Annotated in this window: 53 protein-coding genes and 2 tRNA genes (2 of these 55 only partly in view); 28 read left to right on the top strand and 27 right to left on the bottom strand. The window is 32.1% G+C overall.

Annotated elements, in window-relative coordinates; translation table 11 throughout:
• The 10 genes from ABWP78_RS01015 to rimP all read right to left on the bottom strand — a co-directional run.
• On the bottom strand, nucleotides 1-1,023 hold the 5' portion of the coding sequence (locus ABWP78_RS01015) for a cupin domain-containing protein (RefSeq protein WP_353168025.1). The gene continues 87 nt to the left of window position 1, outside the view; only the first 1,023 of its 1,110 coding nucleotides appear in the window; it begins with the start codon at nucleotides 1,021-1,023; its stop codon lies beyond the left edge, outside the window.
• Between the two features lie 49 nt (nucleotides 1,024-1,072).
• Nucleotides 1,073-2,053, bottom strand: coding sequence for a carbon-nitrogen hydrolase family protein (locus ABWP78_RS01010; RefSeq protein ID WP_353168023.1), 981 nt, complete (start codon nucleotides 2,051-2,053; stop codon nucleotides 1,073-1,075).
• A gap of 164 nt (nucleotides 2,054-2,217) precedes the next feature.
• Nucleotides 2,218-2,580 carry a WG repeat-containing protein gene (locus ABWP78_RS01005; RefSeq protein ID WP_353168021.1) on the bottom strand — a complete coding sequence of 121 codons (363 nt, stop codon included), beginning with the start codon at nucleotides 2,578-2,580 and terminating at the stop codon, nucleotides 2,218-2,220.
• Between the two features lie 10 nt (nucleotides 2,581-2,590).
• A complete protein-coding gene (locus tag ABWP78_RS01000) occupies nucleotides 2,591-3,007 on the bottom strand; it encodes an acyl-CoA thioesterase (protein WP_353168018.1) in 417 nt (138 codons plus the stop codon).
• 41 nt (nucleotides 3,008-3,048) lie between these two features.
• Complete coding sequence (locus ABWP78_RS00995; RefSeq protein WP_353168016.1) at nucleotides 3,049-4,629, bottom strand: AMP-binding protein; 1,581 nt, start codon at nucleotides 4,627-4,629, stop codon at nucleotides 3,049-3,051.
• A 6-nt stretch (nucleotides 4,630-4,635) separates the two neighbouring features.
• Nucleotides 4,636-6,927 carry an oxidoreductase gene (locus ABWP78_RS00990; protein ID WP_353168014.1) on the bottom strand — a complete coding sequence of 764 codons (2,292 nt, stop codon included), beginning with the start codon at nucleotides 6,925-6,927 and terminating at the stop codon, nucleotides 4,636-4,638.
• Between the two features lie 19 nt (nucleotides 6,928-6,946).
• The gene (locus tag ABWP78_RS00985) at nucleotides 6,947-7,549 is read right to left on the bottom strand and encodes a flavin reductase family protein (RefSeq protein ID WP_353168012.1); all 603 of its coding nucleotides are present in this window, start codon (nucleotides 7,547-7,549) and stop codon (nucleotides 6,947-6,949) included.
• A gap of 189 nt (nucleotides 7,550-7,738) precedes the next feature.
• Entirely contained in the window at nucleotides 7,739-10,564 is a 2,826-nt protein-coding gene (infB, locus tag ABWP78_RS00980; RefSeq protein WP_353168009.1) for a translation initiation factor IF-2, read from the bottom strand.
• Nucleotides 10,565-10,616: 52 nt separating this feature from the next.
• Nucleotides 10,617-11,858 carry a transcription termination factor NusA gene (gene nusA / locus ABWP78_RS00975; protein WP_353149028.1) on the bottom strand — a complete coding sequence of 414 codons (1,242 nt, stop codon included), beginning with the start codon at nucleotides 11,856-11,858 and terminating at the stop codon, nucleotides 10,617-10,619.
• Between the two features lie 14 nt (nucleotides 11,859-11,872).
• The gene (gene rimP / locus ABWP78_RS00970) at nucleotides 11,873-12,340 is read right to left on the bottom strand and encodes a ribosome assembly cofactor RimP (protein WP_353168008.1); all 468 of its coding nucleotides are present in this window, start codon (nucleotides 12,338-12,340) and stop codon (nucleotides 11,873-11,875) included.
• A gap of 179 nt (nucleotides 12,341-12,519) precedes the next feature.
• On the opposite strand from rimP, the gene ABWP78_RS00965 reads away from it, so the two are divergent.
• Nucleotides 12,520-13,344, top strand: a complete 825-nt coding sequence (locus tag ABWP78_RS00965) for a universal stress protein (protein ID WP_353168006.1) — start codon at nucleotides 12,520-12,522, stop codon at nucleotides 13,342-13,344.
• 57 nt (nucleotides 13,345-13,401) lie between these two features.
• On the opposite strand, the gene ABWP78_RS00960 is transcribed toward ABWP78_RS00965, so the two are convergent.
• Nucleotides 13,402-13,472: transfer RNA gene (locus ABWP78_RS00960), tRNA-Gln, on the bottom strand.
• A 140-nt stretch (nucleotides 13,473-13,612) separates the two neighbouring features.
• Here ABWP78_RS00960 and ABWP78_RS00955 point away from each other — a divergent pair.
• The gene (locus tag ABWP78_RS00955; RefSeq protein ID WP_353168003.1) at nucleotides 13,613-16,840 is read left to right on the top strand and encodes a glycosyltransferase family 117 protein; all 3,228 of its coding nucleotides are present in this window, start codon (nucleotides 13,613-13,615) and stop codon (nucleotides 16,838-16,840) included.
• 37 nt (nucleotides 16,841-16,877) lie between these two features.
• Nucleotides 16,878-17,507 (top strand): polysaccharide deacetylase family protein, encoded by a 630-nt coding sequence (locus tag ABWP78_RS00950; RefSeq protein WP_353168001.1) that lies wholly within the window; start codon nucleotides 16,878-16,880, stop codon nucleotides 17,505-17,507.
• Here ABWP78_RS00950 and ABWP78_RS00945 read toward each other — a convergent pair.
• Nucleotides 17,504-17,800 (bottom strand): thioredoxin family protein, encoded by a 297-nt coding sequence (locus ABWP78_RS00945; RefSeq protein ID WP_091312869.1) that lies wholly within the window; start codon nucleotides 17,798-17,800, stop codon nucleotides 17,504-17,506. The two genes, ABWP78_RS00950 and ABWP78_RS00945, sit on opposite strands and share 4 nt — an antisense overlap.
• A gap of 74 nt (nucleotides 17,801-17,874) precedes the next feature.
• A complete protein-coding gene (locus tag ABWP78_RS00940; RefSeq protein WP_353167998.1) occupies nucleotides 17,875-19,104 on the bottom strand; it encodes a metallophosphoesterase in 1,230 nt (409 codons plus the stop codon).
• Nucleotides 19,105-19,229: 125 nt separating this feature from the next.
• Between ABWP78_RS00940 and polA the strand changes: the two genes are divergently transcribed.
• Nucleotides 19,230-22,064, top strand: a complete 2,835-nt coding sequence (polA, locus tag ABWP78_RS00935) for a DNA polymerase I (protein WP_353167997.1) — start codon at nucleotides 19,230-19,232, stop codon at nucleotides 22,062-22,064.
• A gap of 84 nt (nucleotides 22,065-22,148) precedes the next feature.
• On the opposite strand, the gene ABWP78_RS00930 is transcribed toward polA, so the two are convergent.
• The 3 genes from ABWP78_RS00930 to ABWP78_RS00920 are packed head-to-tail and all read right to left on the bottom strand — an operon-like array spanning nucleotide 22,149 to nucleotide 26,859.
• A complete protein-coding gene (locus ABWP78_RS00930) occupies nucleotides 22,149-23,456 on the bottom strand; it encodes a DUF5689 domain-containing protein (protein WP_353167995.1) in 1,308 nt (435 codons plus the stop codon).
• 5 nt (nucleotides 23,457-23,461) lie between these two features.
• The gene (locus ABWP78_RS00925) at nucleotides 23,462-24,079 is read right to left on the bottom strand and encodes a choice-of-anchor J domain-containing protein (RefSeq protein WP_353167994.1); all 618 of its coding nucleotides are present in this window, start codon (nucleotides 24,077-24,079) and stop codon (nucleotides 23,462-23,464) included.
• 11 nt (nucleotides 24,080-24,090) lie between these two features.
• Nucleotides 24,091-26,859, bottom strand: a complete 2,769-nt coding sequence (locus tag ABWP78_RS00920; RefSeq protein WP_353167992.1) for a carboxypeptidase-like regulatory domain-containing protein — start codon at nucleotides 26,857-26,859, stop codon at nucleotides 24,091-24,093.
• Nucleotides 26,860-26,994: 135 nt separating this feature from the next.
• Here ABWP78_RS00920 and ABWP78_RS00915 point away from each other — a divergent pair, with 135 nt between their 5' ends.
• The 6 genes from ABWP78_RS00915 (at nucleotide 26,995) to ABWP78_RS00890 (ending at nucleotide 31,782) form a co-directional block, all read left to right on the top strand.
• Entirely contained in the window at nucleotides 26,995-28,089 is a 1,095-nt protein-coding gene (locus ABWP78_RS00915; RefSeq protein WP_353167990.1) for an endonuclease/exonuclease/phosphatase family protein, read from the top strand.
• Between the two features lie 61 nt (nucleotides 28,090-28,150).
• Nucleotides 28,151-28,684: a 3-hydroxyanthranilate 3,4-dioxygenase gene (locus ABWP78_RS00910; protein WP_353167988.1), complete on the top strand. Its 534-nt coding sequence runs from the start codon at nucleotides 28,151-28,153 to the stop codon at nucleotides 28,682-28,684.
• Nucleotides 28,685-28,755: 71 nt separating this feature from the next.
• A complete protein-coding gene (gene amaB, locus ABWP78_RS00905) occupies nucleotides 28,756-30,309 on the top strand; it encodes an L-piperidine-6-carboxylate dehydrogenase (protein WP_353167985.1) in 1,554 nt (517 codons plus the stop codon).
• Nucleotides 30,310-30,537: 228 nt separating this feature from the next.
• A complete protein-coding gene (locus ABWP78_RS00900; protein ID WP_353167982.1) occupies nucleotides 30,538-30,840 on the top strand; it encodes a hypothetical protein in 303 nt (100 codons plus the stop codon).
• Nucleotides 30,841-30,884: 44 nt separating this feature from the next.
• The gene (locus tag ABWP78_RS00895) at nucleotides 30,885-31,223 is read left to right on the top strand and encodes a hypothetical protein (RefSeq protein WP_353167980.1); all 339 of its coding nucleotides are present in this window, start codon (nucleotides 30,885-30,887) and stop codon (nucleotides 31,221-31,223) included.
• 190 nt (nucleotides 31,224-31,413) lie between these two features.
• On the top strand, nucleotides 31,414-31,782 hold the full coding sequence (locus tag ABWP78_RS00890) for a hypothetical protein (protein ID WP_353167978.1): 369 nt from the start codon (nucleotides 31,414-31,416) through the stop codon (nucleotides 31,780-31,782).
• 238 nt (nucleotides 31,783-32,020) lie between these two features.
• On the opposite strand, the gene ABWP78_RS00885 is transcribed toward ABWP78_RS00890, so the two are convergent.
• From ABWP78_RS00885 to ABWP78_RS00865, 5 genes are all read right to left on the bottom strand, one after another.
• Entirely contained in the window at nucleotides 32,021-33,634 is a 1,614-nt protein-coding gene (locus tag ABWP78_RS00885) for a T9SS type A sorting domain-containing protein (protein ID WP_353167977.1), read from the bottom strand.
• A 6-nt stretch (nucleotides 33,635-33,640) separates the two neighbouring features.
• On the bottom strand, nucleotides 33,641-35,449 hold the full coding sequence (locus tag ABWP78_RS00880; protein ID WP_353167974.1) for a DUF1800 domain-containing protein: 1,809 nt from the start codon (nucleotides 35,447-35,449) through the stop codon (nucleotides 33,641-33,643).
• A gap of 183 nt (nucleotides 35,450-35,632) precedes the next feature.
• The gene (locus ABWP78_RS00875) at nucleotides 35,633-35,989 is read right to left on the bottom strand and encodes a hypothetical protein (protein WP_353167971.1); all 357 of its coding nucleotides are present in this window, start codon (nucleotides 35,987-35,989) and stop codon (nucleotides 35,633-35,635) included.
• A gap of 3 nt (nucleotides 35,990-35,992) precedes the next feature.
• Nucleotides 35,993-36,169, bottom strand: coding sequence for a hypothetical protein (locus ABWP78_RS00870; RefSeq protein WP_353167970.1), 177 nt, complete (start codon nucleotides 36,167-36,169; stop codon nucleotides 35,993-35,995).
• Nucleotides 36,170-36,225: 56 nt separating this feature from the next.
• The gene (locus ABWP78_RS00865; RefSeq protein ID WP_353167968.1) at nucleotides 36,226-37,476 is read right to left on the bottom strand and encodes a DUF6973 domain-containing protein; all 1,251 of its coding nucleotides are present in this window, start codon (nucleotides 37,474-37,476) and stop codon (nucleotides 36,226-36,228) included.
• Nucleotides 37,477-37,587: 111 nt separating this feature from the next.
• Between ABWP78_RS00865 and ABWP78_RS00860 the strand changes: the two genes are divergently transcribed.
• Nucleotides 37,588-37,830, top strand: coding sequence for a helix-turn-helix domain-containing protein (locus ABWP78_RS00860; RefSeq protein ID WP_353167966.1), 243 nt, complete (start codon nucleotides 37,588-37,590; stop codon nucleotides 37,828-37,830).
• A 104-nt stretch (nucleotides 37,831-37,934) separates the two neighbouring features.
• Here the strand turns inward: ABWP78_RS00860 and ABWP78_RS00855 are convergent, their stop codons facing one another.
• Both ABWP78_RS00855 and ABWP78_RS00850 read right to left on the bottom strand, forming a co-directional pair.
• Nucleotides 37,935-38,510, bottom strand: a complete 576-nt coding sequence (locus tag ABWP78_RS00855) for a PhnA domain-containing protein (RefSeq protein WP_353167964.1) — start codon at nucleotides 38,508-38,510, stop codon at nucleotides 37,935-37,937.
• Between the two features lie 53 nt (nucleotides 38,511-38,563).
• Nucleotides 38,564-39,301: a metallophosphoesterase gene (locus tag ABWP78_RS00850; protein WP_353167961.1), complete on the bottom strand. Its 738-nt coding sequence runs from the start codon at nucleotides 39,299-39,301 to the stop codon at nucleotides 38,564-38,566.
• Nucleotides 39,302-39,425: 124 nt separating this feature from the next.
• Between ABWP78_RS00850 and ABWP78_RS00845 the strand changes: the two genes are divergently transcribed.
• The 3 genes from ABWP78_RS00845 (at nucleotide 39,426) to ABWP78_RS00835 (ending at nucleotide 42,040) form a co-directional block, all read left to right on the top strand.
• On the top strand, nucleotides 39,426-39,665 hold the full coding sequence (locus ABWP78_RS00845) for a FeoA family protein (RefSeq protein ID WP_353167959.1): 240 nt from the start codon (nucleotides 39,426-39,428) through the stop codon (nucleotides 39,663-39,665).
• Nucleotide 39,666: 1 nt separating this feature from the next.
• Nucleotides 39,667-41,769: a ferrous iron transport protein B gene (gene feoB, locus ABWP78_RS00840; protein ID WP_353167956.1), complete on the top strand. Its 2,103-nt coding sequence runs from the start codon at nucleotides 39,667-39,669 to the stop codon at nucleotides 41,767-41,769.
• 145 nt (nucleotides 41,770-41,914) lie between these two features.
• Nucleotides 41,915-42,040, top strand: coding sequence for a FeoB-associated Cys-rich membrane protein (locus ABWP78_RS00835; RefSeq protein ID WP_353167954.1), 126 nt, complete (start codon nucleotides 41,915-41,917; stop codon nucleotides 42,038-42,040).
• Between the two features lie 27 nt (nucleotides 42,041-42,067).
• Here ABWP78_RS00835 and ABWP78_RS00830 read toward each other — a convergent pair whose 3' ends face one another.
• Nucleotides 42,068-42,886: a ZIP family metal transporter gene (locus tag ABWP78_RS00830; protein ID WP_353167951.1), complete on the bottom strand. Its 819-nt coding sequence runs from the start codon at nucleotides 42,884-42,886 to the stop codon at nucleotides 42,068-42,070.
• 71 nt (nucleotides 42,887-42,957) lie between these two features.
• A complete protein-coding gene (locus ABWP78_RS00825) occupies nucleotides 42,958-43,605 on the bottom strand; it encodes a metal-dependent transcriptional regulator (protein WP_353167949.1) in 648 nt (215 codons plus the stop codon).
• Nucleotides 43,606-43,664: 59 nt separating this feature from the next.
• Here ABWP78_RS00825 and ABWP78_RS00820 point away from each other — a divergent pair, with 59 nt between their 5' ends.
• Nucleotides 43,665-44,423 carry a transporter gene (locus tag ABWP78_RS00820; protein ID WP_353168102.1) on the top strand — a complete coding sequence of 253 codons (759 nt, stop codon included), beginning with the start codon at nucleotides 43,665-43,667 and terminating at the stop codon, nucleotides 44,421-44,423.
• Nucleotides 44,424-44,426: 3 nt separating this feature from the next.
• On the top strand, nucleotides 44,427-45,563 hold the full coding sequence (locus ABWP78_RS00815; protein WP_353167946.1) for a lycopene cyclase family protein: 1,137 nt from the start codon (nucleotides 44,427-44,429) through the stop codon (nucleotides 45,561-45,563).
• Here ABWP78_RS00815 and ABWP78_RS00810 read toward each other — a convergent pair whose 3' ends face one another.
• Complete coding sequence (locus ABWP78_RS00810) at nucleotides 45,564-46,388, bottom strand: hypothetical protein (RefSeq protein WP_353167944.1); 825 nt, start codon at nucleotides 46,386-46,388, stop codon at nucleotides 45,564-45,566.
• A 151-nt stretch (nucleotides 46,389-46,539) separates the two neighbouring features.
• On the opposite strand from ABWP78_RS00810, the gene ABWP78_RS00805 reads away from it, so the two are divergent.
• The 4 genes from ABWP78_RS00805 (at nucleotide 46,540) to ABWP78_RS00790 (ending at nucleotide 49,464) form a co-directional block, all read left to right on the top strand.
• Nucleotides 46,540-46,950 (top strand): BrxA/BrxB family bacilliredoxin, encoded by a 411-nt coding sequence (locus ABWP78_RS00805; protein ID WP_353167941.1) that lies wholly within the window; start codon nucleotides 46,540-46,542, stop codon nucleotides 46,948-46,950.
• 90 nt (nucleotides 46,951-47,040) lie between these two features.
• Nucleotides 47,041-47,772, top strand: coding sequence for a lysophospholipid acyltransferase family protein (locus ABWP78_RS00800; protein WP_353167939.1), 732 nt, complete (start codon nucleotides 47,041-47,043; stop codon nucleotides 47,770-47,772).
• Between the two features lie 5 nt (nucleotides 47,773-47,777).
• The gene (locus tag ABWP78_RS00795) at nucleotides 47,778-48,767 is read left to right on the top strand and encodes an acyl-ACP desaturase (RefSeq protein ID WP_353167936.1); all 990 of its coding nucleotides are present in this window, start codon (nucleotides 47,778-47,780) and stop codon (nucleotides 48,765-48,767) included.
• A 52-nt stretch (nucleotides 48,768-48,819) separates the two neighbouring features.
• Nucleotides 48,820-49,464, top strand: a complete 645-nt coding sequence (locus ABWP78_RS00790; RefSeq protein WP_353167933.1) for an HD domain-containing protein — start codon at nucleotides 48,820-48,822, stop codon at nucleotides 49,462-49,464.
• 120 nt (nucleotides 49,465-49,584) lie between these two features.
• On the opposite strand, the gene gdhA is transcribed toward ABWP78_RS00790, so the two are convergent.
• Complete coding sequence (gene gdhA, locus ABWP78_RS00785) at nucleotides 49,585-50,928, bottom strand: NADP-specific glutamate dehydrogenase (protein ID WP_353167932.1); 1,344 nt, start codon at nucleotides 50,926-50,928, stop codon at nucleotides 49,585-49,587.
• A gap of 273 nt (nucleotides 50,929-51,201) precedes the next feature.
• Here gdhA and ABWP78_RS00780 point away from each other — a divergent pair, with 273 nt between their 5' ends.
• The 8 genes from ABWP78_RS00780 to ABWP78_RS00745 all read left to right on the top strand — a co-directional run.
• Complete coding sequence (locus ABWP78_RS00780; protein WP_353167929.1) at nucleotides 51,202-51,540, top strand: T9SS type A sorting domain-containing protein; 339 nt, start codon at nucleotides 51,202-51,204, stop codon at nucleotides 51,538-51,540.
• Nucleotides 51,541-51,642: 102 nt separating this feature from the next.
• A complete protein-coding gene (locus tag ABWP78_RS00775; protein ID WP_353167927.1) occupies nucleotides 51,643-53,355 on the top strand; it encodes a T9SS type A sorting domain-containing protein in 1,713 nt (570 codons plus the stop codon).
• 109 nt (nucleotides 53,356-53,464) lie between these two features.
• A complete protein-coding gene (locus tag ABWP78_RS00770; protein WP_353167925.1) occupies nucleotides 53,465-54,445 on the top strand; it encodes a LuxE/PaaK family acyltransferase in 981 nt (326 codons plus the stop codon).
• A 9-nt stretch (nucleotides 54,446-54,454) separates the two neighbouring features.
• On the top strand, nucleotides 54,455-55,222 hold the full coding sequence (locus tag ABWP78_RS00765) for a TatD family hydrolase (protein ID WP_353167923.1): 768 nt from the start codon (nucleotides 54,455-54,457) through the stop codon (nucleotides 55,220-55,222).
• A gap of 57 nt (nucleotides 55,223-55,279) precedes the next feature.
• Nucleotides 55,280-56,407 (top strand): 1-acyl-sn-glycerol-3-phosphate acyltransferase, encoded by a 1,128-nt coding sequence (locus ABWP78_RS00760; RefSeq protein WP_353167920.1) that lies wholly within the window; start codon nucleotides 55,280-55,282, stop codon nucleotides 56,405-56,407.
• A gap of 58 nt (nucleotides 56,408-56,465) precedes the next feature.
• Nucleotides 56,466-57,446, top strand: a complete 981-nt coding sequence (locus ABWP78_RS00755) for an asparaginase (RefSeq protein ID WP_502905435.1) — start codon at nucleotides 56,466-56,468, stop codon at nucleotides 57,444-57,446.
• 4 nt (nucleotides 57,447-57,450) lie between these two features.
• Nucleotides 57,451-57,535, top strand: a tRNA-Ser gene (locus ABWP78_RS00750).
• Between the two features lie 7 nt (nucleotides 57,536-57,542).
• Nucleotides 57,543-57,671, top strand: partial view of a hypothetical protein gene (locus ABWP78_RS00745; RefSeq protein WP_353167917.1) — the start only. It continues 231 nt past the right edge of the window; 129 of the gene's 360 nt are visible here — the first part of the coding sequence; it begins with the start codon at nucleotides 57,543-57,545; its stop codon lies beyond the right edge, outside the window.

Below are 57,671 nucleotides of genomic sequence, written 5' to 3'. Positions count from 1 at the left end.
AAATAAGCAAGCGTCTTCAGTTTCGGAAAGGTTTTGATGTTCGTGCCAAGCCCAACTCGGAACACAGAAAATATCTCTTTCTTTCCAATCGAAGCGTTGTCCGTTGATGATGGAAAAACCTTTTCCTTTCGCACATTGATATACGAACGAACCTGTATGCTTGTGTGCTTTTCCTTTGAAACCTGCGGGTAACAATTGCATCGCGGCTCCCATCGTTTGCATCACGTGTCCACCTGTTAACGGATTCGAATATTGCATAAAAATCCCATCAAACGGATTAACTTCATTTACTTTTTGAGCTTCTAAAAGTGCTCGATACACATTTTTCCAAGAATATTTGAATAAAGGCGAATAGGGCTTGTCCCATGTTTTATCAGCTGGAATTAATCCTGCACAACCATACATTATTGGTGAATAATTCAGCGGTTTTAGTATTTTTTGTTTTCCATCATAAACCGCATAATCATTGGCTTCTAAAGCATTTACTAAAGGAATATCCAATCCATCTTGCCAAATACAGGTTTTTCCGTCTTCTTCTACACCATGTTCGTGCCAAGTTGAATTAGGCGTAATGACAAAATCATTGACTTCAAACGTGATTTTATTGCCGTCAACAACCGTGTAACCGCCTTCGCCTTCCATAATAAATCGTAATGCCGATGCCTTGTGACGATGCGCCGAAGTACTTTCACCTGGACGCGTAACTTGAATTCCAGTGTACAACCAACCCACGGCTGCCGAAACATCTTTACGCTTGTCGTTTACTAAATAAACCACACGTCTACCAGCTTGTTCTGGTGTAACTAATTCGGATGATTTTAAAACTAAATTGCGTAAATCATCATATTTCCAAAGCATGGGTACGGATGACGAACGGGGTTCCCAAGGTTCGATATCATTTGCTACAGTCCACAAAGCACCCGCTCCTAATGTTTCCAATTCTTTGTAATAGGCAACTAATTCGGGTGAATCTTGTACTCTTGCACGACCAATTTGGTCATCTGAAAAATTGTTTTCTTCCATTTTGTTTTATTTTAAATTGATGACTTCGAGAGCCTCAGTCATCAATTATTTATCTTTTATTAAACTCCTCGTGATTATCAATAAATGTAATTTTTCGCGTTGGAGCGGTGTTAACTCGTAAATCGAAAATATCAAATCGGTTGTAATGTCCTAAAATATCGTGCATTTGTTTGGGTTGGATGCACTTTTCTAAGTCAATTTCAGCATATACTATTCCTTCTTCATCAATTAAAGGTTGCCCTATAACAGCGCCATTTGGACCTATAAATCCTGAGAAAGCTGAACTTTTTCTGTCTAATAATTCATCTACATTCGGCACATCGGCACGTAAGGCGTCTTTGATTTCTTGAGAAACCGTTGAACACGACACAATCGTAAATAATTTTCCTTCAAAAGAGTGCGCAGCGGCACGTATTTTAATCGCTTCAGCCATATCATAATCTGGTGGAGCTACCGGAAGCGAAATGTAATTAGCGATGTGAATCAATTCGCCTTGAGCGAGCAATGCAAATCGTGCTAACGTATTCGTGTTTTCGCCACACGCCAAAGTTCCGATAGGTCCTATTTCGGTATCATAGACTTTTAATGACGATCCATCGCCTGAAGTCCACGTCAATTTTTCTGCCCAAGTTGGCACTAATTTTCTATGTTTACCGATGATAACGCCTTTATTATCAATGATTAAATTGGTATTGTAAATTTCACCATAGCTTGAACCTCTTTCGTTGATTCCCATTACAATATGAATATCGTTTTCTTTTGCAGCCAAACACAATTTCTGAATTTCAGGTCCTGCAACATCTACTGAATTTTTATATAATTCTTCGTACCATTTACTACCTTGAACGGGTGTCATGATCCAATTCCAATAGGGATATCCCGAAATAAATACTTCAGGAAAAGCAATAAGTTTTGCTTGTTTTGAGGCAGCTTCTTTAATAAAAGAAATCGCCTTATCGACTGTCTTTTCTACGTTTAGAAACACAGGTGAGGTTTGAACAGTAGCGGCTTTAAATTTTTTGAATTCCATTTTTTATTGTTTTGGTACGCGGATGAAACGGATTGCTTTGCAAACGCGAATAATTGCTGATTTTTTTGGAACACTGATTAAAGAAATTTACATAATTTCTAAAATCTTTGTAATATATTTTTTTAATTTACAAATTGAAAACGAGATTAAATCGTAATATAAATTTATTTTGAATTTATATAATAATTCAGTTTTTGAAACGCTTCTAGTTTCTTCCAATAAATCCCTTCAACAATTTCTTTTCCGTTTTCGTCGATATAACCAAATGCACCCGCAACATTTTTAATCATTGCGTATTTTTTTTCATCTTTTTGAATTTCAAAATCATAAATTTTAGAATAGATGGCTTGCACAATTTCTTTTCCGCTCTTATCAATAAAACCATAAGTATTAGCCACTGTTTTTACTAATGCCCAATCTTGATGTTGAGCATCAAATTGATACACTTTTTTGTAATGTGAAGTTGAATTTTGAGCAAAACAGTTTATTGTCAAAAACAACACTAATGTAAATCCTATACTTTTCATAATTAGTAATTTATAATTTATAATTTATAATTTTATTCTTCATTTCCTCGTTAAAAGGTTCGGCTTTGATGCTTTGTCTGTCTTCTTGAATTTTCACATTAACCAAAGTAACTTCGCCTTCTAAAACTAAATTATTGCTTTCGTTTTCAAACTCAAATCCGCAAATAATAGAGGAGTTTTTTAACTCTTTTACCCAAAGTTTTTTAGTTAAGATTTCACCCAAACGTGCAGCATTTTTGAACTGCACTTTTAAATCTACGGTTGGAATTCCATTAGTTTCGTGCATTTTTGAAAACGGTCGGTCTAAGGCTTCTTCAAACCAATCTTCTACTAAATCATTTAGCATTTCTAGAAAACGTGGATAGAAAACGATTCCAGCGTAATCGATGTGTTTGAAACGAATTTTTTCTTGTTTTATAAATTGCATATTTCTGTTATTTTAAACACTAATTACAAAATTAGTACTAATTATTTTAACTTAAATCGTTGAATTTTACCTGTTTCTGTTTTTGGTAAAGCTTCCACAAAATTAATCATTCTAGGATATTTGTATGGTGCCGCATTATTTTTAAACCAGTTTTGAATTTCCGATTTTAGTTCGTCACCTTTATTATGTTGCTCTTTTAAAACGATATGTGCGCAAACTAACATGCCTCGTTCTTCATCGGGTAAACCCACAACGGCACATTCTAAAATATTTTCATGTGTTAAAAGTACGGATTCTACTTCAATTGCGGCAATATTATAACCCGAAGAAATAATCATATCATCGCCACGAGCCACAAAATGGAAATACCCTTCTTCATCTTGTCGAAAAATATCACCTGTGATGTTCCAGCCGTTTTCAACGTATTCCTTTTGTTTTTCTTCTCGATTCAAATATTTACAACCTGTAATTCCTCGAACCGCTAATCTTCCAGCTTCGTTTCTTGGTAATTCATTGCCTTGTTGGTCAATAATTTTAGCTTCGTAACCCGTAATAGCTTTTCCAGTTGCGCCGGGTTTCATATTCTCTTCATTGGACGAAATAAAAATATGCAACATTTCGGTAGCACCAATTCCATCAATAATTTTTAGCCCTGTGGCATCAAACCAATCTTGCCAAACCTTCAACGGCAAAGTTTCACCCGCCGAAACACATTTTCGTAAACTCGAAATATCATACTCTTGAATTTTTGTTGTAATAATTCGCCATGCGGTTGGAGCTGTAAAACAAATCGTGATTTTATAATCTTGAATGGCTTGTAACAACACATCTGGACTTGGTTTTTCGATTAAAAAAGTGGAAGCGCCAAAACACATCGGAAACAACACCAAACCACCTAAGCCAAAAGTAAAACCAATGGGCGGACTTCCAATAAAAATATCATTTTCAGTGGGTTGTAAGGAATAGTTTGGAAATGCTTCGCAAATATTGAGAATATCTTTGTGATAATGCGCCGTCATTTTTGGTAAACCTGTGGTGCCCGATGTAAACCCAATTAAAGCCACATCCTCTGATTTTGATAGATAATTGTCGAATGTTTTTGGTTTGGATGCCATTAACTTTTCTAAATCGGAATTTCTGTAAAAACATATGTGTTTTAGAAAATCAGAAGTTACTAAATTCATTTCTTCGGCTAAATCGCTATCGCAAAAGGCGTGAGAAATTTCAGCACAATCAATTATAGTGGTTATTTCTTTAGCACGCAATAAGGGCATGGTGGCTACTACAATTCCGCCTGCTTTTAAAACTGCAAACCAACACGCGACCATCATTGGGTTATTCGCCGAACGCAACAACACGCGATTGCCTGATTGTAAACCTAAATCCTCGACTAAAACATGTGCAATTTGATTGGCTTTTTCAAACAAAACTTGATACGTCCAGGTTTCTTCAAAGGTTCGAATGCAAACTGCATTTCCTCGACCTTCTTTGATGTGAGAATCTAATAATTTTTCTACACAATTCAACATTTCTGAATGTTGGAATTGTGGAAAATCCAAAAAGGTATATTCTGGTTGTAATTCCAGATTAGGTAAATTTATATGAGCAAAATTATCCTTCATTATTAATTACTTCTTATTACTCTTCGGTTTCAACGCTTTTTTTATGCCTTCTGCTTGTTTTCTTTCGGCAGCTTTTAAGGGATACAAATGTGAAATGCCCAGTTTATAGGAATTTGGAATATCTGTTGCTTGAAATTGTTCATACGCTTGTGCATTTCTTACAAAATTAGCATCCAATAATAAAGGCCTTCCAAGTGACACTAGATCGGCTCTTCCGTTTAAAATTATGGTATTAATTTGATCAATATCTTGAATATATCCAGCAGTTATTGTTGGAATATGAACCGTGTTTCGAACCGCATCTGAGAAAGGCGTTTGCCACATTCTTCCAGTTTGTGGTTTTTGGTTAGCAACTGTATTTCCTGTGGAAACATTAATGATATCCGCACCAGCCTTTTTGAAGGCTTCCGAAATCACCAAAACATCTTGTTCTGAAATTCCGTTTTCAGCCCAATCGGTTGCCGATATTCTAACAGAAATTGGTTTTTCAGTTGGAAACACTTCTCGTATTGCTGTAAAAACTTCTATTGGATACTTTAATCGATTTTCAACGCTTCCACCAAATTCATCGGTACGAATATTTGTCAATGGAGATAAGAAAGAAGCCAATAAAAACCCGTGATGTGCTTGTAATTCAATCATATCAAAACCAGCTTCGTAAGCATTTTTAGCAGCTTGTACAAATTGATTTTTAACCAATTTCATATCTTCCAAAGTCATTTCTTTTGGACAATCAGAATTTTCATTAAAAGGAATATCAGAAGCTGAAAGCAACTCCCATTTATTACCCTGAAATCGTTCTTCCCAAGGAATTTTTGAACAGCCTTTTCTTCCTGAATGTCCCAATTGAATTCCGATTTTGGTTTGGGTGTATTTGTGAATAAAATCAGTAATTCGTTTCCAAGCGTTAATTTGATTTTCGGTATAAATTCCAGCGCATCCTTCAGTAATTCTTCCAGTATCAGAAACAGCGGTCATTTCGGTCAGAATTAATCCTAAACCGCCCACAGCTCTTGACGTATAATGCTGAAAATGCCAATCATTTACCAATCCGTTTTCAGCTAAATATTGCCCCATGGACGACATTACGATACGATTTTGCAATTCTAAATCTCTTAATTTGAATTTTGAAAACGCAGCTGATTGATTTTTGATATTGACATTGCAATTGTCATTAAACTCAACCAAAACTTTATCAGTAAATGAACTATCTCTTAAGCGTAAATTCTCATACGTTACTTTTTTGGAACGCGTCATGCAGCCAAAAGCAAATTGCTGAAACGTATGTTGCATATGACGATCCATATTTTCAAACCAATCTAATGAAACTATAGCAGCATACTGAATCATTTCTACCGTATTTCTTCGGGTTTTATCGTACTGTGCAAAAGCGGCTTGAACATTAGTTGGATGAGCAATTACGGCATCGGATAAGCCAATAGCAGAATCCATAGCCAATTTTGTTCCTGAACCAATAGAATAATGGGCTGTAGCTTTGGCATCACCTAATAAAACAATGTTATTATGATACCAATTTTCATTCGTTACATGCGGAAACTGTCGCCAGTGTGATTTATTTGAAATTAAGGGATGTCCATCTAATTCTTCTGCGAAGATTTCGGCAATTTTTGCCATCGTATCTGCTTCGTTGGTGACTTCAAAACCGTGTTTTTGCCAAGTTTCATCGCTACATTCAAAAATCCAAGTGCTCATACCTTCTTCGTATTGATACGAATGTGCCACGATGGTTCCGTGTGGCGTACTTCTGAAAAAATAAGTAAAAGCATCTAATGGTTTTGTTGAGCCTAACCAAACGAATCGGTTTTTCTTTAACTCGACTTTTGTTCCAAATTCCTTTTGATATTTTGTGCGAATTGCACTTCCAATTCCGTCTGTTGCCAGAATAATATCGGAATCCGCAAATTGTGATAAATCATCTACATTTTGTTCGAAATGCAAGTTTACACCTTCTTCTAAACAACGTTGTTGAAGTAATTGCAAAAGCGTTTTTCTGGAACAACCGCAAAAACCATTACCTGCAATAGTTACGGATTCACCATCTCTAGCAATAATAATATCATCCCAATATGCAAATTTACTTCGGATTAATTCATACGATTGCATGTCGCGTTTTAAGAATTCGCCTAAGGTTTCATCAGAAAACACTACACCGAATCCAAAACTATCATCAGGTTTATTGCGTTCGTAAATGTCGATTTGGCAATGCGGCATTGCTTTCTTGGTTAATATCGAAAAGTAAAGTCCGCCTGGACCACCACCTATAACTGTTATTTTCATGTTTTAATTGATAATTAAATTATCTTTTAATAGAGAATATTTCTCCTAATTTGCTGTAATTTGAACCTGCTAATCGTGCGACAGGTTTGTATTTTTCTAAATTTATTTTATGATTTTCCATCAAAATTGAATCGTCAATATGCATTGTAATAATTTTTCCAATGATAATACAAGCGCCACCATTTTGATGTTTTTCGATAAAATAATGATGCACCATTTCGCATTCAAACTGAACCAAACTTTCTTTTACTCGTTTTGGTTTGATGTAAATGGATTCTATTGGAGTTACGTTTGCTAATTCAAATTCATTGACATCAGCTGCTACAGATTGCGAAGTAATATTCATTTGTTCTACAACATCTTCAGTAACTAAATTGACTACAAATTGCTTATTTGCTAAAATATTATTTAATGTATCTTTATTTTTATTACCCGTTCGAACCGTTGAAAACATAATGTGCGGCGGATCTTCACTCACTACATTAAAAAAGGAAAACGGCGCCAAATTATCAATTCCATTTTCATCAACAGTGGCTACCCAAGCGATAGGTCTTGGAATGACAGTTCCTGTCAATAATTTATATAAAGCCGAAGATTCGGTGTTTTGAATGTCGAATTGCATTTGAAGTTTATATTAGTATCTTCAAAAATAAGTTAAAAAAAACAAATTATTATAATTTTTTACGTTTAATGTTTAAAGATTTTCTAATGATTTCTATTTTATTTATTTTCAATAAATTAAAGTGAATAAAAATTTATAAAACAAAAAAAATCCCAATTTTCATTGGGATTTAAGTTTATGTTTAAAAAATTATTTTAATTTCTTTTTGATTTCAATTTCGTGGAAACTTTCAATGATATCCAATTCTTTAATATCATTGTATCCTTTAATTTGCATACCACAATCGTATCCTTTTGACACTTCTTTTACGTCGTCTTTGAAACGTTTTAAAGCTACTAATTCTCCTGTGAAAATAACAACACCTTCTCTAATTAATCGGATTCTGTTGTTACGAATTACTTTACCATCTGTAATCATACATCCAGCAATTGTTCCAATTTTAGATACTTTAAACAATTCTCTAATTTCAGCAGTACCTGTAATTTCTTCTTTCAATTCTGGGGAAAGCATACCTTCCATAGCATCTTTTAAATCGTCTATAGCGGCGTAAATAATAGAATAATTACGGATGTCAATTTCTTCTTTATCTGCTAAAGCTTTTGCATTTCCTGCAGGACGAACGTTAAATCCGATAATAATTGCGTCAGAAGCAGAAGCTAATAATACGTCAGATTCTGTAATCGCTCCCACTCCTTTATGAATGATATTAATTTGAATTTCTTCTGTTGATAATTTAGAGAACGAATCAGAAAGTGCTTCTACCGAACCATCAACGTCTCCTTTAAGGATAATGTTTAATTCTTTAAACTGACCTAAAGCGATACGACGTCCAATTTCTGAAAGTGTAATATGTTTCTGAGTACGAACCGATTGTTCACGCGCTAACTGTGCACGTTTTGTTGCAATTTGTTTGGCTTCTCTTTCGTCTTCGTAAACATTAAACTTGTCTCCGGCAGTTGGCGCTCCGTCTAAGCCTAATACGGATACTGGTGTTGATGGACCTGCAATTTTTACACTGTTACCTCTTTCATCAAACATGGCACGAATTTTACCATGATTTTTACCCGCTAACATGTAATCACCAATTTTTAAAGTTCCTGCTTGTACTAAAATCGTAGAGACATAACCACGACCTTTGTCTAATTGTGCTTCTACAACTGTTCCTTGTGCAGGTTTATTTGGATTTGCTTTTAGTTCAAGAACCTCAGCTTCTAATAATACTTTTTCTAATAATTCAGGAATTCCTTGTCCGAATTTTGCTGAGATATCATGAGATTGATATTTTCCACCCCAATCTTCAACAAGTAAATTCATTCCTGCTAATTGCTCTTTAATTTTTTCAGGATTCGCATTTGGTTTATCTACTTTATTAATAGCGAAAATCATTGGAACTCCTGCTGCTTGTGCATGAGAAATTGCTTCTTTTGTTTGAGGCATGATGTCGTCGTCGGCCGCTACTACAATAATAGCAATATCGGTAACTTGAGCACCACGAGCACGCATCGCTGTAAAGGCTTCGTGACCGGGTGTATCTAAGAAAGCGATTTTTTGACCACCATCTAAAGTTACTCCGTAGGCACCAATATGCTGTGTAATTCCTCCAGATTCTCCTGCAATAACGTTTGCTTTACGAACATAATCTAGTAACGATGTTTTACCATGATCGACGTGACCCATAACAGTAACAATTGGTGCTCTGAATTCTAATTCTTCTTCAGTGTCTTCAACTATTACTGCATTTTCTTCAATATCGGTGGTGATAAATTGCATTTCGTAGCCAAATTCGTCAGCTACAATAGTTAATGTTTCTGCATCCAAACGTTGGTTCATGGTAACCATAATTCCTAAAGACATGCATGTTCCGATTACTTTTGTAATTGGCACATCCATCATAGTTGCAATTTCACCAACTGTAACAAATTCAGTTACTTTAAGGATTTTGCTTTCTAAATCTTGTTGTGCTAAATCGTCATCAGTACGTTGACGGTGCGTATCTCTTTTATCTCTTCTATATTTTGCCGCTTTAGATTTGTTACCTTTTCCTTGTAATCTTTCTAAAGTTTCTTTAATTTGATTTTTTACTTCTTCTTCCGTTGGCTCAACCTTTACCACTGGGGTTGATTTGTTAAAACCTGGTTTTTTGAAACCACCAGCACCTTGTCCGCCTTGATATGGTCTTTTAACAAAGCCACCTTGACCTCCACCTTGCGTATTTCCAGCTGTACCACCTGTGTTTGGTGTTCCCGGCTTGATAATTCTTTTGCGTTTATTTGCTGCTGAACCTGGAGCGCCTGGAGTTCCTGGTTTACTTGCCGCAGCACCTGGAGTTCCTGGTTTTTTAAATTCTTCTTTCTTTTTCTTAGGTTTATTAAATTGAGTTAAATCAATAGTTTGACCCGTGAAAGTGGCTCCCGAAAGTTTTGTATATTGTGTATCTAATCTTACTTCAATTGGTGTGCCGTCAGGATTAAATTCTTGAGGTTGAATTGAAGGTTCTTCTGGTTTAACTTTTGTTTTTCCAACAGGTTTTTTTGTAGTTTCTGCAGATTTGTCTGAAGTTTCTTCTGCAACAACTGTTTTTTCTTCTTTTGAAACAACATTATTATCTTTAGTAACAATTTGTTTTTCTGTTTTAGTTGCTTCTTGTTTTTTTGGATTTAAATCAATTTTTCCTAAAGAAACTGGTGCGGCTACAACTGCTTTTGCTTTTATTATTTCTTGTTTTTGTCTTTCTTCATCTGCAAGACGTTTTACTTCGAGTTCTTTTTCGATTTCACGTTTTAGTGCTTCTTTTTCTTTTTTCTTTTCTTCGCCAACTTCTTTCGAAGCTACTTTATTTCCTTTATCGGCCGAAAAAATATCGCACAAAACGTCGAATTCCAATTGAGAAACTTTTGCATTGGGACTGTGCTCAATGGTATGACCCTTTTCTTTTAAGGTGTCAACAGCTCTATCAAGTGAAATGTTGAATTCTTTTAAAACTTTACTTATTCGTATTACTCTTTCTTCAGACATATTTGTTTTTTGCTTAATTTTCTTGTGATTGTGATGCTAAATTATTTTTTGATTAGCTATCTAATTCTTGTTTTAAAATACTGATTACATCTAAAATAGTTTCTTCCTCTAAATCTGTTCTTCTTACTAAATCTGCAACATCTTTGTCGATAATACTTCTAGCGGTATCTAAGCCAATTTTTTCGAATTCTTCAATAATCCATTCTTCAATTTCATCACTAAATTCTCTTAATTCCACGTCATCTTCTTCTTGAACAATTCCTTCACGAATTACATCTAATTCGTATCCCGTTAATTGACTCGCTAATTTAATGTTTTGTCCGTTTCTACCAATGGCTTTTGAAACTTCTTCAATTTTTAAGAAAACTTCTGCTTTTTTATTTTCTTCATCAATTTTTACAGTAGAAACTTTAGCTGGGCTAAGCGCTCTTGTAATAAATAATTGTATGTTTTGTGTGTAATTAATTACATCAATATTTTCGTTTCCTAATTCACGAACAATTCCGTGAATACGAGATCCTTTCATACCTACACAAGCTCCAACTGGATCAATTCTATCATCATAAGAATCAACCGCAACTTTTGCTTTTTCTCCTGGGATTCTAACTACTTTTTTAATAGTAATTAAACCATCAAAAACTTCAGGAATTTCTTGTTCGAATAATTTCTCTAAGAAACTTGGTGCTGTTCTTGACATTATAATTTGAGGTTTATTTCCTTTAAGCTCTACGCTTTCGATGATTCCTCTTACATTTTCTCCTTTTTTAAAGAAATCGTTTGGAATTTGTTTTTCTTTAGGTAAGATAATTTCGTTTCCATCATCATCCATTAAAACTACCATTTTTGGTCGTACATGATGTACTTCGGCAGTGTAAATATCACCAATTAAATCTTTAAATTGTTTGTAAAGATTGGTGTTGTCGTGTTCATGAATTTTTGAAATCAAATTTTGGCGTAACGCTAAAATAGCTCTTCTTCCTAAATCGATTAATTTTACTTCTTCAGATACCTCTTCACCAATTTCAAAATCAGGTTCGATTTTTCTAGCTTCTGTTAATGTGATTTCTTCGTTTTCAAGATCTAAATCTTCATCAGCTACAACTACACGGTTTCTCCAAATTTCCATATCTCCTTTATCTGGATTTATGATAATATCGAAATTGTCATCTGAACCATATTTCTTTTTCAACGCATTTCTAAACACGTCTTCCAAAATTGCCATTAAGGTAACTCTATCGATTAGTTTGTCGTCTTTAAATTCTGAAAATGAATCTATTAATGCAATATTCTCCATGGTATGCTTTATTTTTAAAATGATATTATTACTACTGCTTCTTTTATGTCTGTGTAGGGAATAGTGATTGTTTTTAGAACGGTTACTTTTCCTTTCCCTATTTCTTTTGGTTCTCTTGCCCTCCAAGATAATGTAGTGGCTTCTTCATCTGCATCAGATAATGAAGCCTCAAAATCGCCTTGAGAAATGGTTTTTACTTTTACTGTTCTTCCTATATTTTTTTTATATTGTCTAACCAATTTCAATGGCGAAGACAGTCCTGCTGAGGCAACTTCAATAGAATATTCTACATCTTCTGCTTCTAATCCGCTATCTAAAAACTTATTTACATTGATACAATCTTGTAAATTCACACCAGAATCGCCATCTAAGATAACGGAAATTTTGTTTGATTCTGAAAAATCTAAATCAATCAGAAACAATTGTGTGTTCTCTTCTAACGCTTTGTCAAGCAAATTTTTTACTTTTTCTTTAAATGTCATCTTTATAAAAAGAGGCACGCAATGCGTGCCTCATTATTTGGTTGTTTACTAAATAACTTCGCAAATATACAACATTTTTTTTTAAATGTCCAAATATTTCATTTTTCCAAAAAAGTTAACCAATTCAAAAAAAAATCGTAACTTTATACTGTAATTAAATAGTAATTAAATTTAAACAAATGAAAACAATTTTAGTCCCTACCGATTTTTCAAAACATGCCGAAAATGCTTTAAAAATTGCCGCACAAATTGCCAAAAAAAATAATGGCGAAATAATTTTATTACATATGTTGGAATTATCAACTTCAGGCAATGATGCGCTTCATACCTCACATGAAATTCCTGAATTAATGTTTTTTAAAAATGCAGCTGTAGCCAAATTAGAAGAATTAGAAAACTCCGATTTTTTAAATGATATTAAAGTTTCAAGCATTGTACAGTTTAATATGGCGTTTGAAGGAATTATTGAAAATGGAAAAAAACATCATGCTGATTTAGTAGTGATGGGCTCTCACGGAGCAAGTGGTTTTCACGAAATGTTTGTGGGTTCAAATGCCGAAAAAGTGGTAAGAAATTCAGAAATTCCTGTATTAGTAATTAAAAAAGAAGAAGACAATTTTAAAGTCGAATCACTTACTTTTGCATCCGATTTTTCAAGTGAAATTAAAAAACCTTTTGAAAAAGTAGTTGATTTTGCAAAATATTTTGAAGCACACATTAACTTATTACATGTAATTACACCAAATAATTTTACTACAACTAGAATAGCAAACGAAAAAGTTAAAAACTTTATTGAAGAATTTCACTTTTCTGACTATTCTATTCACCTTTATAATGACATTAATGTAGAAAAAGGAATTTTACATTTTGCAAAAGATTCAAATTCCGATGTTATTGCCGTTTGTACACATGGAAGAAAAGGAATCTCTCACTTTTTAAACGGAAGTATTTCTGAAGACTTAGTGAACCATGCAAAAAGACCTGTTATTGCTTTTAAAATATAAGTGATTTAAATGTGATACAAATAAAAAAATCCCGCTTTTTTCAAAGCGGGATTTTTGTTGGCTCACAAGGACTCGAACCTTGAATGACTGCACCAAAAACAGTAGTGTTACCATTACACCATGAGCCAATTATTCTGTAATTGCGAGTGCAAATGTAATATATATTTTATTCTCTGCAAATAATTTTTTAAATAATTTTAAGAAAAAATTAATTGGTAATCTCTCCAATAAATAGTTTCTTTGTAATCTAAATTAATTTAGCATATATATGACTTTATTTAATTACAGCAAATGGAATACCTACTTAGGTTGGTTTGCTTTTATAATTGCATTAATTACCTATACTTTAACCGTTGAGCCTACAATGAGTTTTTGGGATTGTGGAGAATATATTGCCACCGCTGCCAAATTAGAAGTTGGTCATCCGCCGGGAGCGCCTTTATATCAAATGATTGGTGCGTTTTTTGCCATGTTTGCTTCAAATGATAGTCAAATCGCTTTGATGGTTAATATGGTGTCTGTTTTTTCAAGTGCTTTTACCATTTTATTTATGTTTTGGTCGTCATCTAAAATCATACGAAAAATTGTTGTCGCTACATCTGAATGGAACAATGAAACTTCAAAACTTACATTAGGGGCTTCACTAATTGCCGCTTTATCTTTTACATTTACAGATAGTTTTTGGTTTAATGCCGTAGAAGCGGAAGTATATTCAATGGCTTCTTTGTTTATTGCTTTGTTATTTTGGTTGGGTCTAAAATGGGAAGAAGAACTGGAAACAGAAAGAGGAAACAAATGGGTAATTTTAATTTCATTGGTTATTGGACTTTCCTTTGGAGTTCACTTTTTGGCCTTATTAGCTTTACCATCAATTGGAATGTTATATTTCTTTAAAACTCAAAAAAATATTACAGTTAAAAACTTTATTGTTGCCAATGTAGTGATATTGGCTATTTTGATGTTTATTTTTAAATTCTTACTACCTTATACATTATCGTTTTTTGCAAAAACAGAAATTTTTGCAGTAAACTCAATGGGATTGCCTTTTAATTCTGGAACTATTATTGCCTTTTTACTAATTGTAGCTGGTTTTTATTTTGGTTTGGCATATACCAAGAAAAAAGAATTAGTAAAGTTTAACACACTATTATTAAGTATACTATTTATTTTAATTGGATTTTCAACTTGGATTATGCTTCCCGTAAGAGCCAATTCTAACATTAATATAAACGAGAACAAACCTAGTGATGCTGCAGAAGTTTTAGCTTATTACAATAGAGAACAATACGGGGAAACCAAGTTGTTTTACGGACCTCAATTTTCTAATACTTATGCAGGTGCTGATGAAGAGAATCCGTATTCTGACGATAAACCAAACTACGAAAGAGACGAAAAAACGGGTAAATATATAATTACCAATAATTACATAAACGGAAAACACAATCCAAACTCTAAACACAATGCGTTTTTACCAAGACTTTGGAGTGAAGAACATGCCAAAAACTACATGACGTTTACCAAACCATTAGAGTTTAGTGTAAATCATGAAGCGTTTTATGATGAAGAAACTGGCGAAACAGATGAAGATAAATTAGGTCAATTTACCGAAATCGTTACGGATTTTAGAAGTCAATTTGCATCTAACAAACTTGGATTAGACGAATACGAGGAATTTCTAAAAAATTACGGTGATTATTTAACGATTGAAAAACCATCGTTTTCAGACAATATGAAATTTATGTTTGAATACCAATTTGGCTATATGTATTTCAGATATTTAATGTGGAATTTCGTCGGAAAACAAAATGATTTACAAGGAAATTATGAAAGTTTAGAAGGAAATTGGCTAAGCGGCATCAGCTTTATAGACAATTTACACTTAGACAATCAAAGTGAATTAACTACCGATATGAAAAACAATAAAGGAAGAAATACATATTTCTTTTTACCTTTAATATTAGCAATTATCGGAATGGTTTATCATGCGCAAAAAGAATGGAAATCATTTTATGTTTTACTACTCTTGTTTTTATTTACTGGTTTAGTTTTGAAAATTTACTTAAACGAAAGACCTTTCGAACCAAGAGAAAGAGATTATGCTTTAGTAGGTTCGTTTTATATTTTTGCAATGTGGATTGGCGTTGGAATATATGCCATTTATCGATATGTTTTAAAATATGTGTCGCCTAAAGTAGCGCTTCCAGCCGTATTGGCCAGTGCTTTATTAGCTTCACCAGTACTATTGGCAACGGAAAACTGGGATGACCATGATAGAAGTGGAAAATACACAGCTGTAGCGATGGCAAAAGCCTATTTAGATTCCTGCGAACTCAATGCCATATTATTTACAATTGGTGATAATGACACCTTTCCAATGTGGTATTTGCAAGAAATTGAAGGATACAGAACGGATGTTAGAATTGTAAATACAAGTTTGTTAGCTACTGATTGGTATATTGATGAGATGAAAGTAAAATCGAATAAATCGGATGCTTTACCTATTTCGTTTACTCATGATCAATATGTGGGCGATAAAAGAAATTACTGTTTATTTAACGAAAGAACAACTGATACCTTAGATTTAGGTTTAACTTTAGATTTCTTAAAAGACGATCGTTCTAAAAGAGAAATGAAAAATGGTCAATTTGTACATTTTTATCCGAGCGAACATTTAAAAGTTAAAATTGATAAGCAAAACATTATCAAAAATAAAGTTGTAGATAAAAAATATTACGATTCTATTGTACCACAAATTAATTTAAAATTAAAAGGCGGTGCGATTTATAAAAACAGAATTTTAATGTTAGACATATTTAATGCCAACAACTGGAAACGACCTATTTATTTCTCTCCAGGGAGTTTTGGCGCAGATGATTATATTTGGATGAAAGAATACCTGCAATTAGACGGTATGGTGTATAAATTAGTTCCTATAAGAACCATACTAAAAGAAGGAAATTCTTACGATATGGGTTATATTGATACTGAAAAAACTTATAAAATTATCAACCAATGGACTTGGGGTAACGCTGGAAACGATAAAATTTATCACGATCCAGAAACGCGCAAAAATGCCTTATCTTACAGAAATAATCTATCTCGATTGATGACTGCATTAATTGAAGAAAAAAAGTTTGTTAAAGCGGAAAAAGTAATTGAAATTGCTATGAAAAACATGCCAATTGATTACTTTGAATATTACACAACAGTAGAACCATTTGCAGAAGGGTATTATAAAATTGGTAAAAAAGAAGAAGCAAGAAAAATCTTAAATCAACTGATTAAAAAATATCAAGAAAAAATAACTTTCTTTCATTCGCAGTCAGAAAAACAGAAAGCCTTTTATCGAATGGAAATTTACAGAGAAATTGAAATTTATCGTTCGCTATTATTATTAGCTCAGGAAAATGGAGATGTAGAGTTTTATAATTCACAACGTTTAAAATTCAACAACTTCAATAATATGATGGGCGAGTATAAAAGAGAAATCGAATAAACAAATACATAAGCCATTCCTTTGAATGGCTTTTTTTATGATAAAAGTTCCTAAAATAATAAAGCTCTTATTTTTTAATCAGGTTTGGAATATTCCGAATTCTGAAAATACTATTTATTTAACTTTTGATGATGGACCAACGCCAGAAATCACTGAAAGAGTTTTAGAAATTTTAGATAAAAATCAAATCAAAGCCACCTTTTTTTGCATTGGTGACAATGTAAGGAAATATCCAGAAATCGTACAGAAAATTCTTTCTAAACAGCATTCTGTAGGAAATCACACCTATAGTCATTTAAAGGGTTGGAAAACTCCTACAAATATATACATAAGCAACACAGAAGCTTGTAGAATTAAACTGAATTCACAATTTACCATTCAAAATTCACAAATTTTCAGACCGCCTTATGGTAAAATTACACCTTGGCAATCGTATAAATTAAGAAAATTAGGTTATAAAATAATTATGTGGGATGTATTGAGTAAAGATTATAACGCAAGTATTTCAGCAGAAAAATGTTATGAAAATGTGATAGATAATGTTGTTTCAGGAAGTATAATTGTGTTTCATGATAGCTTTAAGGCAAAAAAAAATGTACTCAACAGTTTAGAAAAAACCATTGAAACACTAAAAAGTAAAGGATTTAATTTTGAAAAAATCGCCTAAGCTTGTTCTTGAATAAGAGAAATTAAAGTATTGGCATCAAATTCACCGCTTTGTCTCCAAACCATTTGACCATCTTTGTAAATCATAAAAGTTGGTAGACCTTTAATACGAAGTGCTTCCGCTAATTCTTTATTTTTATCTACATCAATTTTAATCACTTTCGCTTTGTCGCCTAAAGCGGCAGCAACGTGACGAATTGTTTCATTCATAGTAATAGATTGTTCGTGCCATTCCGTAAAAAAATCAATTAATACTGGCACTTGTGCATCTATAAGTTCTCCAAATTTCGACATAGACCGAATTGTTTATTAAACAAATGTATATATTTTTTTAATATATCAAACAAAAAACCACATTTTTTAAGCAATTACGCCTCTTTTTTGGATTTTTTTAACTCAATAACGGTAATTTCGGGCATAATTCCTACTCTACCTGGATAGGCGTGAAAGCCAAAACCACGATTTACATAAATATATCTTCCGGCATTTTCATACAATCCTGCCCATTGTTTGTATACATACTGCACAGGACTCCATTTGAACCAACCTGGAATTTCAATTCCAAATTGCAAACCGTGCGTATGACCCGATAACGTTAAATGATAATGTGTCTCGTGATTTTTTATTTCATTTTCCCAATGACTTGGATCGTGACTCATCACTATTTTAAAATCTTCTGGTTTAACATTTGATGTCGCCTTTTTTAAATCGCCTTTTTTACCAAAATGTACGCCCCAGTTTTCTACCCCAACCAACACAATTTCACTAGACCCTTTTTGTATTTTTACATTCTCGTTAAGTAACAATGTAAAATCTATTTTTTTGTGAATGTTTTTTATATCTTCAAAATTTTGAATTTCTTCTTTTTCCGAATCCCACTCGTAATATTTTCCATAATCATGATTACCTAAAATGGAAAATTTACCTAATTTGGGTTGATACAATCCTTTAAAAGTATCAATCCATGGATTCATTTCTTTGGCGTGTGTATTTACGATATCACCAGTAAACAATAATAAATCAGAATTTTGTTGATTAATTAAATCTACCGCATATTTGATTTTATCGGTATCTTCATCAAAACTACCGCTGTGAATATCTGAAATTTGAGTAATTGTCATCCCATCAAATTCTTCTGGTAAATCGTCGAAAAAGATTTGTTGTCGGAGTACTTTAAAATTATATTTTCCAATAGTCATTCCGTAAAGTAAAGAAGCAAAAGGAATAGTCGCAATTCCTAAAGCAATCTGGCTCACAAAACGCCTTCTTGGACTAAAAAATTGTTCCCTATTTTCATCAACAAAACTCATAATCGTGGCTTCTACCAAGCGTGAAACATCTTCTATAAATAAAATTAAGAAAATTAAAATTTTAGGAACATAAATAAGTAAAGCCATACCAATGACAAATAAACTTGTTTTGTTTTGTCCTTTACCTCTATCAAAATTCATAAATGAATAGACGATAAAAAGCATCAAAACGATAGAAATAACTAAATAAATTAATAAAACCCATTTGTTTTTGGTAATCGTTTTAATTGCTTGAAACGAATAAAATTCAACAATTAATAATATAAGAAGTGGTAGTAAACCTTTCATGTTTTTTTATTTTATACAAATTAACTAACAAGTTCGTAATAAACATAAATATTTATTGAAATTTAACAAAGATTTTTTATTTAAAGAATTGTATTTTTACAAACGAATAGATAAAAAAACCATTTATGTCACAAAAACGCTTATTTCTTTTAGACGCTTACGCATTAATTTTTCGAGGCTATTATGCTTTTATAAAAAACCCAAGAATCAATTCTAAAGGCATGGATACTTCGGCCATTATGGGATTTATGAATGCCTTAATGGATGTGATTAAACGTGAAAAACCAGATCATTTAGCGGTTGCTTTTGATAAAGGCGGTAGTACGTTTCGTTTGGAAATGTTTGAACAATATAAAGCCAACCGAGATGCTACGCCAGAAGCTATAAAAATTGCGGTGCCTTATATTCAAGACTTATTACGCGCTATGCATATTCCAATTATAGAAGTAGCAGGTTTTGAGGCGGATGACCTAATTGGAACGATTGCAAAACAAGCCGAAAAAGAAAATTATAAAGTCTTTATGGTGACGCCAGATAAGGATTTTGCGCAATTGGTTTCCGAAAACATTTTTATGTATCGTCCTGCCAGAATGGGGAATGATATTGAAATTTGGGGAATTCCTGAAGTACAAGCCAAATTTGAAATTGAGCATCCTTTACAAGTAATTGATTTTTTAGGAATGATGGGCGATGCTGTAGATAATATTCCAGGATTACCAGGTGTTGGAGAAAAAACAGCGAAGAAATTATTAGCCGAATTCGGTTCAATGGAAAATCTTTTAGACAATACTGACAAACTAAAAGGCGCTTTAAAAGACAAAATTGAAGCCAATAAAGCACAAGGAATCTTATCTAAAAAATTAGCTACTATTTTATTAGATTGTCCAGTAACTTTTGATGAAAAAGATTACGAATTATCTTCGCCAGATGTTGAAAAAACTGATGCGTTATTTATGGAATTAGAATTCCGACAAATGAAAGCGCAATTCGATAAATTGTACAATCCAGCAGCGAATGCTGAAGAAACAAATTCTGACATTCCCGTTTTAAAGAAAGCACCGGTTAAAAAAACTACAGATGAACAATATGATTTATTTGGTTTTTCAGATGCTGATGATACTACCGAAACTGTCAATTCGTATTATGCAACTATAGAAAATACGGAACATTTTTATCAAAACGTACAAGGCGATTTACCTACAAAAATGTTCATTCAGAATGTATTGAATCAACCTTCGGTGTGTTTTGATACGGAAACAACTGGTTTAGATGCGTTAAATTCTGAATTAGTAGGTTTGGCCTTTTCTTGGGAAAAAGGAAAAGGATTTTATGTGCCATTTCCAAAAAACAGAGATGAAGCCCAGGTTTTAATTGAAAAATTCAAGCCGTTTTTCGAAAATGAAAACATCGAAAAAGTGGGTCAAAATATTAAATACGATATAAAAATTCTTTCTCAATACGGAATTGAAGTCAAAGGAAATTTATTCGATACGATGATTGCGCATTATTTGATTAATCCAGATATGCGTCATAATATGGATGTATTGAGTGAAACGTATTTGAAATATTCACCAAAATCTATTACAGAATTAATTGGGAAGAAAGGGAAAAATCAGGGCAATATGCGCGATATTCCTTTGGATGAAATTAAAGAATACGCTGTAGAAGATGCCGATGTTACGATTCAACTTAAAAATCATTTTTTACCTATTTTAGAAAAAGTAGGTACGAAAAAATTATATGATGAAATTGAAATTCCGTTAGTTCCTGTTTTAGCCGATATGGAAAAAGAAGGTATTAATTTGGATGTCAATTTCTTGCAAAAAATGTCAGTTGAAATGACAGCTGAAAGTAAAGCTTTAGAACAAAAAATCTATGAAACTGCTGGTGAAACCTTTAATTTGGCCTCTCCAAAACAATTAGGCGATGTGTTGTTTGACAAAATGAAAATTGGCGGAGCAAAACAGAAGAAAACAAAAACGGGTCAATATGCCACTGGTGAAGAAATATTAAGTTATTTAGCCCACGACAATCCGATTGTAAAAGATATTTTAGAATGGCGTCAAATGGTAAAATTACAAAGTACTTATATTGATGCGTTGCCTAATCAAGTGGATTCAAAAACAGGACGCGTTCATACCGATTATATGCAAACCGTTGCGGCTACAGGTCGTTTGAGCTCTAATAATCCGAATTTACAGAACATTCCTATTCGTACCGAAAGAGGAAGACAAATTAGAAAAGCATTTATTGCCAGAGATGAAAATTACACCTTAGTTTCTGCCGATTATTCTCAAATTGAATTGCGAATTATAGCGGCTTTATGTGGTGAAGAAAATATGATTGCTGCGTTTAAAAACAATGAAGACATTCATAAAAGTACGGCTGCTAAAGTCTTTAATATTCCTTTAGAAGAAGTAACAAAAGAGCAAAGAAGTCACGCCAAAACCGTCAACTTCGGAATTGTGTATGGTGTTTCGGCTTTCGGATTGAGCAATCAAACCAATTTATCACGTAAAGAAAGTGCTGAATTGATTGATGCCTATTACAAAACCTATCCAAAATTAAAATCATTTATTTCAGATCAAGTAGATTTTGCGAGAGAAAATGGTTATGTAGAAACCATTTCAGGAAGAAGACGATATTTGAAAGACATTAATTCTGCAAATGCAATAGTTCGTGGAGGTGCCGAAAGAAATGCCGTAAATGCTCCTATTCAAGGTTCAGCGGCAGATATTATTAAAATCGCAATGATCAACATCCATAAAAAACTAAAATCAGAAAATTGGCAATCCAAAATGTTATTGCAAGTACATGATGAATTGGTTTTTGATGTGCATAACAGCGAATTAGAAAAAATCCAACCAATGATTAAACACGAAATGGAAAATGCCTTTAAAATGATTGTTCCGTTAGAAGTGGAAATTGGTAGTGGCAAAAACTGGTTGGAAGCACATTAATTTGTTATTAAACCTGTCAGGTTTAAACAAAAATGCCTTCTTATTTTTAAGAAGGCATTTTTTATGTGTTTTATTTTTTAAAACTTATTGACCCACAACTTTTACATTATCTACTTCCCAAGAAGCAGCTGCAGAAGTTGTAGAAGTATATTTAAATGCGATTCTAAAGTTTGAACTTCCAACAAAAGATGAAATATTTATTCCTCCCGAAGCTGTCCAAGGTGTAAAACCACCACTTGTCCAAACAGGTAAATTTGCATTAGTTATTTGAGTCCACGTAGCCGTGTTTGGCGCACCTGTTCCATTATAATTTGTAGAAACCCAAATTGTTAATGCAGGTCCCGCATAACGGGTACTGGTTTCAAATGAAACTAAAGAAGCAGAAACACCACTTAAATTGATAGCTGGTGAAATTAACCAATCTTCATTAAGTTGATTTCCTCCACTAAATCCATTCATTAATGCACAAGGAGCAGGATTACCAAAAGTAGTTGTTCCCCATATTTGAGCACCAACTACATTTTGTTTTGACCATAATCCAAAATTAGAAGTAAATGATTCTTCAAACAAAGGTACAACTCTAGATCCTGTTAATTTTACATCGTTTTCTGTACGAATCATAAATTGATAGTCATTATTATATCTTGTAAGCACACCTCTTACTTTACCATTTCCTGAAGGAATTGATTTAGACATAAAGGAAGCAAATTCACTAACTCTTACAATAATAGAACTACCAGCGGCATCTTTTAGAACGTGATTTGTAGCACCACCAATACTATTTAATGAAGCATCATAATATTTTTTTCCCAAAGATTCATCGGCAAACTGAACCGCATCAAACTCTATTAACTTGTTTAAATTAGCATTGTTTTTTGCTGCAGAAATTGTCATTTGATTTACAATTGCACTTTCATCAACTTTTGTACAGCCTCTTTTAATTATTGCTTCATATTCCACACCAGAAATTCTCCCTACTTGTGTTGCATTATATAAAGACCCGATTTCTAATGAATATGTTTGACTATTATTTGCAAAGTATCTGTCTTTCATTTTAACATATACTTTTCTACCTGGCTCATATTTAGTATATAAATTGTATGCATCAATTGGCATACTAAAACCTTTTGTCCCGTCTACAGAAACCATAGAAATAGATTTGTAGAAATTTCCACCTTCGTCGCTAGAAGTAATATAAGCTTCAATTACATCGTCTGCTATATATTTCTGAGCAGTTGCAGTTGCTACAGTTGCAACATCTTGTGGCGTTTTTGTAACTATCAAATCAGAACATTCACCTGATAAATTTGGTGCATCATAATTGTCACTATTAATACAACTAAAAAGAGTTGAAAATAGTACCGTTGCTAATAATATCTGTATTTTTTTCATAACTTTTAATTTTTAGTGATCTTAACATTATCTAATTGGCATGTTGTAGTAATTCCACCCGTTTTGCTTCCTATATATTTAAAAGCAATTCTGACATTATTACTATTATAAGCGCTAATATCAATATTTCCGCTGTTAACAATTACATCATTAACGCTAGGAGTTGCAAAAGTTAAAGGTGTCCATGTAGCGGTTGAAATACCAGCAGTACTACCATCATAATTTGTTGAAATAAAAGCGGTCATTGGAAATCCATTTGAAAATCTAGTTTTCGTAGTAAAAGAAAGAATTTCACCAGTAGTGCTAGTTAAATCGATAGCTGGAGTAATTAACCAAGCCACATCATTAGTTCCTGCCGCAGAATAAAACGAAGAAAATTCAGCATAAGTATCACCCGTGAAAACTCTTGCATGCCATAAACGAGTTGCAGTAGCATTATGATTTACCCATCCTGTTAATGTAATAGGCACTTCAACAGCGCCACTTCCTGTTGTACATGTTGAAAAACCTTCATTAAATGCATATTTAAATACTGTTGGAATATCTGTTTCAGCTACATCACAACTTATAAAAGATCCAATAGTAATAATTGCAAACGTAATTTTTAAAAATATATTTTTCATTGCCAATTTATTTAGAAGTTAACGTATAAATTTATAAAATAGGTTCTTCCGTATCCATAAAAATACTTTGGCCCGAAAGCTGGAGTACCATTGGCATTATCTGCTTGTAGGTCCGGAAAAGTTGCTTTTCTTGATTGCTCAAAACCCCCTGTTTTGTAGGTTGTATCTAACACATTATTAATTGAAGCGAAGAATCCAATAGTAGTAGTGTCAATTCTCCAAGATTTACCACCAGTAAGATTTAATAAATTAAAGTTAGCAAATTTTTCTTGGTTTAAAGCTTTTCTAACTGTTTCTTCATTAGCTCCCGTATAATTATCACCAGTAGCTTTGTCAATAGTAAAATTATCGGTTCTTGTGATATTTGAAACGTCTAAATACGAATCTGCTAAATAATTAATATTTGCACCAACCCACCAGAAATTTGGATCTCTATATTCCAATCCTAAAGAGGCTGCTGTTTGCGGCATACCTGGTAATCTGTAATTTTTTAAATACGCTTTACCAAAATCTACAACTGGTTGTGTATTGGTTAAAGTTGCTTGTGCATCGTCATTAATTTTTAAGTTTGGATTGTTACCATACAAATATTGACCATATGATGCTGCAACTGTTGCTTTAATTGTTGAAGTGAACTGATATTCTAAACCGATTTCAGCTCCAAAATTTCTCTTTTCGATTCCTGTTAAAATTTCAGAAATAAACGAATCTTGATCGTTTCCATCTACATCTTCTCCAATACCTTCAGCGTAAAAGAAAGAAATTTCCGTTGCATTTTGTACTTTAGAAGCAAATCCTGTTACACGTGCTTTAAATTTAGGCGTTCTTACTACATAAGAGGCATCTAAACTCGCAATTGTTTCGCTGTTTAACTCTGGAGTAATGTTATTATTAATACGAGCATTTGCAAAAGTGTTTCTCATATTTGGTGCTTTTGTCATATACACCCCATTGAAATCTAATAAATGTTGCCCTGTAATTTTATATGTTAACCCACCTTTGAACCCAAAATTTTCAAAATTTTGTTTTGATCCTTTTCCAAAAGACGTGTTAGCATAAATTCCGTTTCTGTATAAACCTTCTCTTTGATATTGGGTTCTAGAGAAAGATTGTGCCAAATAGAAATCTACTTTTTTATAGGTAAATTTAAATTGTGTAAACGCATCTGCAACAATAGCATTTAAATTATAATTGTATCCATATTCGTCGCCTACTTTAATTTGACGGTTCGGATTATTTAAATCAGACTGCGTTTGATCTCCTGAATAAAACGGATCTACGTCTGAAAAATATTGACCTCCTAATAAATCCAACATATTCTGGAAATTATGAGATTTTAATTTTTTAAAACTCGCGCCAGCATTTAATTTTACGTTATCTGATAAATCTGAAAATAAAATAGAATTTGCCGTAAGCTGTTTGTCATCTGTTCTATCTTCATACAAGGCGTAAAGACTCTTTCCTTGAATAACACTACTGTTTTGGTTAGCAAAATACATTGCATTCCAGTTAATTTGACTGTTGTTTAAGAAGTAATTTTGAGCTGCAGTAGCACCTGCCGTGTCACCTAAATTAGAAAAATAACTAGGTAAATTTTTGTAATATGTTGGATCAGGGCTATTTGCTGTTTGGTAATCTAATCTACTATTTCCGATAGAACCCGTTTGATAAGCAACGTTTGTATTTAATGTAGTTTTATCAGATATTTTCCAATAATGACTTAACATTAAAATTGGTTCTTCAACATCTTTGTCTCTAGAATTACGTTTTTTACCATCTTGCCATCCCCAATACGAATTGTATTTAATTCCTTTTAAATTATTTACTTCGTTGGTGTTTGGAGATGATTTTCCTCTTGTATTTTGAGCGTAAATTGTAGTGAAATTCAAACTATGTTTTTTATTGATTCTCTTTTCTACACTTGCAAAAAAGGAATTAGCTCCGTAATCTGTTCCTTCAAAATAACCTTCTTGCGCCCATCTTCTTGAACCAGAAATACTGTATGCCCAACCATTATCCATTAAACCTGAATTATGAGTAACCATAGAACGCCAAGAATAATTCGTATTAGTTCCTGCCATAGAAATTCTTGTTCCTTTTCTGTATAAAGAGGCTCTTGTATTAATTTCTTGTGTTCCTAATATCCCTCCAAAAGTATAATCTGAAGGTGCTGAACCTAATGTAAATTCTTGATTTCTTGTGGCGTCATTTAATCCACCCCAGTTACTCCATTGTGGTCTTCCGTCGTAGATTTTATTCATAGAAATACCATTTATCATAGTTACTCCATATTCATTATCTAAACCTCTCATTCTAAAACGAGCTTGACCCCAATTGAAAGCTGCGGCTTGCTGATAAGCATCTCTTGAAGATTGTAATAAACCTGCTGTACTTTCAGAACCACTGTTATCATCACCTAAGTCGTTTTCAGTAATGGTTACTAAACTTAATTGCTGCTCTGATGTAATGTCTTCGTCCAAAAACAATAAACCAACATCTAACGTTTGATTTGCCACCACTTCAATGGCAAAATTTTGGGTGTTGTAGCCATCCACGGAAATTACTAAAATTTGGTTTCCGTCTGAAATACCACTAATTTCAAATTCTCCCAAACTATTGGTAGTTACAAATTGTTCATTAGACTGAATCATTACTTTAACGCTACCCAACGGGCTTTGCGATTTGGAATCAACTACTTTTCCTTTGACAGTTGATTGGTTTTGAGCCATTATAAAAACAGCTTGAAACAAAAACAAAAGACTTAATACAAGTTTTTTCATACTTAATTTTAAATTAATAACTTATAAACAATTTAGTAATAAACTAAAAAGCTAACAAATGTAAAACAATAAATTAAATTATTTACCTTTGTTCCAAATTTTACACTTTAATTTAATTATAAGTTAACCTGAAACATGAAAATCAAACCATTTTACATCACTTTAGCACTGCTTTTATTTATTTCAATAAGTTTTTCACAAGAGAAAAAAAATTATCTTGTAAACACCATCGCTTTCTACAATTTAGAAAACTTATTTGATACGATAAATGATCCAAATATAAATGATGAAGATTTTATTTATACCCCTGAAAATTATAAAGACAAACTAAAAAAATTAGAACGAGTAATTTCTCAACTTGGAACTAGTGCCGACCAAAAAAATTCGCCCGTAATTTTAGGCGTAGCCGAAATTGAAAACAGACAAGTATTAGAAGACCTTTGCAAGCAACCCTTATTGGCAGCAAAAGGATATGCCGTAATTCACTTTGATTCGCCAGATAGACGTGGAATTGACACAGGATTTTTGTATCAAAAAGGACATTTTCAACCAACGAGTTATAAAAATTATGCACTTATCGTTACAGAAGATGAAACCGATAAAAAAGCTAAAGACAAAGAAAAAGTAGAAGATACCGATGATAATGTGGTAGATATCAAAACAAAACGAATTTACACTCGAGATCAAATATTAATGACAGGATTATTAGACGGTGAAGAAATGCATTTTATTGTAAGCCATTGGCCTTCGCGCAGAGGTGGCGAAAAAAGAAGTAGTCCGCTACGTGAAGCAGCTGCAGCGTTAAACAAAAAAATTATAGATTCGCTACAAATAATTAATCCGAATGCGAAAATCTTTACAATGGGCGATTTGAATGACGGCCCTTTTAATAAGAGTATCAAACAAGTTTTAGGCGCAAAAGGAGATGAAAAAGAAGTACAACCGTTAGGACTATACAATCCAGCAGAAAAATTAATGAATAAAGGAATTGGAACGTTAGCTTTTAGAGATTCTTGGGATTTTTTCGATCAAATCATCATTTCTGAACCTTTATTAAGAAGGGATTATTCGTCATGGAGATATTGGAAAGCTGGTGTGTACAATGCGCCTTTTATGATTCAACAAACGGGTCAATATAAGGGATATGCGTTGCGAAATGGCGCATTAGGACCTGGATATTCAGATCATTTTCCATCTTATATTTATCTGATAAAAGAAGCAAAAAAATAATTGAAGGTACATTAAAAGTGCCTTTTTTTATTTTGTAACTTTACCTTTTAAAATTCTTTTTATGTCAATTGCAAAACCTTTCAACTTGAATAAGTGGATAGAAGAAAACAGACATCTTCTCGTTCCGCCAGTTGCAAATAAAAATTTATATATAGATTCTGGCGATTATATTGTAATGATTGTTGCAGGACCTAATGCCAGAAAAGACTATCATTATAACGAAACCGAAGAATTATTTTTTCAGTTAGAAGGTGAAATTACCGTGTATATTCAAGAAAATGGCGAAAAAAAAGCGATGCATCTTTCTGCTGGAGATATGTTTTTATTACCTGCAAAAGTACCGCATTCGCCAAGCAGAACAGAAAATTCTATTGGTTTAGTAATTGAAAAAAAACGAAATCATTTGGATGTAAAAGACGGATTGCTTTGGTTTTGCGATTCGTGCAACCACAAACTTCACGAAGTATATTTTGAATTAAATAATATAGAAAACGATTTTCTTTCTCATTTTACAGATTTTTATTCTTCGGAAGAAAAAAGAACGTGTGAAAAATGCGGAACTGTGATGGAAAGCAATCCAAAATTTGTAAAATAACTAATTCTTTATTCTGAATTCAATTTATTATATTTGCATAATCATAACAAAATCATTTAAAAAAGTTAAAAATGTCAATAATTGCCTCACAATTTGGAATGCCTGAAGCTTTAAAAGCACTTGGAATAAAAGAAATTAATGACGGAACCTCAACGGGTTCCAATTGTTTCTCTTCTGGAGAAATTATTGAAAGTTATTCACCAGTTGATGGTCAATTAATTGGAAAAGTTAAAACAACCACTGCTGCAGATTACGAAAAAGTAATGCAAAGTGCTACAACTGCTTTCAAATCGTTTCGTGCTATGCCAGCACCTCAACGTGGCGAAATTGTTAGACAATTTGGAAATAAATTAAGAGAATTAAAAGAACCTCTTGGAAAATTAGTTTCCTATGAAATGGGAAAATCGTTACAAGAAGGATATGGTGAAGTACAAGAAATGATTGACATTTGCGATTTCGCAGTAGGTTTATCTCGACAATTGAACGGACAAACCATTCCGTCTGAGCGTCCTGGCCACGTAATGAGAGAACAATGGCATTCTATTGGAGTAGTAGGAATTATTTCTGCTTTTAACTTTCCAGTAGCCGTTTGGGCTTGGAATACCGCATTGGCTTGGATTTGTGGTGACGTTTGTGTATGGAAAGCTTCGGAAAAAGCGCCATTATGTTCTATCGCTTGTCAGAATATTATTGCAGATATCTTAAAAGCAAATGAGTTACCAGAAGGAATTTCTTGTATCATTAACGGCGATTACAAAGTAGGCGAAATGATGACAACAGACGTAAGAATTCCATTAATTTCTGCTACAGGTTCTACCAGAATGGGAAGAATTGTTGGTACTACTGTGGCACAACGTTTCGGAAAATCTTTATTGGAATTAGGTGGAAACAATGCCATTATTATTACTCCAACTGCCGATTTAAAAGTTGTTGTTCCAGGAGCCGTTTTTGGAGCGGTAGGAACAGCTGGACAAAGATGTACTTCTACAAGACGATTAATCATTCACGAAAGTGTATACGATAAAGTAAGAGATGCCATTGTGGGCGCTTACGGGCAATTAACCATTGGGAATCCGTTAGATCAGAAAAATCATATTGGGCCGCTTATTGATACAGATGCGGTGAACACATATTTAGCAGCAATTGAAAAAGCTAAAGCTGAAGGCGGAAAAGTATTAGTAGCAGGTGGTGTTTTATCAGGTGAAGGATACGAATCTGGATGCTATGTAAAACCGGCTATCATTGAAGCTGAAAATCATTTTGAAATTGTACAACACGAAACGTTTGCCCCTATTTTATATCTAATGAAATACGAAGGCGAAGTGGAAAATGCGATCGAAAAACAAAATGGCGTGGCACAAGGATTATCTTCAGCCATTATGACAAACAGTATGAAAGAAGCTGAGAAATTTTTATCTTTCGCGGGTTCCGATTGTGGAATTGCGAATGTAAACATCGGTACTTCTGGTGCTGAAATTGGTGGTGCTTTTGGTGGCGAAAAAGAAACGGGTGGCGGAAGAGAGTCGGGTTCAGATGCTTGGAAAGTGTATATGAGACGACAAACCAATACCGTAAACTATTCGGATCAATTGCCGTTGGCGCAAGGTATTAAGTTTGATTTGTAGCATTGAAGTGATTCGAGAAAAGTAATTAGTGATTAGTCACTTTTTAAGATATAGAAAAACCCCTGCAAATATTTTGCGGGGGTTTTTTGTTGTTTTAATTTATAAGTAATTAATGTATCCACGAAAATTAACACGATTAAGAAATTTCTTATAATAAGTTTTTAATATTGGTTAATTTTTTTAATCACTAAATAATTTTTATACTTGTTCGAATTAAATTTGGATCAAATGACAACTAACAAACTAATTTCTAATATAATAAAAAAATCCTTTTCAATAATTATTTCAATATTTTCATTGTTTTCTTACAGTCAGAAAATATCTAATGAAAAACTTTTTGAATCCACAAAAAATTGGGTTTATAGTTCATATGGAAACCCTATTGATGGATTTAAAAGAGTTTCAATAAAAACAAATAATAATTATAAAGAAGATGGCATATTTATGTTATCTATTGAAAACAGTGCCGAGTCAATTAAGTTAAAGATGCTGCGGGTGAAGGAGAAAATGACAGGGATGATTTATCAATAGATTTAAAATCTTCATTTTCATTATTAGATTTAAAAGAATTATTTATGTATTTTGATAATGATAAATCTTACTACAAAATTAATCACCGTATATATAGTGAAAAGGGATTGATTTGGTGGAATGCAGTTGATAATAAAGATAAAGAATTTATAGACAGATTTGATTTTGTAAATAAATTAAAAAGTAAAATGAATGTTACATTCAGATTAGTTTTTGCGGATGATACCTCAAAAGAGATAACTTTTTCATTAAATGGAAGTAATATTGTATTGAATCAAACCGTTGATTTATCAAATTTCACAAATAATGGAGATGAGAATTTTAAAATGGATTCTGTATTTGGATTAATAGAATTTCGGAAATTAACAAAAATGATAAATTAAAAAGTGATTTACTTGAATTAAGTATTTCAATTGATAATTTTAATACTAAATTAATTCTGTTTTTAGAAAAAAAATTAGGTAAATTTTACTCTACATTCATAGGAAATATTGAATATGAAAATCAAATTCTTTATATTTATGATTTTAATGACAGAGTAATTTTAGAAATAAATATTACAGAAGACCTTTTATGAAAAAACTATTTAATTTAATTATTCTCTTATCCTTTTTTTCTCAGGGTCAATCTTATTATGGATACAAAAGTCGTTCTAATCCTCAAGAAACAAAAACAACTGACACAAAATTAACCTGTGATGATTTAGTTAAATTAGTTGAAAGCAAGGGAAGATATTTAGATGTATCATTTGGAGGATACAATGAAAATGCTATTGAGAAAATTAGGTGGTATGAATATAAAGGCTTTCTTTACTGTTTAGTATTTTTTAAAACTAATATTAATAAAGGTTACATTTACGGAGGTTGGAATTATAATTTCGATAAATATTATAAATTAAAATCAGAATTTAACAAATCGGAATCGAAAGGGGAATTTTTTTGAGAATTTATAGAGGAATTTAAATTTGATTGTGAGTAATACATCGTTAAAAATTCTATAGTACAAACTAAAGCAATAATTATTAATATTTTCTTCGATTATAATTTTATAAAGTTTTAAAAAAAATAGTCACGGATATTAAGTATTAGAACAGATTAAATGCGTTAAATACTTTAAATCCGTGGATAAAAATTATTATAATATTAATTTTGTCTTTATACAACAATAAATCAAACCCTAATTATTCAATAATAAATTTCTTAAATACTTTTTTTCTGTTCCATTCAATGGATATTATGTACATTCCAGAAGATAAATTTTGATAATATAAGGTGCTGTTATTTTCTAAAATAAATTCTACAGTATTGTAAATTAAACTTCCATTAACTGAAAACACAGTAAATTGCACGTTAGTATTTACGGTATCTGAAAACAAAACCTTTAAAATTCCGTCTTTAGATGGGTTTGGATACAAAAGGACACCTTGATTATTTTCATCTTCAAAATTGATACTATCACTTAACGTAGCATCAAATATGGGTAATTTTACATAATTACCTCCCAAAACTTCTGCGGCTTCAGTTTCAGACATACACAACCAATCTTGCATCACGGTGGTATAAATTTGTCTGTAATCAAACTGCATTGGAATTTGATCATTTACCGCAGCATTTGTTGGTAAAACAGGAGAAGTTCCTATCATTCCAGGAATTGGGTGCGTCGTATTTGCCACTTCATTAGGGCTGGTGTTTAGTGCGCCACCAAAGAAAATAACTGGTGCTGCCGAACCGTGGTCTGTTCCTTTGCTTGCGTTACTTTTAATTCTTCTACCAAACTCACTAAACGTCATTCCGGTAACATCATTATCTTTACCCATATAGGTAATTTCTTGTTGAAACGCACCAATAGCTTGAGACAACAAAGTCAAATTTATAGCTTGAGAACCTTGCGTTTTATCATTAGTATCTACCTGATTTTCGTGTGTGTCATGGGTATTAGGGTGATTGACAATATAAACTGGCGTTTGTAAACCTCCATTAATAAGTTTGGCAACAATTTTTAACTGGTCGGCCAATTTGTTGCTTGTTGGATAGGTAACTCCCGAGTTTAATGCAAAATTATAAGCGGTTTGAATCACATTTCTATACACATTACTTTGGTCTTTCATTAATCGAAGAAAAGTAAGTTCGTGACCATAATCTGAATTTGGCGAAGGGTCTGTAATACCATTAATAACATTAAGTAACGCATTTGGATCTGGAGCACTATAACCCATATTCATATTTGGTCCTTGCAATGAAAAAGGCAACGTTGACCCAATTTGTATGGCTAAAGGATGCGGCATTTCAGGCGAAGGATAATCCATTGGATAATTTGGATATTTGACATCTAATGCTCTACCAAGCCAGCCGCTATTTAAATTTTGATTACTTCCAGATGCCGTAAACCATATATCAGTTGCTCTAAAATGACTATAATTTGGATTGGGATACGATACCCCCTGCACAATCATCATTTTTCCATTATTGTACAGATTTTTCATCTCTGTCATAGCAGGATGTAATCCAGTAGTAGCATTGTTATTTAAAGTTAACACGCTACTTTCTGGCATTAATATATTAGAACGCGCATTAACTAAATTACTCCATTTGTCTAATGGAAAAACCGTATTTAGCCCATCATTACCACCATTTTGCTGAATAATAACTAATATTTTACCGCAGTTTATGGCAGAAAGCGCCATTTTTTCTAATGTTACACTATCAACTTCCGAAGAAGCCATAACAGGAATACCATTAAATAAAAGTGGCGTTGTTGCTAAAGCAGTCGTTTTTATAAAATTTCTTCTTTTCATAAACAATTACATTAGTTGATATTCTGAAAGTTGCGTAATAGCAAGTAACAAACTTTTTAATCTTGTTTTTACGATACTGATATTACCCGCATTTGTTGGATTGTTAACATAATTACTCCATGCACCTGACCAGTAATAATTTTCTACTTGATTTGATAATAAATTCTGCACTTTCAAATTGTTTTTTACAGAACTGCTTAAATCAATAGGAAGTAAATATTTTACACATTCGTTTACTAATAAGTCTGGATCAGAAATTACTGCGGGTGCAAACTGAGAAACCCATGCAATAACATCTACTTCAATTCGGGTTGTTAACCCACTATAAGTTAAATTGAAACCATTAAAAATGGCATCAATAAATGCAGCTCTTTTTTGTACCGTATTAGAATTAATCCAATATTCATGGAAATTTGGATTTTGATAATAGGCTGGCCATCCTGCAACATTTGGAATGGCTCCCATTGTTTGATCCATGGTTAGTAAATAACGACTGCTTATGGCACTCCAAACAGAATATTGCGCATAATAATTTGTTTGATCAGTTACGTTATAATTGATATTAAAAGTACGAAGCGAACCAATAACTAAATCGAAAGGTGATTTGATAAAAACACCATAATTTGCCATATCATAAAAATGCTGACTTTTAAATAATTTATCTAAAACAGGGGCGATTTCCCAATTATTCGCAACAAAATGTTGGGCTAATGGCACAATAACATTCGCTTCTATATTGGCATCAATGTCATAATAAACAAAATAACGATACAGTCTTCTACAAATATATTCAGATACGACTTGCGATTTAGAAAATATCATATCGATAAATGCATCTAATTCTGCGCTACCATTATTTGTAATTGTAGTATTATTAAAAAAAGCTGAAAATTGTTTTGTACTCGTATTGTGTTGCGTTGAAACAAAGCTTGTTGTAGTTGGATGTGCATTTAAATTTTGAACACGCCAACCCGTAAGAATTTTTGCTGCTGCCACCACATCAGCTTCTGTAAACTGACTCAATGGATCTTTTCCAAGCGTAAAAAGCTCCATTATTTCTCGAGCAAAGTTTTCATCAGGCGCAATACTGGTATTGGCTTGATTATTTAGATAATACATCATCGCAGGTTGTGTTGCAACATTTCGTATTAAAGTTTTAAAATTGCCTAAACCATTGGTTCTAAAATTTTGAATGTATTCGTGAGATATTCTTGCTGAATTTGTATTACAATAGGTATTTTGAGAAAGTCTAACAGTATTAAAATCAACTGGAATGAAATGATACCAAAACCAAGTCATTTTTTCTCTAATATTTAAAGATTGGTTTAATGCCAAGCCCAAATTCCATGAAGCAACGCTATTTATCCTGTAAATATTTGTAGTATTTCCAATACTTGTTGAATTAAAGGCGTGTTGTGTCCAGTTACTCCCGTATGGAATATTTCCCTCATCAGCAAAAATATTCTGATAGTAATTAACTGGTGGATTTGGTTGTGTATTTGGGACTGTTAATAGTGAATTAACACTCGAATTAAAACCCGCTTGTAAAAAAGGGCCAACGTCTGAAAATTTAAAGCCAAATTGTGTTCTTCGTAATAAATGTAAAACCGAAGCCGTATTCCAAGCACCAGCATATGGAGTTAAACCGCTTGTGATGTTACCTATTCTATTGGTCTCCGCATTTGCGTCAATAGATTGGTACCTTCTTAAACCGTAGTTTTTTCTTTTATATTTTTCAAAAAGAGGATCTTGACTTTCTTCTCTTCGAAGGAATACTTTTTTAAAAAGATTTCTTCTCGAATATTTTTTTTCCATATTCTATAATTAACATATTCAAAATTAGACTATTAAATCACAAAAAGGTTTAAAATTTTTGTGGAAAGTACAAAAAAATATTCAATAAATTTTAAACCCTGCAAAAAAAGTGTTTGCAGGGTTTTAAATCTCATAAATACAAACGCTATGTGATTATATAAAATGTCCCATAACGATTTTTCATTAATGAAAATCTACTTTTAAATCATTTTGTTTTGTGTATTGTAGATTTATTAGACTAAAAAATGGTTCTCCGTTTGTATAATAACCAAAAGATTTTTTAATTATATTACCTTTAGAATACAAAGAAGCTTGGTAACAACCATCTCCACCTTCTTTGTCACAAGTTTTTAAAATTGTATCAATTTTTGAACCAGATTCAATATTTTTAAATTTCATTGGTTCGCAGTCCAATTTAGATACTAATATAATACTATCTATTAAATTAGTAGAGTCATTAATTATTACTATTTTATTGTTATATTCATTACAAGAAATTAGCAAAATCATACAAAACAAAATTAATATTAATTTTTTCATAATTTATTGATTTGTAGGTGTCAAAATTGAGTTTTGAGTCGCTCTGTTTGTAGTTGTTGCTAAATTATTCAAATACATTAAAAAACCAGTATTTAGCTGAGTTTGAACGTTTTCGTATACAGTTAGTAAATTTGAATTTCCTGCAATATTTCTTCCTTTTTGATTGTTAAACAAATCCATATCTTTTTCTTTGTAATGATATTGATAATCAAAAGGTTTTTCTTCATGTGCACTAGTTAATTGGTTAGAAAATCACTACCTATTAATAATGTGGTTAATGCATTCCACAGAGTGTGCCTGTAAGCGTCACCTTTACCATTATACAAACTATTAGGATATAATTCGTTTGCTTTATCATTTGCTTTATATGCTGCTGCAATATAAGATAGTTTTCTTGTAATGAATAAATCATCATAAATTGCCTTTTCTGATACTGACATACCATTAATAAATTGATCATATTTATCAATCCATACTTCCATTACATCCATATCTAAATCAATAGATAAATCTATAACATCCTCAATAAACTTTTCACTTCCAACAGAATAACTATTTGCAGCCAGATAATCTTTGATTCTTTGCTTGGTTACTTCAGATTGCACATATACCCATTGTTGTTGTTCGTATGTTAAATTTGCAAAAAACACATCAATCGGTTTGTTTTCATATCCAATATCTAAAACAGGCTCACTTATTCCGTTTTGGTATAAATCTGTTGGTGTCAAATTATTTGGGAAACTTGGCGTAATATATCCGCTTCCGCCGCTTCCGCCGCCGCCTGCACTGCTACCTCCATTATTAAATGGATTACCATAATAACCAGCGGAGCCATCTCCTCCACCTCCGTTAGGGCTATCATTACAATCAATAGCTATTGTTATTGTTTTAATTTGTGGTGCTGCAGAACCAGTTAAATTACATTGTGATCTAATAGTGTGTCCATTTGCACATGCGGTAATTACTGTTATAGTTATGGAACCACAACCAGTACTTTGAATTTGATTTTCAAATTCGTATTCACCAAGTTCTTCAGTTATAATTGGGTTTTGTAATCCTAATAATACACCATTTGATAAATTAATCCTTTCTTGTGCAGTTAGGTTATATTTTAATAATTTAGCATAATATTTTCCATCAGTATGTTCATTAATAACTAAATTCTCAAGTAATCCATTATTAAACGTTCTTCTAATTGGAAAGGTATAACTTTCTAAATTTGCATAACTTAAATGCAATCCATTATTAAAATTAACTTCAAAATCTAAAGAATCTAAATTAACGGTTTTTGAATTACTTTGAGTTTTTGATGACGTTGATTTAAGATTTTTGTAAACAGCAAAAGCATTTTCGTTTTCACTAAACTCTTTAAAGTTTACTTTTTCTCTTTTAATGTTAGAAGGTCCATTTGATTCTTCATGATCATGCACTTCTTCACTACAACTTGCTAGCACCAGCGTTGCAAATAACAATAGGATGTTTTTCAATTTGATTTTGGGGTTTTTCATAATTTAAAAATTAAAGTTAATAAAAATATTTAAATAAAATTAATAAAAAAATTTAATATAGGACAATAACTCCTATAAAATATTTATATTATGGGGCAAATTTTGTATGTGCGTAAAAAAGTAAATACAAAATTTTTAGAGGATTTTGGTTTTAACCTTAAAAAAGTTAGAATTCAGAAAAATATTACACAAGCACAACTTGCGATTGATTGTGATGTGGATGTTTCTGTAATTAGCAGAATAGAACGTGGTGTTGTAAACACTTCTCTTTCAAATATAAAAACAATTGCTATATCATTGAGTGTTGATATTAAAGAATTGTTTGATTTCTAAAATCAATCTACACTTTTCTTTTATTTAATAAATATAACCCTGCAAATTTGGTATTTACAGGATTTTTGATAATTGACACATTGACCAATTTTCACATTGGCTAATTACTTCGTTTTCTTCACATACTGCGTTAAAATAAAAATATGTTGGTTTTCTACTCTGCCTTCAATTAAGTTGGCATCGTCCCAAACCACTTTTATATTGTGAACTGCTGCTCCTCGTTTTGCTGTAAACGTAGCGCCTTTAACATCTAAATCTTTAATTAAAACCACCGAATCTCCATCTTTTAAAATGGCGCCGTTGCTGTCTTTATGAACAATTTTATTTTCGTCTTCCTCTTCTCCTTCGCCTGTTGCTTTCGCCCATTCTAATGCTTCTTCATCTAAATACATCATTTCTAAAGTATCGATATTTTTTAAACGTGCTAACATGCGCCAAGATAAAATTTGTACCGGTAAATTTTCGTTCCACATACTATCAGACAAACCTCTCCAATCATTTGAATTCATTGTGTCTGGGTTTTCGACTTGATCTTTTAAATGTTTGACCAACAAAACCGAGTGTGCTAAACTCTCTTCGGTATAAGGTGGTAACGTGTACACCACTAAATCCAATTCGGCACCACTAATTTCACATTTTGATTCGCTTCTGTCTTTTAATTTTCTTTCAATTACACTCATTATTTCTATTTTTATGGCTGTTATTTTATCTTAATTTTGGGTAAATGTAAGTATTAATTTCTTCCTATTTCATTCGGATATAGCTCAGGCAATCCATCACTTTGCCAAAAGGCTTTAGAAACGACATCCATTATAGTTAGCACTCCAAAAAAACCAGCTCCCGTATCTAAATTCCAAACCGAGTTTTTACAAAGTGGCGCCACTATTTTAGTTTTGGAAATAGGTGTATGTCCAATAAATATTTCAGAATAAATTTTCAGTCTTTTTGGATATATTGGAGAACTTTTATCTATTTTTTCATCTAAACATAAAGCCACTTCCCATAATGTTCTGTCCCAATACATTAATTTTGGAAAAAATTCTTGTGAAACACCATTCATATTAGTAAATCCAGCATGAATAAACAATCTGTTTTCAGTATCTAAATAATAATTTCGTAATAATTTTAAAAAGGTAATGTGTTTTTGTTTTGTTGCTTCAGAAACAGTATTGTAGGCGTCAACAGTAGCTTTTCCTCCGTGTTTAAACCATACTTTTTCGTTTAAATTTTCATGTCTGTTTTCTAACCAATCCAAAAGCAATTCATCATGATTGCCTTTTATGAAAATACATTTTTGTTGTTCCGATAAGGCAATTAAAAAATCCAAAACACCTGGCGATTCGCTCCAACCGTCCACATAATCTCCCAAAAAAATTAAAATATCGTCGGGTTGTATTGCTGCTTTTTGTAGTACTTGAATTACTGCTTTTAATCCGCCGTGTATGTCGCCAATGACTAATGTTCTGCTCATTTATTTCTTTTAAAATAGAGGTACGAATATACGAATAATAATTCGACAGTAAAACATGACATTTGTTAGGTTTTTGTTTTTAGAAATAGTTACCTTTGTATTTTAATTCAATCTAAATAAGTTTGTGAAAAATAGTAATGCTAGTGTATTAAAAAAGGGACAAATGGCTCAAATTTCGGATATTAATATTGATGAAATTCCATTAAAACTTATTGAAATGGGTTGTTTGCCTGGTAATACTATCCAATTAATTCAGGTGGCGCCAATGGGAGATCCTTTATTTTTTAATATAAACGATGCTAAAGTGGCGATTAGAAAAAAAATAGCTCAAGAAATCTATATTCTACCCGAATCAATACAATAAAATGAATTCTAAAACCATAAAAGTTGCGTTAATTGGGAATCCAAATGTGGGTAAAACTTCTGTTTTTAACCAGTTAACAGGATTGAATCAGCAAGTGGGAAATTATCCAGGAATTACCGTGGATAAAAAGATGGGGATTTGTAAACTTAACCAAGTTACGAGAGCCAAAATTTTAGATTTACCAGGAACGTATAGTTTAAATGCCAATTCTATTGATGAAAATGTAGTAATTGAACTGCTATTAAATAAAAATGATGAAGATTTTCCAGATGTGGCTGTTGTGGTTACTGAAGTGGAAAACTTGAAGAGAAATTTATTGCTTTTTACACAAATAAAGGATTTGGAAATTCCAACGTTACTTATAATTAATATGAGTGACCGAATGAAACAAAAAGGAATTGAACTAAACATTCCGTTGCTTGAAACAGAATTAAAAACCAAAATTGCCTTAATAAGTTCCAGAAAAAATATTGGAATTGAGTATATAAAAGAATTAATATTAAATTACAAAAATCTTTCTACAGAAGCTTGTTTAAATTCGAGTTCTATTGATATAGAATATTTTAATCGTCTTAAAAAAGCATTTCCAAATCAGTTACTTTATAAATTATGGCTGGTAATTACGCAAGATGTAAACTTCCTAAATTTAGAACGAAACGCAATAGAAAACAACTTTACCCGATCGCACTCTGATTTAAAAAAACTACAACAAAAAGAAACCATAAAAAGGTATCAATTTATTAATGATACGTTGAAGATTACCCAAAAAATTGACAAATCTAAAGCAACAGATTTTCAAAGTAAGTTGGATAATATTTTGACACACAAAGTCTTTGGGTATTTAATTTTCTTTGGAATATTATTACTTATTTTTCAATCTATTTTCGATTGGAGTAGCATTCCAATGGATTTTATAGATACTACTTTTTCAAAATTTAGTGCTTTAACTAAAGAGAATCTTCCGAAAGGAAAATTTACAGATTTACTTTCTGACGGAATCATTCCTGGAATTGGAGGCATTATCATTTTTATTCCACAAATTGCCTTTTTGTTCCTGTTTATTTCTGTTTTAGAAGAAAGCGGTTATATGAGTCGTGTCTTATTTTTGATGGATAAAATTATGCGAAAATTCGGCTTGTCTGGAAAAAGTATTGTGCCTTTAATTTCTGGAACGGCTTGTGCTATTCCTGCCATAATGAGTGCTCGAAATATTGAAAACTGGAAAGAACGTTTAATTACAATTTTAATCACACCTTTTATTACTTGTTCTGCACGATTACCCGTTTACGCCATTTTAATTTCATTAATAATTCCAGAAAAACGATTTTTAGGTTTCAGTTTACAAGGTTTAACCTTAATGGCATTATATTTATTGGCTTTTATTGTAGCAATTGGATCGGCATATATATTAAACAAAGCCCTGAAATTAAAGTGTAAATCGTATTTTGTGGTAGAAATGCCAAGTTATAAAGTTCCACAAATTAAAAATGTAGCCTTAAATGTTATAGAAAAAACCAAAGCGTTTGTAACTGGAGCTGGAAAAATAATTTTAGCTTTATCAATAGTCCTATGGTTTTTAGGGTCACACGGGCCTGGAGAAAATTTTGATAATGCTAAAGAAATTGTTGAAAAGCAAGCGTTTGCTGACCCAGAAAAGAAAAATTCATCTGTAATTGAAAATAATATTTCTGCCTACAAATTGGAAAATTCTTATATTGGTATTATAGGAAAAACCATTGAGCCAGCCATAAAACCATTAGGTTACGATTGGAAAATTGGAATTGCAGTAGTAAGTTCATTTGCTGCAAGAGAAGTATTTGTTGGAACACTTGCTACCATATACAGTGTAGGAAATCAAAGTAAAGAAGAAGCCACTATTAAAATGAAAATGGCTGAAGATGTAGATGCAAATGGTAATAAAATTTTCAATTTTGCAACCGGAATTTCATTACTTTTATTTTATGCTTTTGCGATGCAATGTGTAAGTACGCTTGCTATAGTTAAAAAAGAAACCAACTCATGGAAATGGCCAATTATTCAGCTGGTTTTTATGAGCGGATTTGCTTATGTGGTAGCACTAATTGCTTATCAAACACTAAAATAGATTTTTTAAACACATAGGCATATAGGTTTCATTTAATTTGTTGTGAAAAAGTTAATATTGAACTTTTTTTAAACACAGATTGTAGAAATTTATTTAATTTTAATAATCCGTGTTGTTAACTTAAAAATTAATAAAATTAAAATTTATGAATTTACAAGATATTTTAACATACATCTGTTTAGGTTTAGCCGTAGGATTTCTGGTTAGAAAATTCTTTTGGAAGAAAAAAGCAAACAAAAAAAGTTGTGGAGACAATTGCGATTGTAAGTAATTTGAATAAATTATTAATATTAAATTATTAACCCAAAGCCACATCTAAGCTCATCATTACAATAAATCCTGCAATAAATCCTAAGGTAGCAATATCGGTATTGTTATCTTGTTGGGTTTCAGGTATCACTTCTTCTACGACTACGAAAATCATCGCACCAGCAGCAAAAGCTAAGGCATAAGGCAAAATTGGCGTGAAAAAAGTAACCGCAACCGCTCCTAAAACACCGGCAATAGGTTCCACTATAGCAGAAGATTGTCCGTACATAAAACTTTTTCTACGACTCATTCCCATTCTTCGTAAAGGCATAGAAACGGCAATTCCTTCCGGAAAATTTTGAATTCCAATACCTATTGCCAACGTAACGGCACCAGCAATAGATGCTTCTGGAATTCCAGCCGCTACCCCACCAAACAATACTCCAACAGCCAAGCCTTCTGGAATATTGTGAAGTGTTATGGCCAACACTAATAAAGTAGTTCGTTGCCAAGGCGATTTTATCCCTTCTGTTTCTTTAAAATTAATATGCAAATGTGGTAATGTTTTATCTAAGGCAAATAAAAACAAAGCACCCATTAAAAAGCCAGTTGCAGCGGGAATTACTTTTGTAAAACCTTCGCCTTCACTCATTTCTATAGCTGGTGCTAATAAACTCCAATAACTTGCAGCCACCATTACACCGCCTGTAAAACCCAACATTCCATCTAAAACAGCACGATTCATAGTTTTAAAAAAGAAGACCAAGGAAGCCCCAGCAGCAGTAACCAACCACGTAAACATAGTAGCATAAAAAGCAGCTAATATTGGGTCAATTCCTTCTAAATATTTTATTAAATCGTCGTACATTTAATTTTTTATTAAAACACAGATTTTAGAAATCATTAAAATTTTAAAAATTTCTAAAATCGGTGTCGTTATTATTTTACATATAAATTATTAGCAATTTTATCCGATATGACCAAAACGCTATTGTTAATTTCAATTTTAAGTGTTCCATCGAAAGGTTCTTTTTCTAACACTTTCATTTTTGTACCTAACGAAATGTTCTGTTTGTTTAAATATTGTAAAAAATCCACAGAAGTATCTTTCACGCCCACACAAGTGATGGTTTTACCAACTTCAATTTCAGAAACCAATTGCTTTTCTATCTTTATTATTTCACCTTTTGCATTCGGAATAGGATCGCCGTGCGGATCAAAACTTGGGAAATTTAAAAACTGATCCAATTGATTGATTAATTTTTCGGACTGAATGTGTTCTAACTCTTCCGCAACTTCGTGCACCTCATCCCAAGCAAAACCTAGCTTTTCAACTAAAAAAACTTCCCATAAACGGTGTTTTCTAACAATTATTTTGGCATTAAATTTCCCTTTATCCGTTAATGAAACGCCTTGGTATTTTTGATAATGTATCCAATCTTTTTCAGATAATTTTTTAAGCATATCTGTTACAGACGACGCTTTTGTATCTAACATTGCAGCAATAGCATTCGTGTTCACCCCTTTTGGGGTAAGGTTTGATAAATGATAAATAACTTTCAAATAATTTTCTTCAGAAGTGGTCATTTTGTATATTTGAAAAGCAAATGTAAAATAAATTTACGGATTTAAAAAAATATTTTTAGATTTGCCTAAAAAATATATATGAAAAAATCATACTATTACTAATTTGGATTCCTTTTTTAGCGTTTAGTCAAGAAATTGAACCCATACAAACGGATAGACCCGACCAAACAGAAACGCCCTATTTAGTTCCAAAGAAAATGTTTCAAGTGGAAAATGGATTCAGTTTTCAAAAAAATAACGCCAATAGTAAGACCTTGACTTTGCCGTCTTCTTTGTGGAAATATGGAGTCAACGATAATTTTGAATTGCGATTAATCACTGAATTTTTAATCGACAACAATTTGGACTCAGAAATTTCAGGATTAAACCCGGTGCTTGTTGGTTGTAAAATTAAAATTGCTGAAGAAAAAGGAATTTTTCCTAAAACTTCATTTATAGGACACGTTGGACTTCCAAATGTGGCGTCTTCAAAATATAAAAATGAATTTACAGCGGCCGAATTTCGATTTGTAATGCAACACACCTTTTCAGAAAAAATGTCATTTAGTTATAATTTAGGAAGCGAATGGGACGGAAACTCGCCCGAAGCTACATTTATTTATACCATTGCAACAGGTTATTCTATTTCGGAAAAAATAGGAAGTTATATTGAAGTTTTTGGCTTTTTACCTGAAAATACTACATCAAATCATTCTATTGATGGAGGAATAACCTATTTGATTAATGATAATTTTATGTTAGATTTGTCATCAGGATTCGGAGTTACTAAAAATGCACCAAGCTATTACGCTGCTTTTGGTTTTTCTTTCAGAATGTAACAAATGAAACACTATCATTACATATTTACCGGAAACGGTTTATCTGCATTATTGACCCTTTTTGAAATGATTCAATCTGGCAGATTCTCGGATAAAAAAATACTGTTGCTAGATTCCGATACGAAAAACAAAAACGACAGAACGTGGTGTTTTTGGGATTCTGAAAATTTATTTAACGGAATTACCACCAAAAATTGGCAACAAGCTTGGTTTAAAAGCGAAAACTTCATCAATAAATTAGAATTATTTCCGTACTCATATAAAATGGTAAAAAGTGCTGATTTTTATAAATTGATGTTTGATACGATTTTACAACATAAAAACATCGAAATTTTTCAGGATGAGGTTCTTGAATTTTCAGAATCAGGCAACAACTGTGTGGTTCAAACCAAAACTAAATCGTTTACCTGCAATCAAATTTTTAATAGCATTTATTCATCAGAACTCGTAAACGCACAAACTAAATTTCCATTGGTTCAGCAGCATTTTATCGGTTGGTTTGTCAAAAGCAAAGAAGTTGTTTTTACTGAAGATTGTCCGACTTTTATGGATTTTTCAATAGCACAAAAAGGAAATACACGCTTTATGTATATTTTGCCAACTTCATCAACTGAAGCTTTGTTAGAATATACGTTGTTTTCAAAAGATTTATTATCAAAAGAAGCTTACGAAACTGAAATTGAAAATTACATTAAAAAATTAGGCATCACCGAATATGAAATCGTAGAAAAAGAACGAGGAAACATTCCAATGACTTGTTTTCCTTTTTGGAAAAATAACAGCAAAAACATAATAAATATAGGTTCGGCAGGCGGATGGAGCAAAGCCAGTACGGGTTATACATTTAAAAATTCGGTAAAAAAATCAAGAGAATTAGTTAGGTTTTTACAAACTGAAAATGATTTTACCAAATTTCACAAAATCAATAAGTTTTGGTATTACGATTTATTATTAATTGACATTTTATATCAAACCAATCAACACGGAAGCACTATTTTTTCGAATATGTTTAAAAGTGGAAAAGCATCGCTAATTTTCAAATTTTTAGATGAAGAAACTTCTTTTTGGGAAGATTTACAAGTCATTTGGATGTGTCCACAACGTTTGTTTATCAAAGCGTTACTAAAAAGAATTTTTTAATTATTCTTCCGAAAACTTCTTATTCACTAATTTTATATTCGTGTAAAATTGATTGACATCTGTAAAAATAACGCCCTTTTCATCAAATCTTTTAAATGTAAAATCCCGTAATTTTTCTTCAATAAATAAAGATTTTAAGATCATTTTATTTTTGACAATTTCAAAATTTATAGCGACTTTTTCTCTTTGATATATCCAATTTGAAGTAAATTTATGATTTTTACCAATATTTTCTTCACTGGAATAAAAGAACGGATAAGGTTCTTGAGTTTCATAATTTAATTGTAATAAATTGTAATTTTTATCCACAATAAAACTTCCTTTATAAAACCCTTTTGACTCAAAAGTTACTACTAATTCCTCGTCATCTAACCATTCTCTGGTAAATTCGTAACCATTTGGATGTATCAAAAAATCTAATTCGGCAGTAGTTAAATTTTTACGAATCGGAAAACCCGAAAGCCATCCAATTGGTGATTCTTCTGAATTATATACTTTAAAAATTTCTTTAAAATTAGAAAACCAATTGTTTTTATTTTCAATCACATTTTTTTTTGAAAAGGTACTATTGAAATTAGCAATTTTAATAATTTGGTCTTCAGTTCTATTAATAATTGTGTCCGAATTTTTTAAATTTATTTGACGCAAATCGAAAATAAAACTTGTAGTATCCGTTTTTTTTAATAATTGTTTGTTTACTCTTTTTAAGATAGTGGCAATTTTAGGTTTGCTTTTAATATTTACCAATTCAATTTCTGCATCTTTGAGTTCTTGAGCAAAACTAAATGTAGCTAGACTTAAAAAAAATAAAACGTAATATTTCATAAACTAAATTAATTACTACAAATATAACATACAATTTTAAAGATTTGATCAAATTTATTGCACGATAACAAATCTTTATGATAAGTTTATATGTGTAGAAGCAAAAACTTTGTAAATTTGTGCTTTATAAACGCAAATTAAAAAATAAAATATGTATCCAGAAGAAATGGTAAAACCGATGCGTGCAGAATTATCTGATGCTGGTTTTCAAGATTTATATTCAGCTGAAACCGTTGAACAAGCTATGACCAAAACAGGAACTACTTTAGTAGTTGTTAATTCAGTTTGTGGTTGTGCGGCCAGAAATGCTCGTCCAGGTGCAAAAATGAGTTTAGAAAACGCAAAAAAACCAAGCAATTTAGTAACCGTTTTTGCAGGAGTTGACAAAGAAGCGGTTGACAAAGTAAGAGAACACATGTTCCCTTTTCCACCTTCTTCACCTTGTATGGCGTTATTTAAAGACGGCGAATTGGTTCACATGTTAGAACGCCATCATATTGAAGGCCGTCCAGCAGAACTTATTGCAGAAAACTTAAAAGATGCTTTTAACGAATATTGCTAAATACTATGCAAGCATACTAAAAAAACCACCTAATTGGTGGTTTTTTTATTTTTAACTCGTACCTTTGAAAACGTTATAAAAAAAAAAGGTATGCAAAAAATTATTTCGTATCCATTATCGGTACTTTATGCAATAGTTTTTTTATTTTGGTTGCTAATTTTTCACCCTATTCAATTGGTTTGTTACCATGTTTTTGGATACAATGCACATAGAATGTCCGTAGCAGTTTTGAATTTTTTTTTATTAAGAACTTCTCATATTCTGGGTACAACTTACACCTTAACAGGCAGAAAAAATTTACCAAAAAACAAACCTTTAATTTTAGTTTGTAACCATCAAAGTATGCACGACATTATACCAATTATTTGGTTTTTAAGAAATGTGCATCCGAAATTTATCAGTAAAAAAGAGCTTGGAAAGGGAATTCCTAGCGTTTCTTTAAATCTAAGAATTGGTGGTTCTGCATTAATTGATAGAAGAGACGGAAAACAAGCTTTAGCAGAAATAAAAAAAGCAGGAGAATACATTAACAACACGAATCGTACAATGGTTATTTTTCCAGAAGGAACGAGAAGCAAAACAGGAACAACTAAAGAATTTGCACCAAACGGATTAAAAATGTTATATAAATTTGCTCCGGATGCCTATTTTGTTCCCATAAGTATAAATAATTCGTGGAAAATGAACAAGTTTGGACAATTTCCTTTCGGATTAGGAACAAAAATAACATTTCAAATTCATGAACCATTAAAAATTTCTGATTATTCATTTGAAGAAATTTTCGAAAAAACAGAAAAAACTATAAAAAAACATATAAATTAAAAACCATGTCAATACAGAACATACGACTTGAAGTCATGCAATTATTGGAAAAGAAAATTGATTCTTTTATGGAAGAATTTTTAATTCCTGTAGAAAAAATATGGCAACCAACCGATTTATTACCTGATTCTAATCAAGAAAATTTTTTAGAAGAAGTAAAAGAATTAAGAGAAATTTCAAAAGATTTACCTTACGATTTTTGGGTAACTTTAGTTGGAGATACCATAACAGAAGAAGCTTTACCAACCTACGAATCTTGGTTAATGGATGTGGAAGGTGTGGATAACGTGGAAAGAAATGGATGGAGCAAATGGGTACGCCATTGGACAGGTGAAGAAAACCGTCATGGTGATGTGTTAAACAAATATTTATATCTTTCTGGAAGAGTAAATATGCGGGAAATTGAACAAACCACACAACATTTGATTGCCGACGGTTTTGATATCGGTACAGGAAGAGACCCATATAAAAACTTCGTTTATACTAGTTTTCAAGAATTAGCTACGTTTGTTTCTCACAATCGAGTAGCATTAATTGCGAAAAAATACGGTGAAAAAAAATTATTCAAAATGTGTAATTTAATTGCTGGTGATGAAATGCGACACCATTTAGCCTACAGCGAATTTGTAAATCAAATATTTAAAGTAGATCCTAGCGAAATGATGCTGGCGTTTCAATACATGATGAAGCAAAAAATTACTATGCCTGCTCTTTTCTTACGTGAATCGGGCGAGAAAATTGGTAGTGCTTTTGAAGCGTTTTCAGATTCAGCACAAAGAATTGGCGTGTATACTGCCGCTGATTATGTTGATATCTTAGAGAAATTAAACGTGAAATGGGATATTGCAAACATGAACGGACTTACAGCTGAAGCCGAAAAAGCAAGAGATTATCTTATGAAATTACCAGAAAGAATGAAGAAAATTTCTGAAAGAATAATCATTCCAAAAGAAGGTCAAATTTTTAAATGGGTAGAACCTGCTTTAATTAAATAATTTTTTAAATTCCAAATTCCAAAAGAGTTTGGAATTTTTTATCCATACTAAAATGTCAGTACTAGAAAACACACAAAACTTCGTAAAAAAACAACTAGAAAGTGCGGAAAGTGGTCATGATTGGTTTCATATAGAGCGTGTTTATAAAAATGCTTTGCTACTTGCAAAAGAAGAAACCTGCAATTTAGAAGTAGTTCAATTAGCGGCTTTATTACACGACATTGCCGATAGTAAATTTCACGATGGTGATGAAAGCATTGGCCCAAATATAGCTCGTGATTTTTTAATAAAAGAAAATGTTGCAGAAGGAATCATTTCTCATGTAGTGGCTATAATTGAAAATATTTCATTTAAAGGTGGAAATTTCGAAAAAAACTTTAGCTCTAAAGAGTTAGAAATCGTTCAAGATGCCGACAGACTGGATGCGATTGGAGCCATTGGAATTGCAAGAACCTTTAATTATGGTGGTTTTAAAAATAGAGCTATTTATAACCCTGAAATTTTACCAAATTTAACAATGTCAAAGGAAGCATATAAAAATTCTACTGCACCCACAATTAATCATTTTTACGAAAAATTATTACTGTTAAAAGACAAAATGAACACCAAAACAGGTAAAAAAATCGCACAAAAACGTCATAATTTTATGGAAACGTTTTTAGAACAATTTTATAATGAATGGAACGGAATTGTTTAGTATTCAGTGTTCCGCTTTTAGTGTTCCGTTATTAAGTATAATAAAAGCAGTTTTCAAAAATGAAAACTGCTTTTATATTTAAGGGAATCTGTTTACTAATTACTGCAAACTGAATACTTATTAAACTACACCTTGACCTAACATGGCGTCTGCTACTTTTACGAAACCTGCAATATTTGCACCTTTAACGTAATCTACATAACCATTAGCGTCAGAGCCATATTTTACACATGCTTCGTGAATGTCTTTCATAATTCTTTTTAATCTATCGTCAACTTCTTCTGAAGTCCAGCTTAAACGTAACGAGTTTTGCGACATTTCTAAACCTGAAGTGGCTACGCCACCTGCATTAGATGCTTTACCTGGTGCAAATAATATTTTTGCGTTTTGAAACACAATAACCGCTTCTGGAGTAGTTGGCATATTTGCTCCTTCTGCCACACAGAAACATCCGTTAGCAACTAACGTTTTTGCTTCATCTTCATTTAATTCGTTTTGCGTAGCACATGGTAATGCAATATCACATTTTACTTCCCAAGGACGCTTTCCTTCTACAAATTTTGCAGCTGGATATTTTTTAATGTAATCTGAAATTCTTCCATAATTTACGTTTTTAATTTCCATTACAAACGCTAATTTTTCAGCATCAATTCCAGCTTCGTCATAAATATATCCAGAAGAATCTGACATAGTTACTACTTTACCACCCAATTGAGTTGCTTTTTCTGCCGCATATTGCGCTACGTTTCCAGAACCAGAAACCACAACCGTTTGCCCTACAAAACTTTTACCTTTTGTTTTTAACATGCTATCTGCGAAATACACATCACCGTAACCTGTTGCTTCAGGACGAATAAGTGAACCTCCAAAAGAAATTCCTTTACCTGTTAATACACCAGTAAATTCATTTCTTAATCTTTTATATTGACCAAACATATAACCCACTTCACGACCTCCAACACCAATATCTCCAGCAGGAACATCCGTATCCGCACCAATATGTTTCGATAATTCTGTCATAAACGCTTGACAAAATCTCATAATTTCTACATCTGACTTTCCTTTTGGATCGAAATCTGCACCACCTTTTCCACCACCCATTGGCAATGTAGTTAATGAATTTTTGAAAACTTGTTCAAACGCTAAAAATTTTAAAATACTTAAATTTACAGATGGATGAAAACGAATTCCTCCTTTATAAGGTCCAATCGCAGAGTTCATTTGAATTCTGAAACCTCTGTTTACTTGAGTAGTTCCTTTATCGTCTATCCAAGCTATTCGGAACATAATCACTCTTTCTGGCTCCACCATTCTTTCCAATAGCATTTTGCCTTGGTATTTTGGATTTGCCTCGATAAAAGGAATTACGGTTTCAGCCACTTCTCTTACGGCTTGCATAAATTCTGGTTCGTTTGCATTTCTTTTAGCTACTTCGCCTAAAAATGCTGTAACACTTTGACTCATAATTATATTTTTTTTGATATTTTTCAGTTGCAAATATACATCTTAAAAAAAACACTTCGAAGAATTTGATAAAAAAATAAGTGTTTTTGTAAGAAAAAATAAAACCCAATCGAAAAAAATAAGAAATCATCAAAAAACAACAAAATGTTAGATTTTTAAAAAGCATAAATTCAGTATTACTGATAAATAATTTTAAAGTGAAATACTAATTATTTTCGATTTTGGTATACTAATTGATAATTATTTTATAAATTTACATCATATATTAAAATTATGGCAAAAAAATACATTTATATTATCCTATTTTTCTTATCATTTAGTGTTGGTGCTGTGGCTCAAGAAAGCAGAGGCAGCAGTTCAGCTAGATCGCAAGAACCTACTATTGAAGGATTAAGTTTGTACCCAAACCCGAACAATACTGGGAAAGTTTACATTACTTCTAGATTAAATTTAGACAAAAAAGTGGAAATTTTTGATGTTTTAGGCAAAAAAGTAATTGATACTGTTTTATACACTAAAGAATTAAACATCTCTAATTTGAACCCTGGTGTTTACATTATTAAAATCAAGGAAGGCGAGGCTTCAGCTACTAGAAAACTGATTGTTAACTAGTTACTAATTTATCTTTATTAAATTTACATTAATTTTACGAGACCCATGAGTCCTAAAATTAATTTTGTTTCTATATGTGTTCCCAACTTAATCTTTAAAAAAATGAAAAAAATCTACTTTTTACTTTCTTGTTTAATTGCAGTTACTAGTTTTGGACAAACTATTTATACTGAAAACTTTGGAACTCCTGCTTCTACAACATTAATAACAGCTTACACTGGATGGCAGGCAAGTACTCCAATAGCATATTCAGGCTCCGGAGATGTAAGAACTTCATCAGCTTCAACAGGATATGTTGGTGCTTCAGGAAGTGGAAATGTTTTTTTAACAAGCACAATCGGTAAAAATTTAATAATTAGTGGTATAAATACATCCACTTTCACAGCTTCAGATATCCAATTATCTTTCGGTTATACTACAAATTCTACAACTACACAATTAGTTGTTGAAAAATCTACAGATGGTTCAACTTGGGCACCTATTACTTTTACTAATAATGCGAATACATTATGGAATTTAGTTACAATTCCTGGAGGTCAAATCCCTTCGTCTACAACTTTATCACTAAGATTTACACAGCCCGCAACCGCTCAAATGAGAGTTGACGATATTAAATTAGCTGCAGTATCAGCTTCTTGTACATTAGTATTAGGAACTCCGGTAATCGCTTGCGTTGCTTCAACTTCAGCATTAGATAACTATACAGTAACTATTCCATTTACAGGTGGGGCAACGGGCACTTACGCAATAACGGCTGCTGGCGCTACAATAACAGGAGACAATCCTTCAACAGCTGTAACTGGAAGTGTAATTTTAACTTATAATGAAAGTACTTTAGGAACTTCTAGTGTAGTAATAGCTTCTGGGCCAACTTGTACATTTTCATTTAATATTACAAGTCCAGATAGTTGTATTGGAACAAATACAGTACCAGTAAACGAACCTTTTAATTATACCATTGGAACTTCTTTAAACTTTTCACAAATGTGGAAAAACACTTCAGTTGGATCAGACGAAATTTTGGCAGTTGCTGGAAATTTATCTTACACTGGTATCACTGCAACAGGAAATTCTGTAGCTTTAGCAGGAACTGGAAGTGATACTTTATTACCTTTTACAGATTCAACTTCTGGAGATATTTACGCATCATTTTTAATTAAAGTTACTGATTTAACAGGAATATCATTAACAGGATCAACCTACTTTGCTACTTTTTCAAATGCAACAAATGTATATTCTGGAAAAATTTGGATTAAAACAAATGGTACGCAATTTCAATATGGAATTAGCGCTACTACTGCGACTGCAGATATTGTTTGGTCTCCAAACTTATATAATGTAAATACTATACAGTATTTAGTTTTAGGCTATAATTTTACAAATAATTTATTAGCTTTATATGAAAATCCAACAATTGGAGGTTCTGCAAGCGCAACTGTTTCAGCTACACCTGCAACCGCTTTAACAAGTATAGCTAACTTTGTTTTCCGACAAGATAGCGCTACTTCAACACCTGCAATGACATTAGATGAATTAAGAATAACAACTACTCCTAACTTTACTCTATCAAACCAATCTTTCTCACAAATTGACGGATTAAAAATGTATCCAAATCCAGCAAAAAATAATTTATTTATTGAAACGGCTTTAAATAGTGATATTAATGTATCGATAATTAATGTTTTAGGAAAAGAAGTAATCAATTCGAAAGTAAGTAATAATGTTGTAACTATTTCTGGTTTAACACCAGGTATGTACATTGTAAAAATTACTGAAGAAGGAAAAACGTCTACTAAAAAATTAATTATTGAATAATTAGTTTTAACACATATTCAAAAAAGCACCAACATTAGTTGGTGCTTTTTTTATGCCCAAAAATCAGAAAAAATACTTGCAACTAATATTCTTTTTCTACTTTTGCACTATGATTTCACAAGAAAACATTTTTGCTATTTCCTCTAAAAAAGAATTTGAAAAAATTTCTTTAAAAGTTTTTCGTTATCAATACGAAAACAACAAAGTGTATCAAGCATTTTGTAATCATTTAGGAAAAAACCCTAGTAATGTCAAGCAAATAAATACGATTCCGTTTTTCCCGATACAATTTTTTAAATCGGAAACAATAGTTTCTAATTCAAAACAAGTTGAAGCTGTTTTTACCAGCAGTGGTACAACAGGTGCTATTACAAGTCAACATTTTGTTACAGATATTTCATTATACGAAAACAGTTATACCTTTGCTTTCACACAATTTTACGGGAATATTCAAGAATATTGTGTCTTAGCGTTACTTCCATCCTATTTAGAAAGAGAAGGATCTTCTTTAATTTATATGGTTACTGATTTGATTGCAAAAAGCAATCATAAAGACAGTGGGTTTTATCTAAATAATTTGGAACAACTAGCCAATAAAATTTTTGAACTTGAAAATGAAGGTCATAATATTCTGTTGATAGGCGTTACTTACGCTTTGTTAGACTTAATTGAATATAGAAAATTCAACTTAAAAAATACCATCGTTATGGAAACTGGCGGTATGAAAGGCAAGCGAAAAGAAATTATACGAAAAGAGTTACACCAAACGCTTTGCGAAGGTTTTGGAGTGAATATGATACATTCCGAATACGGTATGACCGAACTTTTATCGCAAGCCTACTCGATGGGAAACGGGGTTTTTGAATGTCCTTTATGGATGGATGTATTAATAAGAGATACGGAAGACGCGTTACAATATGTTGAAAATGGAAAAACCGGTGGCATCAATGTGATTGATTTGGCGAATATTAATTCCTGTTCGTTTATCGCTACGCAAGATTTAGGGAAAAAACACCACAATATGACTTTTGAAGTATTAGGAAGATTTGATAATTCTGACATAAGAGGTTGTAATTTAATGGTTTATTAAAAAAATAAAATGATTTTAACAGACACACATACCCATTTATATTCTGAAGAATTTGATGAAGATAGAGATAACATAATTCAAAGCGCAATTAATTCGAGCGTTTCTCGACTTTTTGTGCCTTCCATAGATAGCAGTTATACTCAGAAAATGTATGCTTTAGAAGCACAATATCCAGATAATGTGTTTTTAATGATGGGGCTACATCCGTGTTATGTAAAAGAAAATTACGAAGAGGAATTGGCACACGTTATTTCCGAATTAGCCAATAGAAAATTTGCAGCAATTGGCGAAATTGGTATTGATTTATTCTGGGACAAATCGTTTTTAAAACAACAACAAGACGTTTTTGTAAAGCAAATACAATTGGCAAAGCAATATAAACTACCGATAAATATTCATTGTAGAGAAGCTTTTAACGAAGTTTTTGAAATTTTAGAACAAGAAAAATCTGCAGAATTGTGGGGGATTTTCCATTGTTTTACTGGGGATTTAAATCAAGCAAAACAAGCCATTTCTTGCGGAATGAAATTAGGAATTGGGGGTGTAGCTACTTTTAAAAACGGCAAAATTGATCAGTTTTTAAATGAAATTGACCTCAAACATATTGTTTTGGAAACCGACGCACCTTACTTAGCGCCACTACCGTTTAGAGGAAAACGCAATGAAAGTAGTTATATTAAATTAATTGCGGAAAAATTATCGGAAATTTATCAGTTGCCAATAGATGATATAGCTGCAATTACCACACAAAACAGTAAAGATGTCTTCGGATTTTAAATTTTGATAACGTATAATTCCTATTTTTTTCGTTTTTTTGTAGTTCTAAATTAAAGTATGTCGAAATTTGATAAAATACGTCCCTATTATGATGCTGAAGTAAACGATGCAATTCGTGCTTCAATTAATCATCCTATGATGAAATCATTAGTAGATTTTGCCTATCCAAATACTGAAGAATCCGTTTGGAAAGAGCAATTGCTACGTACGCATTCTATAAGGGATTTTCAAATTAATTTTGCGTATCACGCCATAAAAAAAATATTAGAAAAAAGTTCTGATGGACTTACCACATCTGGCTTTGAAAAATTAGAACCAAACACCGCTTATTTTTTCATATCAAATCATAGAGATATTATTTTAGACACTTGTTTGTTAAACGTTTGTTTACACGAACATGGTTTAGTAATGACGGCATCTGCAATTGGTGATAATTTAGTGAAAAAAGATTTTTTGCTAATGCTTTCTAAACTAAATAGAAATTTTTTAGTACAAAGAAATCTTTCGCCAAGAGAATTATTAGAAAGTTCTAAATTACTTTCAGAATATATGTACCGATTGGTATCAAAAGAAAACCGATCGGTTTGGATTGCACAACGCGAAGGAAGAACTAAAGATGGAAATGACGCCACGCATTCTGGGGTTTTAAAGATGATTGCCATGGCTTCGGACGAAAAAAACAATATGGATTTCTTTAAGAAAATTAAAATTGTTCCGGTTTCCATTTCTTACGAATATGATCCAACAGATGCATTAAAAATTCCTCAGTTAATGGCTGAAGCCAATGACGAAATTTACACCAAAGAAAAAAACGAAGATTTTATTACGCTATTAAGCGGAATTATTGGACAGAAAAAACGAATACATATTCATGTTGGAGACGTTTTAACTCACGAATTAGACTTAATTTCTGAAGAAACAACAAATACGAACAAACAAGCGTTTGCTTTGGCACAAGTTATTGACGATTCTATTTTGCAATCTTATAAAATTTGGCCTACTAATTATATTGCTTACGACATACTTCATCAAACCACTACTTATTCTGATTGTTATACCGAAAAAGAAAAACAACTTTTTGAACGTAGATTAGAATTAAGAATAAATGTTGAAGACGCTAAAATGAAAGAAAGTTTCTTAGCTATGTATGCCAATCCAGTAATTAATAAATTAAAATACCAATAAATTGAAAGCAAATCAAAGGCCAGCTATTTTGTTAATTTATACCGGCGGAACTATTGGTATGATTAAAGATGCCGATACAGGAGTATTAAAAGCTTTCAATTTCAAAAAACTAATAAAAGGCATTCCAGAACTTAAATTATTAGATTGTAATATTGAAACCGTTTCATTTGAAAAACCAATTGATTCGTCAAATATGCAAATTTCAGATTGGCAAAAAATAGCTGAAATTATTGAAAAAAATTACACTAATTTTGATGGTTTTGTGGTACTTCACGGTTCGGATACGATGTCGTATAGCGCTTCTGCTTTGAGTTTTATGTTCGAAAATTTAAATAAACCAATTGTTTTTACGGGCTCTCAATTACCTATTGGCGATTTACGTACAGATGCGAAAGAAAATCTAATAACCGCCATTCAAATTGCTTCTTTGCAAGAAAAAGGAAAACCCGTTATACAAGAAGTTTCCCTTTATTTTGAATATAAATTATACAGAGGCAACCGAACAACAAAAATAAGTGCCGAACATTTTAATGCATTTACATCGCCAAATTTTCCTGAACTTGTAGAATCAGGCGTGCATTTAAATGTAAATAATGAAGTCCTACTAAAAGAAAAAGTTTCTAAAAAGTTAAAAGTGAATACTTGTTTTGATGACAATGTTTTAATTTTAAAATTGTTTCCAGGAATAAACAAAAATATTTTACACGCTATTTTACACACGCCAAATTTAAAAGGGGTGGTTTTGGAAACCTATGGCTCTGGAAATGCACCAATGGAAGATTGGTTTATTGATGAAATTGAAAACGCCATAAAACGTGGCATCCATATTATAAACGTGACACAATGTAGTGGCGGAACGGTTTTAATGGGTGCTTATGAAACCAGTACTCGCTTAAAAGAAATTGGATTAATTTCTGGAAAAAATATAACAACTGAAGCGGCAATTACAAAATTAATGTATTTGTTAGGTCAAAACGTGGCTAACTCGGTTTTTAAGACTATTTTTGAAACCCCTTTAAGAGGGGAAATGAACGATTAAAACTAGAGAGGTGGCCGAGTGGCTGAAGGCGCACGCTTGGAAAGCGTGTATATGGCAACATATCGAGGGTTCGAATCCCTTCCTCTCTGCAAAACTTTGAAGCCATTATTTATTGGGCTTCTCGATTTTTTAAAAATAAAAGTTGCCAATAAAACCAAATTTACATTGGAAGAAAAAATTTTAGAATTAGAAAAGGAGATAATTTATTTAAAAAATGAGTTATTA

Origin of the sequence: Flavobacterium sp. (assembly GCF_040402955.1) — a bacterium.
In the GTDB taxonomy this organism is placed as follows: domain Bacteria; phylum Bacteroidota; class Bacteroidia; order Flavobacteriales; family Flavobacteriaceae; genus Flavobacterium.
This window is presented reverse-complemented; position numbering and strand designations above follow the sequence as displayed.

Excerpts from the sequence above, each read along its gene's own strand:
- ABWP78_RS01010 (WP_353168023.1), bottom strand. The coding sequence starts at position 2,053 with ATGGAATTCAAAAAATTTAAAGCCGCTACTGTTCAAACCTCACCTGTG.
- ABWP78_RS01005 (WP_353168021.1), bottom strand. The coding sequence starts at position 2,580 with ATGAAAAGTATAGGATTTACATTAGTGTTGTTTTTGACAATAAACTGT.
- ABWP78_RS01000 (WP_353168018.1), bottom strand. The coding sequence starts at position 3,007 with ATGCAATTTATAAAACAAGAAAAAATTCGTTTCAAACACATCGATTAC.
- ABWP78_RS00995 (WP_353168016.1), bottom strand. The coding sequence starts at position 4,629 with ATGAAGGATAATTTTGCTCATATAAATTTACCTAATCTGGAATTACAA.
- ABWP78_RS00990 (WP_353168014.1), bottom strand. The coding sequence starts at position 6,927 with ATGAAAATAACAGTTATAGGTGGTGGTCCAGGCGGACTTTACTTTTCG.
- ABWP78_RS00985 (WP_353168012.1), bottom strand. The coding sequence starts at position 7,549 with ATGCAATTCGACATTCAAAACACCGAATCTTCGGCTTTATATAAATTA.
- infB (WP_353168009.1), bottom strand. The coding sequence starts at position 10,564 with ATGTCTGAAGAAAGAGTAATACGAATAAGTAAAGTTTTAAAAGAATTC.
- nusA (WP_353149028.1), bottom strand. The coding sequence starts at position 11,858 with ATGGAGAATATTGCATTAATAGATTCATTTTCAGAATTTAAAGACGAC.
- rimP (WP_353168008.1), bottom strand. The coding sequence starts at position 12,340 with ATGACATTTAAAGAAAAAGTAAAAAATTTGCTTGACAAAGCGTTAGAA.
- ABWP78_RS00965 (WP_353168006.1), top strand. The coding sequence starts at position 12,520 with ATGAAAACAATTTTAGTCCCTACCGATTTTTCAAAACATGCCGAAAAT.
- ABWP78_RS00955 (WP_353168003.1), top strand. The coding sequence starts at position 13,613 with ATGACTTTATTTAATTACAGCAAATGGAATACCTACTTAGGTTGGTTT.
- ABWP78_RS00950 (WP_353168001.1), top strand. The coding sequence starts at position 16,878 with ATGATAAAAGTTCCTAAAATAATAAAGCTCTTATTTTTTAATCAGGTT.
- ABWP78_RS00945 (WP_091312869.1), bottom strand. The coding sequence starts at position 17,800 with ATGTCGAAATTTGGAGAACTTATAGATGCACAAGTGCCAGTATTAATT.
- ABWP78_RS00940 (WP_353167998.1), bottom strand. The coding sequence starts at position 19,104 with ATGAAAGGTTTACTACCACTTCTTATATTATTAATTGTTGAATTTTAT.
- polA (WP_353167997.1), top strand. The coding sequence starts at position 19,230 with ATGTCACAAAAACGCTTATTTCTTTTAGACGCTTACGCATTAATTTTT.
- ABWP78_RS00930 (WP_353167995.1), bottom strand. The coding sequence starts at position 23,456 with ATGAAAAAAATACAGATATTATTAGCAACGGTACTATTTTCAACTCTT.
- ABWP78_RS00925 (WP_353167994.1), bottom strand. The coding sequence starts at position 24,079 with ATGAAAAATATATTTTTAAAAATTACGTTTGCAATTATTACTATTGGA.
- ABWP78_RS00920 (WP_353167992.1), bottom strand. The coding sequence starts at position 26,859 with ATGAAAAAACTTGTATTAAGTCTTTTGTTTTTGTTTCAAGCTGTTTTT.
- ABWP78_RS00915 (WP_353167990.1), top strand. The coding sequence starts at position 26,995 with ATGAAAATCAAACCATTTTACATCACTTTAGCACTGCTTTTATTTATT.
- ABWP78_RS00910 (WP_353167988.1), top strand. The coding sequence starts at position 28,151 with ATGTCAATTGCAAAACCTTTCAACTTGAATAAGTGGATAGAAGAAAAC.
- amaB (WP_353167985.1), top strand. The coding sequence starts at position 28,756 with ATGTCAATAATTGCCTCACAATTTGGAATGCCTGAAGCTTTAAAAGCA.
- ABWP78_RS00900 (WP_353167982.1), top strand. The coding sequence starts at position 30,538 with ATGACAACTAACAAACTAATTTCTAATATAATAAAAAAATCCTTTTCA.
- ABWP78_RS00895 (WP_353167980.1), top strand. The coding sequence starts at position 30,885 with ATGTATTTTGATAATGATAAATCTTACTACAAAATTAATCACCGTATA.
- ABWP78_RS00890 (WP_353167978.1), top strand. The coding sequence starts at position 31,414 with ATGAAAAAACTATTTAATTTAATTATTCTCTTATCCTTTTTTTCTCAG.
- ABWP78_RS00885 (WP_353167977.1), bottom strand. The coding sequence starts at position 33,634 with ATGAAAAGAAGAAATTTTATAAAAACGACTGCTTTAGCAACAACGCCA.
- ABWP78_RS00880 (WP_353167974.1), bottom strand. The coding sequence starts at position 35,449 with ATGGAAAAAAAATATTCGAGAAGAAATCTTTTTAAAAAAGTATTCCTT.
- ABWP78_RS00875 (WP_353167971.1), bottom strand. The coding sequence starts at position 35,989 with ATGAAAAAATTAATATTAATTTTGTTTTGTATGATTTTGCTAATTTCT.
- ABWP78_RS00870 (WP_353167970.1), bottom strand. The coding sequence starts at position 36,169 with ATGGATTTGTTTAACAATCAAAAAGGAAGAAATATTGCAGGAAATTCA.
- ABWP78_RS00860 (WP_353167966.1), top strand. The coding sequence starts at position 37,588 with ATGGGGCAAATTTTGTATGTGCGTAAAAAAGTAAATACAAAATTTTTA.
- ABWP78_RS00855 (WP_353167964.1), bottom strand. The coding sequence starts at position 38,510 with ATGAGTGTAATTGAAAGAAAATTAAAAGACAGAAGCGAATCAAAATGT.
- ABWP78_RS00850 (WP_353167961.1), bottom strand. The coding sequence starts at position 39,301 with ATGAGCAGAACATTAGTCATTGGCGACATACACGGCGGATTAAAAGCA.
- feoB (WP_353167956.1), top strand. The coding sequence starts at position 39,667 with ATGAATTCTAAAACCATAAAAGTTGCGTTAATTGGGAATCCAAATGTG.
- ABWP78_RS00835 (WP_353167954.1), top strand. The coding sequence starts at position 41,915 with ATGAATTTACAAGATATTTTAACATACATCTGTTTAGGTTTAGCCGTA.
- ABWP78_RS00830 (WP_353167951.1), bottom strand. The coding sequence starts at position 42,886 with ATGTACGACGATTTAATAAAATATTTAGAAGGAATTGACCCAATATTA.
- ABWP78_RS00825 (WP_353167949.1), bottom strand. The coding sequence starts at position 43,605 with ATGACCACTTCTGAAGAAAATTATTTGAAAGTTATTTATCATTTATCA.
- ABWP78_RS00815 (WP_353167946.1), top strand. The coding sequence starts at position 44,427 with ATGAAACACTATCATTACATATTTACCGGAAACGGTTTATCTGCATTA.
- ABWP78_RS00810 (WP_353167944.1), bottom strand. The coding sequence starts at position 46,388 with ATGAAATATTACGTTTTATTTTTTTTAAGTCTAGCTACATTTAGTTTT.
- ABWP78_RS00805 (WP_353167941.1), top strand. The coding sequence starts at position 46,540 with ATGTATCCAGAAGAAATGGTAAAACCGATGCGTGCAGAATTATCTGAT.
- ABWP78_RS00800 (WP_353167939.1), top strand. The coding sequence starts at position 47,041 with ATGCAAAAAATTATTTCGTATCCATTATCGGTACTTTATGCAATAGTT.
- ABWP78_RS00795 (WP_353167936.1), top strand. The coding sequence starts at position 47,778 with ATGTCAATACAGAACATACGACTTGAAGTCATGCAATTATTGGAAAAG.
- ABWP78_RS00790 (WP_353167933.1), top strand. The coding sequence starts at position 48,820 with ATGTCAGTACTAGAAAACACACAAAACTTCGTAAAAAAACAACTAGAA.
- gdhA (WP_353167932.1), bottom strand. The coding sequence starts at position 50,928 with ATGAGTCAAAGTGTTACAGCATTTTTAGGCGAAGTAGCTAAAAGAAAT.
- ABWP78_RS00780 (WP_353167929.1), top strand. The coding sequence starts at position 51,202 with ATGGCAAAAAAATACATTTATATTATCCTATTTTTCTTATCATTTAGT.
- ABWP78_RS00775 (WP_353167927.1), top strand. The coding sequence starts at position 51,643 with ATGAAAAAAATCTACTTTTTACTTTCTTGTTTAATTGCAGTTACTAGT.
- ABWP78_RS00770 (WP_353167925.1), top strand. The coding sequence starts at position 53,465 with ATGATTTCACAAGAAAACATTTTTGCTATTTCCTCTAAAAAAGAATTT.
- ABWP78_RS00765 (WP_353167923.1), top strand. The coding sequence starts at position 54,455 with ATGATTTTAACAGACACACATACCCATTTATATTCTGAAGAATTTGAT.
- ABWP78_RS00760 (WP_353167920.1), top strand. The coding sequence starts at position 55,280 with ATGTCGAAATTTGATAAAATACGTCCCTATTATGATGCTGAAGTAAAC.
- ABWP78_RS00755 (WP_502905435.1), top strand. The coding sequence starts at position 56,466 with ATGATTAAAGATGCCGATACAGGAGTATTAAAAGCTTTCAATTTCAAA.